The sequence below is a fragment of the Hydrogenophaga sp. GW456-12-10-14-TSB4 genome, from assembly GCF_059424305.1.
In genome coordinates, this window is the sequence record NZ_JBWKZH010000005.1 from 54,385 (window position 1) to 109,716 (window position 55,332).

The 55,332-nt window shown below is 63.9% G+C and carries 53 protein-coding genes, 4 pseudogenes and 1 other annotated feature (2 of these 58 cut by a window edge); of the genes and pseudogenes, 20 read left to right on the top strand and 37 right to left on the bottom strand.

Annotated features, from left to right (window positions below):
• Window positions 1–702: the 5' portion of a VOC family protein gene (locus AC07ZS_RS04170; RefSeq protein WP_494797374.1), read on the bottom strand. The gene continues 159 nt to the left of window position 1, outside the view; only the first 702 of its 861 coding nucleotides appear in the window; it begins with the start codon at window positions 700–702; its stop codon lies beyond the left edge, outside the window.
• A gap of 82 nt (window positions 703–784) precedes the next feature.
• The gene (locus tag AC07ZS_RS04175) at window positions 785–1,813 is read right to left on the bottom strand and encodes a Bug family tripartite tricarboxylate transporter substrate binding protein (RefSeq protein WP_494797375.1); all 1,029 of its coding nucleotides are present in this window, start codon (window positions 1,811–1,813) and stop codon (window positions 785–787) included.
• Between the two features lie 124 nt (window positions 1,814–1,937).
• Between AC07ZS_RS04175 and AC07ZS_RS04180 the strand changes: the two genes are divergently transcribed.
• Window positions 1,938–2,738 (top strand): IclR family transcriptional regulator domain-containing protein, encoded by an 801-nt coding sequence (locus AC07ZS_RS04180; protein WP_494797376.1) that lies wholly within the window; start codon window positions 1,938–1,940, stop codon window positions 2,736–2,738.
• A 43-nt stretch (window positions 2,739–2,781) separates the two neighbouring features.
• Here AC07ZS_RS04180 and AC07ZS_RS04185 read toward each other — a convergent pair whose 3' ends face one another.
• The 4 genes and pseudogenes from AC07ZS_RS04185 to AC07ZS_RS04200 all read right to left on the bottom strand — a co-directional run bounded on the left by AC07ZS_RS04185 (window position 2,782) and on the right by AC07ZS_RS04200 (window position 7,301).
• Window positions 2,782–3,750 (bottom strand): tripartite tricarboxylate transporter substrate binding protein, encoded by a 969-nt coding sequence (locus AC07ZS_RS04185; RefSeq protein WP_494797377.1) that lies wholly within the window; start codon window positions 3,748–3,750, stop codon window positions 2,782–2,784.
• Between the two features lie 132 nt (window positions 3,751–3,882).
• Window positions 3,883–4,869, bottom strand: coding sequence for an acrylyl-CoA reductase (NADPH) (gene acuI, locus AC07ZS_RS04190; protein ID WP_494797476.1), 987 nt, complete (start codon window positions 4,867–4,869; stop codon window positions 3,883–3,885).
• A 96-nt stretch (window positions 4,870–4,965) separates the two neighbouring features.
• Window positions 4,966–6,090, bottom strand: a pseudogene (locus tag AC07ZS_RS04195) (acyl-CoA dehydrogenase family protein); the annotation flags it as partial.
• Complete coding sequence (locus tag AC07ZS_RS04200) at window positions 6,087–7,301, bottom strand: CaiB/BaiF CoA transferase family protein (protein WP_494797378.1); 1,215 nt, start codon at window positions 7,299–7,301, stop codon at window positions 6,087–6,089. The gene AC07ZS_RS04200 and the pseudogene AC07ZS_RS04195, both read right to left, overlap by 4 nt.
• A gap of 102 nt (window positions 7,302–7,403) precedes the next feature.
• Here AC07ZS_RS04200 and gcvA point away from each other — a divergent pair, with 102 nt between their 5' ends.
• The 6 genes from gcvA (at window position 7,404) to AC07ZS_RS04230 (ending at window position 13,717) form a co-directional block, all read left to right on the top strand.
• A complete protein-coding gene (gene gcvA, locus AC07ZS_RS04205) occupies window positions 7,404–8,297 on the top strand; it encodes a transcriptional regulator GcvA (RefSeq protein WP_494797379.1) in 894 nt (297 codons plus the stop codon).
• A gap of 457 nt (window positions 8,298–8,754) precedes the next feature.
• A complete protein-coding gene (locus AC07ZS_RS04210; RefSeq protein WP_494797380.1) occupies window positions 8,755–9,738 on the top strand; it encodes a Bug family tripartite tricarboxylate transporter substrate binding protein in 984 nt (327 codons plus the stop codon).
• Between the two features lie 85 nt (window positions 9,739–9,823).
• The gene (locus AC07ZS_RS04215) at window positions 9,824–10,567 is read left to right on the top strand and encodes an enoyl-CoA hydratase-related protein (protein ID WP_494797381.1); all 744 of its coding nucleotides are present in this window, start codon (window positions 9,824–9,826) and stop codon (window positions 10,565–10,567) included.
• A 58-nt stretch (window positions 10,568–10,625) separates the two neighbouring features.
• On the top strand, window positions 10,626–11,807 hold the full coding sequence (locus tag AC07ZS_RS04220) for an acyl-CoA dehydrogenase family protein (RefSeq protein ID WP_494797382.1): 1,182 nt from the start codon (window positions 10,626–10,628) through the stop codon (window positions 11,805–11,807).
• A gap of 8 nt (window positions 11,808–11,815) precedes the next feature.
• Entirely contained in the window at window positions 11,816–12,913 is a 1,098-nt protein-coding gene (locus AC07ZS_RS04225; protein WP_494797383.1) for an acyl-CoA dehydrogenase family protein, read from the top strand.
• A 153-nt stretch (window positions 12,914–13,066) separates the two neighbouring features.
• Window positions 13,067–13,717, top strand: a complete 651-nt coding sequence (locus AC07ZS_RS04230) for a helix-turn-helix domain-containing protein (protein ID WP_494797384.1) — start codon at window positions 13,067–13,069, stop codon at window positions 13,715–13,717.
• A gap of 617 nt (window positions 13,718–14,334) precedes the next feature.
• Here AC07ZS_RS04230 and AC07ZS_RS04235 read toward each other — a convergent pair.
• From AC07ZS_RS04235 to AC07ZS_RS04275, 9 genes are all read right to left on the bottom strand, one after another.
• The gene (locus AC07ZS_RS04235) at window positions 14,335–16,320 is read right to left on the bottom strand and encodes a relaxase/mobilization nuclease domain-containing protein (RefSeq protein ID WP_494797385.1); all 1,986 of its coding nucleotides are present in this window, start codon (window positions 16,318–16,320) and stop codon (window positions 14,335–14,337) included.
• 448 nt (window positions 16,321–16,768) lie between these two features.
• Entirely contained in the window at window positions 16,769–17,368 is a 600-nt protein-coding gene (locus AC07ZS_RS04240; protein WP_494797386.1) for a S26 family signal peptidase, read from the bottom strand.
• A complete protein-coding gene (locus AC07ZS_RS04245; protein ID WP_494797387.1) occupies window positions 17,365–17,910 on the bottom strand; it encodes a DUF2840 domain-containing protein in 546 nt (181 codons plus the stop codon). Before AC07ZS_RS04245 ends, AC07ZS_RS04240 begins: the two co-directional genes overlap by 4 nt.
• A complete protein-coding gene (locus AC07ZS_RS04250) occupies window positions 17,907–18,140 on the bottom strand; it encodes a chromosome partitioning protein ParB (RefSeq protein WP_494797477.1) in 234 nt (77 codons plus the stop codon). Before AC07ZS_RS04250 ends, AC07ZS_RS04245 begins: the two co-directional genes overlap by 4 nt.
• A 47-nt stretch (window positions 18,141–18,187) precedes the next feature.
• Complete coding sequence (gene parA, locus AC07ZS_RS04255; RefSeq protein ID WP_494797388.1) at window positions 18,188–18,826, bottom strand: ParA family partition ATPase; 639 nt, start codon at window positions 18,824–18,826, stop codon at window positions 18,188–18,190.
• A gap of 253 nt (window positions 18,827–19,079) precedes the next feature.
• Window positions 19,080–19,937, bottom strand: coding sequence for a replication initiator protein A (locus tag AC07ZS_RS04260; protein WP_494797389.1), 858 nt, complete (start codon window positions 19,935–19,937; stop codon window positions 19,080–19,082).
• A 26-nt stretch (window positions 19,938–19,963) separates the two neighbouring features.
• Window positions 19,964–20,245 (bottom strand): helix-turn-helix transcriptional regulator, encoded by a 282-nt coding sequence (locus AC07ZS_RS04265; RefSeq protein ID WP_494797390.1) that lies wholly within the window; start codon window positions 20,243–20,245, stop codon window positions 19,964–19,966.
• An 83-nt stretch (window positions 20,246–20,328) separates the two neighbouring features.
• Window positions 20,329–21,111, bottom strand: a complete 783-nt coding sequence (locus AC07ZS_RS04270; RefSeq protein ID WP_494797391.1) for a DUF2285 domain-containing protein — start codon at window positions 21,109–21,111, stop codon at window positions 20,329–20,331.
• 339 nt (window positions 21,112–21,450) lie between these two features.
• Entirely contained in the window at window positions 21,451–21,798 is a 348-nt protein-coding gene (locus AC07ZS_RS04275) for a DUF2958 domain-containing protein (RefSeq protein WP_494797392.1), read from the bottom strand.
• Between the two features lie 215 nt (window positions 21,799–22,013).
• Between AC07ZS_RS04275 and AC07ZS_RS04280 the strand changes: the two genes are divergently transcribed.
• Window positions 22,014–22,307: a helix-turn-helix domain-containing protein gene (locus AC07ZS_RS04280; RefSeq protein WP_494797393.1), complete on the top strand. Its 294-nt coding sequence runs from the start codon at window positions 22,014–22,016 to the stop codon at window positions 22,305–22,307.
• A 359-nt stretch (window positions 22,308–22,666) separates the two neighbouring features.
• On the opposite strand, the gene AC07ZS_RS04285 is transcribed toward AC07ZS_RS04280, so the two are convergent.
• From AC07ZS_RS04285 to AC07ZS_RS04305, 5 genes and pseudogenes are all read right to left on the bottom strand, one after another.
• Window positions 22,667–22,981, bottom strand: coding sequence for a DUF736 domain-containing protein (locus tag AC07ZS_RS04285; protein WP_494797394.1), 315 nt, complete (start codon window positions 22,979–22,981; stop codon window positions 22,667–22,669).
• A gap of 809 nt (window positions 22,982–23,790) precedes the next feature.
• The gene (locus AC07ZS_RS04290; RefSeq protein WP_494797395.1) at window positions 23,791–24,543 is read right to left on the bottom strand and encodes a hypothetical protein; all 753 of its coding nucleotides are present in this window, start codon (window positions 24,541–24,543) and stop codon (window positions 23,791–23,793) included.
• A 92-nt stretch (window positions 24,544–24,635) separates the two neighbouring features.
• Window positions 24,636–24,995, bottom strand: a complete 360-nt coding sequence (locus tag AC07ZS_RS04295) for a hypothetical protein (protein WP_494797480.1) — start codon at window positions 24,993–24,995, stop codon at window positions 24,636–24,638.
• Between the two features lie 79 nt (window positions 24,996–25,074).
• Window positions 25,075–27,133: pseudogene (locus AC07ZS_RS04300) on the bottom strand (ParB/RepB/Spo0J family partition protein).
• 69 nt (window positions 27,134–27,202) lie between these two features.
• Window positions 27,203–28,030 (bottom strand): DUF932 domain-containing protein, encoded by an 828-nt coding sequence (locus tag AC07ZS_RS04305; protein ID WP_494797396.1) that lies wholly within the window; start codon window positions 28,028–28,030, stop codon window positions 27,203–27,205.
• A gap of 621 nt (window positions 28,031–28,651) precedes the next feature.
• On the opposite strand from AC07ZS_RS04305, the gene AC07ZS_RS04310 reads away from it, so the two are divergent.
• The 5 genes from AC07ZS_RS04310 to AC07ZS_RS04330 all read left to right on the top strand — a co-directional run bounded on the left by AC07ZS_RS04310 (window position 28,652) and on the right by AC07ZS_RS04330 (window position 32,095).
• A complete protein-coding gene (locus AC07ZS_RS04310; protein WP_494797397.1) occupies window positions 28,652–29,461 on the top strand; it encodes a hypothetical protein in 810 nt (269 codons plus the stop codon).
• A 24-nt stretch (window positions 29,462–29,485) separates the two neighbouring features.
• On the top strand, window positions 29,486–31,051 hold the full coding sequence (locus AC07ZS_RS04315; protein WP_494797398.1) for a hypothetical protein: 1,566 nt from the start codon (window positions 29,486–29,488) through the stop codon (window positions 31,049–31,051).
• Between the two features lie 9 nt (window positions 31,052–31,060).
• Window positions 31,061–31,477, top strand: a complete 417-nt coding sequence (locus AC07ZS_RS04320) for a hypothetical protein (protein ID WP_494797399.1) — start codon at window positions 31,061–31,063, stop codon at window positions 31,475–31,477.
• A gap of 134 nt (window positions 31,478–31,611) precedes the next feature.
• Window positions 31,612–31,746 carry a hypothetical protein gene (locus AC07ZS_RS04325; RefSeq protein ID WP_494797400.1) on the top strand — a complete coding sequence of 45 codons (135 nt, stop codon included), beginning with the start codon at window positions 31,612–31,614 and terminating at the stop codon, window positions 31,744–31,746.
• A gap of 73 nt (window positions 31,747–31,819) precedes the next feature.
• Window positions 31,820–32,095 (top strand): DUF6988 family protein, encoded by a 276-nt coding sequence (locus AC07ZS_RS04330; RefSeq protein ID WP_494797401.1) that lies wholly within the window; start codon window positions 31,820–31,822, stop codon window positions 32,093–32,095.
• Window positions 32,096–32,125: 30 nt separating this feature from the next.
• Here the strand turns inward: AC07ZS_RS04330 and AC07ZS_RS04335 are convergent, their stop codons facing one another.
• The 3 genes from AC07ZS_RS04335 to AC07ZS_RS04345 form a co-directional block, all read right to left on the bottom strand.
• On the bottom strand, window positions 32,126–32,476 hold the full coding sequence (locus AC07ZS_RS04335; RefSeq protein WP_494797402.1) for a DUF2958 domain-containing protein: 351 nt from the start codon (window positions 32,474–32,476) through the stop codon (window positions 32,126–32,128).
• Window positions 32,477–32,772: 296 nt separating this feature from the next.
• Window positions 32,773–33,534, bottom strand: coding sequence for an abortive infection family protein (locus AC07ZS_RS04340; RefSeq protein WP_494797403.1), 762 nt, complete (start codon window positions 33,532–33,534; stop codon window positions 32,773–32,775).
• A 40-nt stretch (window positions 33,535–33,574) separates the two neighbouring features.
• Window positions 33,575–34,447: a hypothetical protein gene (locus AC07ZS_RS04345; protein ID WP_494797404.1), complete on the bottom strand. Its 873-nt coding sequence runs from the start codon at window positions 34,445–34,447 to the stop codon at window positions 33,575–33,577.
• A 125-nt stretch (window positions 34,448–34,572) separates the two neighbouring features.
• Here AC07ZS_RS04345 and AC07ZS_RS04350 point away from each other — a divergent pair, with 125 nt between their 5' ends.
• Window positions 34,573–34,971: a helix-turn-helix transcriptional regulator gene (locus tag AC07ZS_RS04350; RefSeq protein WP_494797405.1), complete on the top strand. Its 399-nt coding sequence runs from the start codon at window positions 34,573–34,575 to the stop codon at window positions 34,969–34,971.
• Between the two features lie 14 nt (window positions 34,972–34,985).
• Here AC07ZS_RS04350 and AC07ZS_RS04355 read toward each other — a convergent pair whose 3' ends face one another.
• From AC07ZS_RS04355 to AC07ZS_RS04365, 3 genes are read right to left on the bottom strand one after another with little or no spacing between them, the layout of a single operon-like run.
• The gene (locus tag AC07ZS_RS04355) at window positions 34,986–35,510 is read right to left on the bottom strand and encodes a helix-turn-helix transcriptional regulator (protein WP_494797406.1); all 525 of its coding nucleotides are present in this window, start codon (window positions 35,508–35,510) and stop codon (window positions 34,986–34,988) included.
• Window positions 35,511–35,514: 4 nt separating this feature from the next.
• On the bottom strand, window positions 35,515–35,790 hold the full coding sequence (locus tag AC07ZS_RS04360; RefSeq protein ID WP_494797407.1) for a hypothetical protein: 276 nt from the start codon (window positions 35,788–35,790) through the stop codon (window positions 35,515–35,517).
• A gap of 60 nt (window positions 35,791–35,850) precedes the next feature.
• Complete coding sequence (locus tag AC07ZS_RS04365; RefSeq protein WP_494797408.1) at window positions 35,851–37,107, bottom strand: tyrosine-type recombinase/integrase; 1,257 nt, start codon at window positions 37,105–37,107, stop codon at window positions 35,851–35,853.
• A 155-nt stretch (window positions 37,108–37,262) separates the two neighbouring features.
• On the opposite strand from AC07ZS_RS04365, the gene AC07ZS_RS04370 reads away from it, so the two are divergent.
• Window positions 37,263–38,300: a LacI family DNA-binding transcriptional regulator gene (locus AC07ZS_RS04370; RefSeq protein ID WP_494797409.1), complete on the top strand. Its 1,038-nt coding sequence runs from the start codon at window positions 37,263–37,265 to the stop codon at window positions 38,298–38,300.
• A 4-nt stretch (window positions 38,301–38,304) separates the two neighbouring features.
• Here the strand turns inward: AC07ZS_RS04370 and AC07ZS_RS04375 are convergent, their stop codons facing one another.
• The 9 genes from AC07ZS_RS04375 to AC07ZS_RS04415 form a co-directional block, all read right to left on the bottom strand.
• Window positions 38,305–39,429, bottom strand: coding sequence for a glycerol dehydrogenase (locus AC07ZS_RS04375; protein WP_494797410.1), 1,125 nt, complete (start codon window positions 39,427–39,429; stop codon window positions 38,305–38,307).
• Window positions 39,426–40,199 (bottom strand): SDR family NAD(P)-dependent oxidoreductase, encoded by a 774-nt coding sequence (locus AC07ZS_RS04380; RefSeq protein ID WP_494797411.1) that lies wholly within the window; start codon window positions 40,197–40,199, stop codon window positions 39,426–39,428. The genes AC07ZS_RS04375 and AC07ZS_RS04380 overlap by 4 nt, the downstream gene beginning before the upstream one ends.
• Window positions 40,200–40,204: 5 nt before the next feature.
• The gene (locus tag AC07ZS_RS04385) at window positions 40,205–41,044 is read right to left on the bottom strand and encodes a carbohydrate ABC transporter permease (protein WP_494797412.1); all 840 of its coding nucleotides are present in this window, start codon (window positions 41,042–41,044) and stop codon (window positions 40,205–40,207) included.
• Window positions 41,041–41,928, bottom strand: a complete 888-nt coding sequence (locus AC07ZS_RS04390; protein ID WP_494797413.1) for a carbohydrate ABC transporter permease — start codon at window positions 41,926–41,928, stop codon at window positions 41,041–41,043. Before AC07ZS_RS04390 ends, AC07ZS_RS04385 begins: the two co-directional genes overlap by 4 nt.
• A gap of 9 nt (window positions 41,929–41,937) precedes the next feature.
• Complete coding sequence (locus tag AC07ZS_RS04395; protein ID WP_494797414.1) at window positions 41,938–43,287, bottom strand: ABC transporter substrate-binding protein; 1,350 nt, start codon at window positions 43,285–43,287, stop codon at window positions 41,938–41,940.
• Between the two features lie 85 nt (window positions 43,288–43,372).
• The gene (locus AC07ZS_RS04400; RefSeq protein WP_494797415.1) at window positions 43,373–44,470 is read right to left on the bottom strand and encodes an ABC transporter ATP-binding protein; all 1,098 of its coding nucleotides are present in this window, start codon (window positions 44,468–44,470) and stop codon (window positions 43,373–43,375) included.
• A complete protein-coding gene (xylB, locus tag AC07ZS_RS04405; RefSeq protein ID WP_494797416.1) occupies window positions 44,470–46,029 on the bottom strand; it encodes a xylulokinase in 1,560 nt (519 codons plus the stop codon). The genes AC07ZS_RS04400 and xylB overlap by 1 nt, the downstream gene beginning before the upstream one ends.
• The gene (locus AC07ZS_RS04410) at window positions 46,026–46,328 is read right to left on the bottom strand and encodes a hypothetical protein (RefSeq protein ID WP_494797417.1); all 303 of its coding nucleotides are present in this window, start codon (window positions 46,326–46,328) and stop codon (window positions 46,026–46,028) included. The genes xylB and AC07ZS_RS04410 overlap by 4 nt, the downstream gene beginning before the upstream one ends.
• Window positions 46,325–47,749, bottom strand: a complete 1,425-nt coding sequence (locus AC07ZS_RS04415) for an FAD-binding oxidoreductase (RefSeq protein WP_494797418.1) — start codon at window positions 47,747–47,749, stop codon at window positions 46,325–46,327. The genes AC07ZS_RS04410 and AC07ZS_RS04415 overlap by 4 nt, the downstream gene beginning before the upstream one ends.
• 471 nt (window positions 47,750–48,220) lie before the next feature.
• Between AC07ZS_RS04415 and AC07ZS_RS04420 the strand changes: the two are divergent.
• Window positions 48,221–49,452, top strand: a pseudogene (locus tag AC07ZS_RS04420) (IS3 family transposase).
• Window positions 48,499–48,615 (top strand) — a sequence feature (AL1L pseudoknot). It overlaps the preceding pseudogene by 117 nt.
• Window positions 49,453–49,697: 245 nt before the next feature.
• On the opposite strand, the gene AC07ZS_RS04425 reads toward AC07ZS_RS04420, so the two are convergent.
• Entirely contained in the window at window positions 49,698–50,387 is a 690-nt protein-coding gene (locus tag AC07ZS_RS04425; RefSeq protein ID WP_494797419.1) for a fatty acid desaturase, read from the bottom strand.
• Window positions 50,388–50,855: 468 nt separating this feature from the next.
• Between AC07ZS_RS04425 and AC07ZS_RS04430 the strand changes: the two genes are divergently transcribed.
• Window positions 50,856–51,938, top strand: coding sequence for an IS630 family transposase (locus AC07ZS_RS04430; RefSeq protein ID WP_494797420.1), 1,083 nt, complete (start codon window positions 50,856–50,858; stop codon window positions 51,936–51,938).
• On the opposite strand, the gene AC07ZS_RS04435 is transcribed toward AC07ZS_RS04430, so the two are convergent.
• The gene (locus tag AC07ZS_RS04435) at window positions 51,836–52,645 is read right to left on the bottom strand and encodes a hypothetical protein (protein WP_494797421.1); all 810 of its coding nucleotides are present in this window, start codon (window positions 52,643–52,645) and stop codon (window positions 51,836–51,838) included. The genes AC07ZS_RS04430 and AC07ZS_RS04435 overlap by 103 nt on opposite strands.
• A gap of 21 nt (window positions 52,646–52,666) precedes the next feature.
• Between AC07ZS_RS04435 and trbF the strand changes: the two are divergent.
• The 3 genes and pseudogenes from trbF to AC07ZS_RS04450 form a co-directional block, all read left to right on the top strand.
• Window positions 52,667–53,197 (top strand): annotated as a pseudogene (gene trbF / locus AC07ZS_RS04440) (conjugal transfer protein TrbF); the annotation flags it as partial.
• A 44-nt stretch (window positions 53,198–53,241) separates the two neighbouring features.
• Window positions 53,242–54,219: a P-type conjugative transfer protein TrbG gene (trbG, locus tag AC07ZS_RS04445; RefSeq protein ID WP_494797478.1), complete on the top strand. Its 978-nt coding sequence runs from the start codon at window positions 53,242–53,244 to the stop codon at window positions 54,217–54,219.
• Window positions 54,216–55,332, top strand: partial view of a TraB/TrbI/VirB10 family type IV secretion system protein gene (locus AC07ZS_RS04450; protein ID WP_494797422.1) — the 5' portion only. The gene runs 170 nt beyond the window's last position; 1,117 of the gene's 1,287 nt are visible here — the first part of the coding sequence; the start codon lies at window positions 54,216–54,218; its stop codon lies off the right edge, out of view. The genes trbG and AC07ZS_RS04450 overlap by 4 nt, the downstream gene beginning before the upstream one ends.

The window sequence follows — 55,332 nt, forward strand, 5'->3', positions numbered from 1 at the left end:
CCCGTGCTTTTCGAGCCGCGCGATGACATCGGCCAGGTCATCGGTCTGCACGTAGCACATGTACAGCGCGTCGCCGCGCTTGGCCGAGAAGCGGCCCATGGGGAACGCCGGATCGTGTGCCTCGGAAAGCTCGATGCGGTCCAGACGGTCCGGATCGAACATCATGAGCGTTCCCACATAGCCGAAGCGCTCGAAGGTGATGCCCACGTTGCGCTCCGGCTGCAGGCCCAGGCCGTCCGCGTAGCGCGCGGCCACGTCCTGCCAAGGCGAGTTGAGCACCATCGTCAACTCGTAGAGAAACTCGATCGGCCCCTCGCCGCGCGCATTCCGGGCGGTTGTGCTGACCACCAGCGGCATGTTGTGCAGGTCCGAGGGTTCGAGGTACAGGCGTCCGTCGGCCGCCGTGAACCGCACTTGGTGGGCCGCCAGATGCCGGGTGAACGCCTCCAGGTCCGGCGTGGAGACGCCACCATACATGAGCCCCTCGCCCCACTGCTCCAGGTGCTTGTGGACGACGCCCTCGCCGCGTGGCTCGCACAGCTCGACCTGCGTGGCGCCCAGTTGCATGCGGCGCACGCGGGCGTTCAGCCACGTGCTGTCAAAATCTTCGATCCGGCGCGCGGCCAGGATATTGGAGTAGTTGCTTTGCGCGGCGTCCAGTGAACGCACGGCAACCAGAATTCGGTCTACGTAATCAAGCATGAGGCAGGCTTTCTGAAAAGGCGCACGCAGCGGCCATGACGCACGATGCGGCGGAATAAAGGATTCCCACGTTCGTGGGGACTCAATCAATCTGGATATCCAGTTCTTTGATCAAGGCGCCCCAGCGCCGGTCTTCGCGCGCAATGAAGTCGCCATATTCCCGAGGCGTGCTGGGTGTGATGTCGATGTTCTGCGCCCTGAAATACTCGACGAAATCAGGCTTGGCCTGCACCTTGCGCAGCGCGGCATTTAGCTGGTTGACGATGGGCCCGGGCGTTCCCTTGGGCAGATGCAGCCCGAACCAGGATGCCACCTCGACGTTGGGCAATCCGCTTTCGACAAACGTTGGCACGTTCGGTAGCGCATGAGAACGCTGCGCCTTCGTCACCGCCAGCGGCACGATCCTTCCGGACTTGATATGCGGCAATGCCGTGTTGATGCTGTCGAACATGAAGTCCAGATTTCCGCCGAGCAGGTCCGTCATCGCTGGAGCGCTGCCCTTGTAAGGCACATGGGTGACCTGAATGGCGGCCTGCTGGGCGAACAGCGCCGCGGAAAGGTGCGGCGATGAGCCCGCGCCGAACGAGCCGTAGTTCAACTGCCCGGGCTTTCTCTTGGCTTCTTCGATGAGCTTGGCGAGATTGGAATAGTTCCTGGACTTGTCTGCGTTCACCACCAGCACGTTGGCGCCATCGGCCACCTTGCCCACGGCAATGAGGTCACCCGGTGAATAGGGCATTTTCTTGAGCAGGAAACGGTTGACGCTGACTTGCCCGATCGCACCGAACATGACCGTGTAGCCATCCGGCTTGGCCTTGGCCACGTAACTCGCGGCGATGGAGCCATTCGCGCCTGCGCGGTTGTCCACAATCATCGGCACCTTCAGCTCCCCCTGCAGCTCCGCGGCGAGCTTACGGGCGATCACGTCGTTGATGCCGCCCGGTGGATAGCCCAGCACCAGCGTGATCGCTTTATGAGGCCAGGCGGCTTCGCTCTCGGGTTGTGCCTGCACACCAAGCGACGTACCCCCTAGGGCCATGGCAACCGACACCAAGGCCATCTGCCTCAAACGTCGGCGCGAAATAGGAACACGGCCAGTTTGAATCCGCATGTGTGTCTCCTGTTGCTTTTTGAATAGGCTCATTCTTGGGCAGCAAGCGGCAGCGCGGGACATGGCTTTTGACGAATGTGTGCGAACATCGCACGTAACCCGTTTGAAAAAATAAGGCCAAGCAATGGCGGATTCCGCAGCCTTCAACAACATGGAGCAAGTAGCGCAGAAGCATCGGGGCGATCCCGACTTCATGCTCTCACTGGCCCGAGGATTGCAGGTGCTGCTTGCGTTCTCGGAGCGAAAAAGTCCGTCTTCCGGCGCGGAAATCGCGCGGCGCACCGGGCTGGACCGCGCGGTCGTGCGTCGCTGCATACACACGCTGGAATGCGTGGACTTGGTGCGACGCGACGGCACCAAGTACGTGCTGGATGCGAGCGTGCTGAACCTTGGCCACGCCTACTTCTCGTCCATCGATCTGGTGCAGCGTGCTCAGCCTTTGCTGGATGAGCTGGGCGATGCGGTGCACACCAATTGCGCGCTGGCCATGCTCAACTGGAGCGACGTGGTCTACCTGGTGCGTTCGCAAAGCCGCCGGCTGATGCAGCGCTCGCTGGGCATGGGTAGCCGATTGCCGGCGCACTGCACGTCGCTGGGTCGGGTGCTGCTTGCCCATCTGGGCGCGACTGAGCTGGACGAGTATTTCGTGCAGGTGCCCCGTCCGCGGATCACGCCGCATACAGTGACGGAAGAGGCCGCGCTGCGCGACATTCTTACCCAAGTGCGAAAAGACGGTTTCGCGGTCGTCAACCAGGAGGTGGAACTGGATCTGGTGGGCATTGCGGTGCCTGTCAAGATGCAGGGATTCGCGGCACAACTTGCGCTGAGCGTGACCGTCAGCCCGCGCTACACGGCGCCGCATGAGATGAAGCCGCGCTATCTGGACCGCATGCAGGAAGTCGCCGCGCGACTGGGCGGGCTCTGAGTGCGCAGGGAGGCCCTGTTCGGAGATCAGGCGCTGCATGCGGTCACTCCACCCGGATGTGTTCAGCTCGGATGATCTCAGCCCACCGCCTGGACTCGCGCCGCACCTGGTCTTCGAACTCGGCCGGGCTGCTGTTAACGATGCGAAAACCGTCGGCCTCCATCCTGCCCTTGACGGCCGGCTGGGCCAATGTCTTGCGCAGCGCGGACTGGATGTGCTCGAACACCGGGCGCGGCACACCCTTGGGCACCATCATGCCTATCCACGACTGCGCCGTGTAGCCTGGCACGACCGAGCCGATGGTGGGCACGCCGGGCAACTGGACCACGGGCTCGGGGCTGCCGATGGCTACCGCGTTGACCTGGCCGGCCTTGATGTAGTTGACGACGGTGGGCAGGCTGCCGATGACCAGGTCCACTTCGCCGCCCAGCAGCGCGGTGAGCATGGGCCCGCCGCCCTTGTAGGGCACGTGGGTGAGTTGAGCGCCGGCCTGGCGCGCGAAGGCCACGGGGTTGAGGTGGTTGGAGCCGCCTACGCCCGACGAACCGTAGTTGAGCTTGCCGGGCTGCGCCTTGGCGGTGTCGATCACGGCCTGCAGCGATGTCAGTCCCGATTTCTTGGATGTGACCAGCGCCATGGGCATGGTGCCGATCAGGCTCACGTAGTCGAAGGAATGGAAGGTGTCGTACTTGATGCCGTAGAGGCTGGCATTGACGGCGTGCGAGTCGAACACCAGCAGCAGCGTGTAGCCGTCGGGCGCGGCACGCGCGGCCTCGTAGGTGCCGATGGTGCCGGAGGCGCCACCGCGGTTATCGACCACCACGCTCTGGCCCAGGTGCTCGGCGAACTTCTGCGAGATGGTGCGCGCCACGTAATCCACCGAGCCGCCGGGCGGAAATGGCACGATAAGCCGCACGGGCTTGCTGGGGTAGCTGCCCTGTGCCTGGACGCCGAGCGCGAACGTGGCGATGGCGCAGCCTAGCAGGCTGCGCACAAAGGTCTGGTGTTGCATGGTATTTGGTTGCTGGGATCTCTCGTTATCAAAAGTGAGCTTCTTGCGCTCACTACCAAAGGTTTTCAGGTGCTTTCCATTTCAAGAATCAATGGTGATAAGCGCCAGCAGTTATGTTTATTGCGGCATGGCTCAGCGGTTCACATCGACCACTACGCGCCCGCGCACACGGCCAGCGAGCAACTCTGGCGCCAGGGCCAGCGCCTCGGCCAGCCCGACCACGCGGGTGTTGCGCGCAATGACTTCGGTGGGCAACTCGGCAGCCAGGCGCTGCCAGGCCGTGCGGCGGCGCGCCTGCGGGGCGTACACGCTGTCCACCCCGGCGAGGGTGACGCCGCGCAGGATGAAGGGCGCCACACTGGCGGGCAGGTCCATACCCTGGGCCAGTCCGCAGGCGGCCACCACGCCGCCGTAGCGCATGCTGGCCAGCACATTGGCCAGCGTGTGACTGCCCACGGCGTCGATAGCGGCGGCCCAATTCTCCTTTTGCAGCGCCTTGCCGGGGCCGGAGAGCGCGGCGCGGTCGATGATGCCGCTGGCGCCCAGCGACTGCAGGTGGGCGGCCTCCTCAGGCCGGCCGGTGGAGGCCGTCACCGCATAGCCCAGCCGCGACAGCAGCGCGATGGCGATGCTGCCCACGCCGCCGTTGGCGCCGGTGACCAGCACTGGCCCCGCGTCGGGCTGCGCGCCATGGGCTTCGAGCGCCATCACGCACAGCATGGCGCTGTAGCCTGCCGTGCCGATCGACATGGCCTGCTGTGCCGTCATGCCCGCGGGCAGCGCCACCAGCCAGTCGGCGCGCGTGGTGGCGTAGCCGGTCAGCCCCCCCCAGCGCGTCTCGCCCGTGCCCCAGCCGTTGAGCACCACGGCATCGCCGGGCACAAAGCGCGGGTCGCTGCTGCGTTCCACCGAGCCCACGAAGTCGATGCCCGGCACCATGGGAAAGCTGCGCACCACGGGCGACTTGCCGGTGATGGCCAGCGCGTCCTTGTAGTTCAGCGTGGAGTGGCTCACGCGCACCAGCACTTCGCCTTCGGGCAGGTCGTCGATGGCCAGCGAACGCAGCTCAGCCTGGGTGGCGCCGCTGTCGGAGCGAGTCAAATAAAGGGTGGGGAACATGGCGGTTGCAGTGGGGTTGGAAGATGGGGATGAAGCGGACGCGGCGCGGACGTCATCGCGCCAGTCACGCGCATAGCGCTGCACCAGCGAGGCGCCCAGGCGCTCGCGCATGACTTCGCTCGCACCATCGGCTAGGCACAGCGCCTTGGCCGCGAGCAGGCTGCGAGTCAGGCCCCGGCTCTCGGTCATGCCGCGTGCACCCAGCGCCTGGATGCATTGCCCGATGGCAGCCAGGCTCTCGTTGCCGGCGTAGAGCTTGGCGGCGGCGGCGGCCTCCACGGCCTCGTCGGCGCGCGCCTCGATCAGCGCGGCGGCGCGCTGAGTCAGCAGGCGCAGCGCGTCGTGCACCAGCGAGACATCGACCAGCGACCAGCGCAGGCCCTGCTGGTTCAGCACCGGCTGGCCCGCTACCATTCGTGCGCTGCAGTAGGCCGTGGCCTGTTGCAGCGCGCTGTGCAGCAGGCCGCAGGCCATGGCCGCGATATGCACGCGCGCCTTGTTCACGCCCGTCATCGCCAGCTTGAAGCCATGGCCGGGCGGGTAGAGCACGTCGCTGTCGGGCACGAAACTGTCGTGCAGCTCGAAGCCGGCGATGCCCGCCAACTCCAGGCCATCCAAGGGTTGATCGACCACGCGCCGGCAATCCGGCCCATCCAGCCGCACGATGAAGCAGGCAATGCCCGCGGGGCCGAGCTGCGCATCGGTCTGCGCAAAGACCAGCGCCACCTCGGCCCCCACGGAATTGGCGATCCACTGCTTGCCGCCCGTGAGCCGCCAGCCGCCGTCGACCTTGCGCGCGGCCATGCCAATGGCCGTGAAGTCGCTGCCCGCGCCGGCCTCCGACATGGCGGTGCAGCCGATCAGCTCGCCGCGCAGCATGCCAGGGATGTAGCGCGCCCGGGCCTCGGCGCCAGCGCTCTCGGCAATGCGCAGGATGGCGTTATGGTGGTTGATGAAGGCAAATGCAAACGCAAAGTCCACGCGCGCCAGTGCCTCGACCGCCGCAGCCCGCACGGTATAGGGCAGCCCCAGGCCGCCCAGGGCCTTGGGGACTTCCAGGCCCGCCAGCCCCTGCACACAGGCGTCGCGGATGGCGGGGCCCGCCCACTGGCCGGTGCCGGCCAGCGGCGCAACCTTAGTCTGGGCAAAGCGGCGCAGCGCGGCCAGCACCGGTGCGGCCTCGGACGGCAGCGATTCGATGAGGGCGTCGCGGGTGCTCATGCCCAAGCCTCCCTGCCCGGCTTGCCGGACACACGTATGGCGCCGGCCTGGGCCAGCTCGGCAATGCGCGCGGGCGTGTAGCCGGCCACGCGCTGCAGCACCTCGGCAGTGTCGGCGGCCAGCGCGGGCGGATAGTCCAGCACCGGCGTGCCGCAGTACTTGAAGGGATTGCCGATCATTTCCACGCCCGTATTCGCCCCGGGGCGCGGCACATCCTCGACCATCTGGCGCGCCCGCGTCAGCGGGTGGCGCAGCGCCTCATCTACGCCGAGCACCGGTGAAGCCGGCACGCGCGCCTCGGCAAACAGCGCCAGCCATTCTGCGGACGGCCGCGTGGCGACCAGTGCGCCCAACTCGGCCGTCAACGCCTGGATATTGGCGATGCGCGCGGCCGCGTCATGAAAGCGCGGATCGTCGGCCAGCGCTGGGCGGCCCAGCGTATCGCACAGCTTGCGCCAGAACGCCTCACCGGTGGGCGCCAGCGCAATCCATTTGCCGTCGGCCGCGAGATAGGTGTCGCTGGGCGCGATCATGCCGTGCCGAGCTCCGGTCGCGCGCGGCACCGGGCCGCCACTGAGCCAGCCCTGGGCCTGCCAGGTGAGCATGGCGATCTGCGCGTCGTAAAGCGAGACCTGCACATGCTCACCGCGCCTGGTGCCCAGGGCCTTGACCAGCGCCGCAACCGTGGCCAGCGCCAGGTACAGTCCGCCCGCGAGATCGGCCACTTGGTAGCCCACACGCACGGGCTTGCCGCCCTCTTCGCCGGTGATGCTCATCACGCCGGACAGGGCCTGCAGCATCAGGTCGAACGCGGGCGCGTTGGCCCACTCGCCCTCGTCGTGCAGGCCGATGATCTGCGCGACCACGATGCGCGAGTTGATGGCGCTCAGGCTGGCGAAGTCCAGCCCCAACCGAGCAGGCACGGCGGGCGCAAAGCCGTAGATCACGGCGTCTGCCTCGCGCACCAAGTCATGCAGCGCCAGCCGGCCGCCAGGCGACTTCAGTTCCAGCGCGATGCTGCGCTTGCCCCGGTTGACGGACAGGAAGAAGGGCGAGTCCTGCGTGTCGGACACCGGCGGCACGCGGCGCGCCAAGTCGCCATCCAGTGCTTCCACCTTGATGACCTCGGCGCCCAACTGCGCCAGCAATTGGCCCGCAAAGGGGCCGCCGAGCACCCAACTCAGGTCGAGGATGCGTTTTTGAGAAAGCATGCGTTGGGATCTCCAAAATTGAGTAACGCTCACATTCCATCACCGGCAAACTGAGGTATCAAACGATATAAACTGCCCTTTCTTGTTAGAAAACCTCACATCATGGCCTTGCGCCGCCTGCCCCCACTGGGATCGATCCGCGCCTTCGAAGCGGCGGGCCGGCTGCTGAGCTTCTCGAAGGCGGCGGACGAGCTGTCGGTCACGCATGGCGCGGTAAGCCACCAGATCAAGGCTCTGGAAGGCTGGCTGGGCGTGCCGCTGTTCCTGCGCCAGGGCAAGTCGGTGGCGCTGACCGATCAGGGGCGGCTGTACCTGGACTCGATCAGTCCGGCGCTGGCGGCCATTGCGGCTGCGTCACGGCGCATCAGCACACACGAGGTGCTGCGTGTGAACGCGCTGCCCACCTTCACCATGCGCTGGCTGTTCCCGCGGCTAGCCCAGTTCCGGGCGCTGTACCCGCACATCGAGGTGCAAATCTCCACCGGGCTTGAGCCCATGAGCCGCCTGCCCGCGAACATTGACGTGGTGATCCGCCGCGAGCCGCATGAGGTCACGGGTCTGCACAAGGTACGCGTGTTGTCGGAAACGGCATTTCCCGTGTGTGCGCCGTCGCTGCTCGAGCGCGTGCCGCTCACGCGCATCGCCGACCTGGCGCAGCACACCATCCTGCACTGCCCGGCGCGGCGCACGGCCTGGGACGACTGGCTGGCCATCGCGCACCACAGCCGTGTGGTGCCCGCGCAGTCGCTGGAGTTGGAGCACCTGTACTTCTGCCTGCAGGCGGCCATCGACGGCATCGGCGTGGCCATGGGCTATTCGCCGCTGGTCGCGCCCGACCTGGCCTCGGGGCAGCTCGTGGCGCCGTTCGGCGACAAGGTGCTCACCACCCCCGGCTATTTCGTCATCACGCGCACCGAGCGCCAGCACGATCCGGTGGTTAAGACTTTCTGCGAATGGCTGCTGGAGCAGGGCTCGCGCTTCGACGAAGGCCGGTGAGCTGTGTGCTCGCGCACGCCCTCCGCACACTGCGCTCGCACATGGCGAACCGAATCGCGAACAGGAAGCCCGTCACTGGCCGCGCAGTCCAGATCCTAGTCACGATGACGACACGTCAGCAGTGATCCTTCTCTCCCCCGGTGCCGCCAAGACCTTCGCGGCTGGGATTTAGCCGTCCGCCCTCCGGTTCGTCTGGAACACACGAAGGCTCCGCCCTCATTCGGGGGCAGCATATTGGCACCCCGCATTCGGATGGCACTACTCATGCCTCAATCCAAGCAGGCTCGTGCGTGGGCCGGCGGCTCCTTTGCTTTGCTGACGAAGACACTTCCTATGCCGACTCGGGGCTTTCCACTCTTGACATATGAGTGTGCCCGAATGATGATCATGTTCACTCGATGAATTGAGTGTTCATCTAGTGAACTTAACTGGAAACTCATCACCATTCAGGAGACATATGACGTACGTTGCTTCACGTCGCTCTGTGCTTCGCTCGGCTCTTGCCCTGCCAGCGCTGCATCATTTGGTTTCGCATGCCGACAACTGGCCGAGCCAACCCATCAAATGGGTCGTGCCATACCCTCCAGGGGGCACCACCGACATGCTGGCCAGGGTCATTGCCATAAAACTCGGCGAGCGCTTGGGGCAGCCAATCGTGATCGAAAACAAGCCTGGTGCGGGCGGCAACATCGGCACGGACCACGTGGCGAAACAGCAAGCCAACGGCTACACCATGCTCATGGGCAATATTGGTCCCATCTCGGTAAACCCCTCGCTGTATCCCAATCTTTCCTTCGATCCAATCAAGGATCTGGCCCCGGTGACCCTGCTCCTGGAAGTGCCCAATGTGCTGGTGATCAATCCAGCGCTACCGATCAAATCGGTGCAGGACCTGATTGCCTATAGCACCCGCCAAAATGCGCCCTTGAGTTATGCGACGCCCGGTGCTGGCACATCGCTGCATCTGGCCGGCGAGCTGTTCGCGGCAAAGGCCAAAATGCGCTTGACCCACGTCGCTTACAAGGGCAGTGCGCCAGGGCTCAACGACACCATGGCGGGCCATGTGCCCATGATGTTCGACAACCTGCCTTCCGCGCTTCAACTCGTCAAGACGGGCAAATTGCGAGCGCTGGCCGTCACCAGTTCCAAACGCTCCCCCATGCTCCCCAATGTGCCGACGATGGTGGAAGCAGGTATCCCCGATTACGCGATTACGGGGTGGTTCGGCGTCATGCTGCGTACCGGCACGCCAAAGTTCATTATCGAAAAACTCCATGCCGAAATACGCGCAATACTCGCCATGCCAGAAATAACAGTAAAACTGGAGGAAATGGGCGGCATTGTTTCCGGCGCGGATCCTGAAGCATTTGCACGCTTCATCGCTACGGAAACCGAAAAATGGAGAAAGCTCATCAAGTCCGCCAATATCTCCATCGGATAACGGTCAAATCAGCAAACAAATAATTCCACACAAGCAAGCGGTCAGGATTGAAAAACCGCTCGCGCACGGATTGATAGGAAACGCAGTGATTGACAAGAAGTTTGAAAATGGGGTCTTGGAATTGAAGATCTCCCGCCCCGAAAAGCGCAATGCGCTCAGCCGAGCCATGTACCAGCAGCTTGCAGATGCATTGGATGAAATTCAAAAAACAGCGGAATGCAATGCAATCATTATTCATGGGGAAGGCGACCATTTCACGGTAGGCGCGGACATAGGAGATTTTCAGGAAAAGCGAGGCGAAGGAGATTCACCTGCCGTGGTGTTTCTGCGCAAATTGGCCAGCATCGAAATCCCCGTCGTTGCTGCGGTTGAGGGCTTTGCTGTAGGGATTGGCACGACCATGCTGCTGCATTGCGATTTTGTCTATGCCGGCCAAAGTTCCAGATTTCGGATGCCATTCGTGGAACTTGGCCTTTGCCCCGAAGGCGCATCGAGTCATTTGCTGGAGCGTGTAGTGGGGCCGAGAAAGGCACGCGACTGGCTCATGAGTGCTCGCTTTTTCGACTGCGACGAGGCGCTCGCCGCGGGCCTTCTGACTGCCGCCGCGCCTCAGGGGCAGGCTCTCGACATGGCGCGTGCGACCGCGAAAAAACTGAGCCAGCTGCCGGGTGTATCACTGCGCACCACCAAGAATATGCTGGCGCGGGGCGACAAAGCCGCGGTTCAAGCCGCACTCGACGACGAGGTGCGAAATTTCGCCAAACTGATCAATAGCGAAGCCACGCAAGCCATTTTCAAATCATTTCTCAACAAATCGAGCCGACGTTGAACCCCGGGGCTCGCCGGGGCCGATTCGTGAAGAAAAGCATCATGATTGGAATTAAACAATGAACCTCGAATATACCGAACAAGAGGAAAAATTTCGTGAAGAAGTCCGGCTGTGGATCCGAGAAAATCTGCCGGCCTCGACGGCCGAGAAGGTTCACAATGGATGGCGCCTGTCCCGCGAGGACATGCAAGGCTGGCACAAGATCCTTGGCAAGAAGGGGTGGCTGACCTACCGCTGGCCCGAGGAATTTGGCGGCCCGGGCTGGAGCATTATCGAGCGGCATCTCTTCGAAGAGGAATGTGCGTTGGCCGGGGCGCCCCGCCTGATTCCCTATGGTCCGGTCATGGTGGCTCCGGTGATCATGGCTTTCGGCAACCGGGCGCAGCAGGCGCGATTTCTGCCGGGCATCGCGTCGGGCGAAGTATGGTGGAGCCAGGGATACAGCGAGCCGGGCTCCGGCTCGGATCTCGCATCGCTGAAAACCAGGGCCGAACGCAAGGGTGACGTTTATATCGTCAATGGACAGAAAATATGGACGACGCTGGCCCAGTATGGCGAGTGGATTTTCTGTCTGGTCCGCACGAAATTCGACGGAAAGCCGCAAAGCGGCATCAGCTTCCTGCTCATCGACATGAAGTCGCCCGGCGTGACCGTGCGCCCCATCAAACTGTTGGATGGCGACTTCGAGGTCAATGAGGTCTGGTTCGACAACGTCGAAGTCCCCGTGGAAAATTTGGTCGGGGAAGAAAACCACGGCTGGACCTATGCCAAGCATCTGCTTGCGCATGAGCGTTCGAACATTGCCGAGGTTGCAAGGGCAAAGCGCGAACTGGGACGGCTCAGGCGCATCGCTAGAAAACAGAATCTGCTAGATGACTTCCGGTTTCGCGATGAAATCACAAAATTGGAGGTGGAGATACAGGCGCTGGAAATCCTGGTGCTGCGGGTTCTCTCTGCAGAAAGGTCCGGCAAGAAAGCGCTAGACATTGCAGGCCTGCTCAAGATCCGGGGCAGTGAAATCCAGCAAAGATACAGCGAACTGATGATGCTGGCGGCAGGCCCTTCCGCGCTGCCCATTATCGAGGAAGCGTTGGATATCGATTGGGCCGGAAGCTATCCCGAGGGCGACCGCACCCACGCGCCGCTGGCCGGGACGTACTTCAATCTGCGCAAGACGACCATCTACGGCGGCTCCAACGAAATTCAACGCAACATCATCGCCCAGGCCTTGCTGGGTTAGGAACAACCATGGATTTTGATTTTTCATCCGAACAGGATCAATTGCGCGAGGCCGTCGGCAACTGGGTGCGGCGCAGCTATACGTTCGAGCGGCGGCGGCAAATCGAAAGATCGACTGGCTTCTCTAAGGAGGTCTACGCCGAACTCGCGGCGCTTGGGCTTCCCGCGCTTCTTTTTGGAGAAGAAGACGGGGGAATGGGGCTGGGGCCGGTCGAGATGATGGTCGTGATGGAGGAGGTGGGGCGCGGCATCGTGCTGGAGCCCTTGATGCATGCCTTCCTGTGCAGTTGGGTATTGGCCCAGTCCACGGCGCCGCAGGCGGCCATCTGGCGGGAAAATATCGCTTCAGGCTCCAGCCTCGCCGTACTGGCCTACCAAGAGCCTGGCGCGAGATACGAGCTTTCGTCGTGCACGACCACCGCCACGCCAGACGAAACAGGAACGCATTGGCGCTTGGAGGGGCATAAGTCCCTGGTGGCAGCCGGAGACGAAGCAGATGCCTTCATCGTTCCCGGCCGCACGGCGCAAGGCATGGCGCTTTTCTGGGTTGATCGGAACGACCCCGGCGTTGCCCTCGACAGCTACAGGACCCTGGATGGCGCCCGCGTCGCCCATCTTGCGCTCCATGACGCCACGGGGCATCTCATCACCGAGGACGGATATCGGGCGCTGCAGGCGGCCGTGGATCTAGGGATCGCATGCATATGCGCGCAAGGCGTCGGCGTGATGGAGGCGATGCTTGCCGAAGTCCTGGCATATCTCAACGTGCGCAAGCAGTTCGGTGTGCCATTGGCCAGCTTCCAGGCGCTTCGGCACCGGGTCGCCGATATGAAGACACAGCTTGAACTGGCACGGTCCATGAGCTATCTGGCCACCTTGAAGCTCAACGACTCGCCCGAGGAGCGACACTTTGCCGTCTCGCGCGCCAAGTACCAGCTGGGCAACTCCATGCGATTCATCGGCCAGCAGGGGGTCCAGTTGCATGGCGGCATCGGCATGACGGACGAGTGCGTGGTGAGCCACTATTTCAAGCGCCTGACGCAGCTGGAGATGACCTTTGGCGACACCGCCTACCATCTGGGCCAGATATCCGCTACCTGTCAGTGAGGCAGCGCCCCGGAAGCACGGGGCGAGCGGAGCGGAATAGTCAGGACGTTGCTCCCATAAGGACGACATCGCATGCGCCGACGTCTGCCGAGGACGTCGGCGCTGCGGCGCGCTCCTAAAATTGGTATCCGACAGCGCTTCTATTCCAAACCGATGAAAACCAACCGGTCTATCCAACGATGCCTCGCCTTGCTGAGGGCCTTCCGGGGCCATGCGCGTCCATCGCTCTCGGAGTTATGTAAGGCAACCGCTCTTCCTCATGCAACGGTTCTGAGATTCCTGCTTACTCTGGAGGAGGAGGGCTATGTTGCTCGGCACGAGAGCCAATGGCGATTGACGAGCAGGGTGCTGGAGATCGGTTTCGCCGCGCTGGAAAGTTCGGGAATATCGGAGACGGTGCAGACCACCGTGCAGTCGCTGGCAGATGCATTCTCTGGAACTTCAAATATCGGGGAATCCTGCGATAGCGGGGTTCTGATCATTGCTCGTGCACTGGCGCCTGCCGAGCGCAGGCGGCTGCATGTGGCGAATTTGCGCGTGGGCAGCATACTGCCGGCCGAAAGCGCGCTGGCCAATGCTCTATCTATACCGATCCAAGAGACTTTTGCAATCTTGCACTACCCCAATGGATCTCAAACTTCGTTGGCCGTTCGGATGCCTAGTGCTCTGGGGCGCACCCTCGCATTGGGCGTTTCCGCCGAATCGGAAGAGTTCGCTGACGATCGCAGAGTGCAAGAAGCCGTCGCCCGTTTGCACGAAGAGGCACACAGGATTGGGCACATCCTTGATATCGGCCCTATTTGAGCGCAATGTAAGTATGTTGCGCTGCCTCACCTCATGTCCATGCCAGCCCTCCTTCAATGGCTACGTCGAGCGGCTGGCCCGGGCCAGCAGCACTTGCCTGGCGGCAGCCGCGCGCAACCGCTGCTCCGCGCCGTGCGAGTGGGCCGGCCACATCGTCGGGCCCGGTCACCGTCAACCCTCCACGTCGAGTGGTTCAAAGCGTCCGCTGTTCCGCAGGCCCCGGCGGGTGACACGCAGACGCCTCTCACCGTCCATCTGGCCCGCTCGGGCAAGACAGTGTCTCCAACGCTGCGATCGAGGGGATTCGACGTGCTCATGCGCCGACGATACGAAGCTATGAGAACTTCGATTAGCCGCATGGATTGATGAAGTGTCCTCGCGATCGGTTCAATGGTCCACGCATGACAGCGTCGCTAAATCGATCGATGCGCGGGTGGCGATCGGTATGGTGAAGCGCGGCAACAGCTACGGCGTGCCCCCGAAGCACCTATTTCGTGCGCGTCCGTGATGCGCAGGTCTTGAGTCGCGACGACATATCGCTGCCCACTCGAACATGATCGAAGCCAATGTGAGGGACATTGGATGGAACGCCTCTTCTGCAGCAGACAAACAGGAAACTATTCAATGATAGGTCCGCGTTGTCGTTCAAATTGCCATGAAACATTGCGACCTCGTACTATGGCGTTCACGTGTTGCCCTAGCCGCTGCGCGAGTATGGGTTTCCACGGCACCAAGCTGAATCCCATGCCGTCATCGAGCATCGCGTAACGCCCACTGACGAGCATGACACTGCGCCGATAGATGCCCGCCACGCGCTGGCCGTCGGCCACCGGGCGGTGTTCCAGGCCCGTCTCGGCGGCAATGTCCTTCGCGGCCTGCGCCAGTTCGCGACTACGCAGCGTGACCAACAGGTTGCGCGCCAAGATCACGCGATGCCCACGCCGCTGGACCAGCCCCTGTTCGGCCAGGAAGTCCGCGCGCTGCTGCATGGCCTGCTTCGCCTCGCCGCCAAAGCCTAGGTCGCCCAACCCCTTGCCTCCTCCGATCAACTGATGGTCGAGCCAGGTGGTGCCGATGACGCGGGCTTGCCGCTCGATGGGCAGGTGCGATTTCAGCTCCACCGCCACGCCGCCCATGCGCTGCGCGTCGTAGCGGCGGCCCTGCTCGGGCAGGTCGTCCGGCACCTTCCATAGCCCTTCAGCGACGCGTTCCACGATGCCCGCACGGCGCAGGGCTTCAAGCCGGCGAACGTGAGCCGCCACGCCCTCTTGCGGGTCCCGGTCCGGCATGACCTGGCCCTGCGCGATGGCGAGGTGATGGTCGGTGCGATACAAGCCGTCGCTCGCCAGCGCGGCGATGTTCCTGTCGGCCGCGCGCACATCGGCCGATCCCGTCACCTCCACCACGGCACCAGCCGGATAGTTCGCCAGCTCGTCGCGGGCGTTTAGCGCGACGTAGTGGGCCTTGCCGTCCACACCATCGATGACCAGATAGCCCCGGTCGCGCAGTTCGTCGGCCAGCCCCTTGGCGGCCACGCGGCCGAGAATGGTTCGGCCGTCGTCACCCGGCTCGAACACCGCCAACTCGCGCGGCTCGCCGCGCATGGCCCGCTGCACGGTGCGGATGATGTCGCCACGCTCGCCCAATGCGCGCAAGGTCTTCTCGGTGTCGGCATGGACGGCCCACGTGCCGGGCTTCATCTCGTCAGCCAGGCCCAGGCGCTGCAAGCGTTGCAGGCGGCCGATCAGCAGCAGGCGCTGGCGTTGCAGCTGCGGTTCGTTGAAGCGTTCGACATGCACCAAGCCATCATCGCCAAACTCGCGCTTGAGCGTGCGATCCAGGCTCGTCCACCGCTCTTGCTCCACCTCGCGCTGCAAGGTCTGCTGGATCTCCCGCTCGGTGCGCAGCCCCAGCCATTCGGTCGCCAGCTCGGCGGCGCGATGGCGGAAGCCATCGGCGATGTAGTCAGCCGAAATGATGAGGTCTTTGCCGGTGTCGTCGCGCCCTCGCACGACGATGTGGGTGTGCGGGTTGTCGGTGTTCCAGTGATCGACGGCCACCCATTCCAGCCGCGTGGCCAGATCGGCCTCCATGCGGCCCATGAGGTGCCGCGTGTAGGTGCGCAAGTCTTCCAACTCCGCACCATCCTCGGGCGAGAGGATGAAGCGGAAATGGTGCCGGTCGTCTGTGCAGCGTTCCTTGAACGCATCGAGGTCGGTTTCGTCGGTCTGCGGCCCGTAGGCCCGACCCGGTTCACCATCGCGGCCCACGCCGTCGCGCTCAATGTAGCGCAGGTGCTTGGCGAGCGACTGCGGGCTGGATTGACGCTGGTTGACCAGCAGCGTCTTGATGGTCACGCGCCGCGACATGGGCGTCCGCTTTGCGCCCGCGAAGCGCGCCGCCGTGTGGCCACGCCCCAGCCGTGAGCCAGGCCGCTGGCCGGTGCCACGCGCCGATGCCGGGCGGCGCACCGAGGACTTGCCGCTGCTTGCCTTGCCAGCCTGCTTGAGCACCTTGGAGACGAAGCCCTGGCCCTGGCCCTTACCCCGGTTCTTCAGGGTGCTGGGGCGGATGCGGAAATCATCGTCGCGGCGGTCGCTCATGGCTGCGCTCCCTGCAAGCTCTGGCATGCCCGGTCGTGCGAAGCACGCGGACATGCCTGCATGGGCGGGGGCTTCGCTTCCTGCGCGGCACGGCGGCGAAGCCGCTCCGTGCCGCGCCACCCCCACGTGCAGACTGGGTTTGCGGGCCGACAGGGGCCGCCCCCTTTTGTCTTGCCTTCCGCCTTTGCCCCTCGCTGACGCTCGGGGCAGCGGCGGCCCGGCGGCGCTGCTGCGTGAGCAGCCAGCGCGCCGGCGAACGCGGACACGGCCGCAGGCCGGGCGCGTTCGAGGCAAGACACCTGCACGTTGGACAGCCGCTCCGGAGGCAGCGCGAAGTGCGGTGCGAATGCACCCGCGCTGCACGCGCGATGACACGGTGGCAGCCAGCAGAACGACATGCCCGATGGCACGACGAGATGCACGGCAACGTGCAGCGAGACGACAGCCATCATGGGCGGGCCTCCAACCAGACCGGGCGCGCGATGCCGATCACGGCGGATGCGCTGACCGGCCCGAAATACCGGCCGTCGAACGACGCCGGGTTGGTCACGCTGAGCAGGAACAGTTCGCCGGATTCGAGGCGACGGCATTGCTGCCAGGACGGCAGCGGCCGGCTCCAGCGGTCGGCGGGCAGCACGGCGGCCGAAGGCACGCCGTCGATGCGGACGACGGCGCCAACGACGCACACCTCCTGCGGCGCGACGGCGCCCACGCGCTTGAGCAGCGGAACGCGCGTCGGCAGGTAGCCGCGCTGCGCGGCCAGCGCTGCAGCATCTGGCGGCAGCGTAGCCAGGACGATGCTGCCCATGGACAACGGACGTGGCAGCGAGCCAGAGCCGTGGCCCAGCGGATCGATGCGATACCAGCCGACCGCCACGCTGTCGGACGAGTTGTAGATCAGGCGCGGCGGCGGGTGCACGAAGGACGCCCAGGCCAGCGCAGCGAGGCCGCAGGCTGTCAGGCTCGCCAGCACGATGCGAGCGCGCCAACGTGAACGGCTGTGCGAGCAAGGACGCGGCGCGGTGCCAGTCGTGGAAACAGCGATCATCGCAGCGCCCTCCCCGTCAGCCAGCCGGCGTGCCGTTCGACGGTGTATTCGGGCAGCGGCAAGCGCGCAGCGAGCCGGTTGCCCACCGTGCACCAGTACGCGGGCGATGCGGCGGCGGGTGCGATGCCCATTGCCTCGATGGCGTCGATGCGTTCCAGCACGGCGCGGACTTGATTCTCCCCTTCGGCATGCAGCAGCAGGCGCGCACCGGGTTGCACGCCTTGGATGCGCTGCGCCGCATCCAAGGGTGTGCAAGCCTGCATCGCCATGAGCTGCCAGCGGATCGTGCCGTAGTCGTTGGACTGCCAGCGGATGCGGCAGAACACGGCGTTTGGCAGGAACACGGCCACGCTGCGCCAGCGGTCGAGCCGCAGCGTACGCGCCGGCTCGCCAAAGCGCAGGTAGAGCTTGAAGCGATGCTCAAGGAAGGCCAGAGAAACGCGCGTCAGCGGCGTTGACGTAGGCCGGCCCGTGAGCACCGCGACTGACGACGGCGATGCCGCCGTCGCTGCGGTAGCAGCAGGCAAAGCGAATGCATTCATGGCGTGTTCTCTCTGCGATGTTCCGGAAACTCCCGCTCCAGCAGGCCGCGCAGCAGGTCGGCCACGGTCACGCCCTGCGTGAAGGCCGATACCTTGATGCGCGCCCGCAGCGCGGGCGTGATGTCGAGGGTCAGGCGCGCGGTGTAGAGATCGCCCTTGTTCAGCGCATCGGCGTCGCCCTGGCGAATCCACGCCTCGGCGTGCGGATTCGCGGGCGGACGCGCGCCGATGCCGACGCGCTTGGCTTAACGTTTGCTGTCGGTTGGTGGCTTCGCGGTCATGCCGGCCATCGCAGCAGTTCATCGACAAGCGCTGTAATTTCGCGCGCGGCGGCGCTGTCGGGCGCCGTCTCGCGTGCAAGCCGGCCAGCGGCCACGCTGTCGGCGAACACGATGCGCTGATGCACTTCCGCGCGCAGCGCAGGAAGCGGCTGGTCGGTAAGCGCCTGGCGTGCTTCACGCCCGATCACGGTGGTACTGACGCGCCGGTTGATGACGAAGGCCGCGCGCAGCGCAGGCCGAAAGACTTGCGCCTCGCGGATCAGCGCCACCATCTCGGCGCTGGCCCAGAGATCGTAGGGGCTGGGCTGCACCGGGATCAACACGCGCTCGGCCGCCAGCAGCGCAGAGCGCGCCAGCGCCGCGATGCGCGGCGGCCCATCGATGATGACGTGATCGGCCCGCTTGGCGAGTTCTGGTGCCTCCTGATGCAGCGTTTCGCGTGCGAGGCCCACGGCGCTGAACAGCCGTGGCAAACCTTGCTGACTTCTGCGCTGCGTCCAGTCCAGCGATGAACCCTGTGGGTCGGCATCGAGCAGAACGACGTGCTGCCCACGCCGCGCGAGTTCGCCCGCGATGTGCGTGGCGAGCGTGGTCTTGCCCACGCCGCCTTTCTGGTTGAGCAGAGCAACGATCATGGCCTGGCCCTCCCTGCTGGAAAGCCCGGCTGTTGCTGCTGCGTTTGTAGCCGCGTGGCGGTTGTCCACCGTGGCACGGCGCTTCTACTAAAAGTTAGCGAATTTGAGTTAGGTAAGTTAGGAGAGGCCGAAACCCGCGCCGCTATTGGCTTTGCGGCCGATTTTGTTGCCTGATAGCACGAGGATTTGTTGCCTGATAGCACGATACCTCTGTTGCCTGATAGCACGAGCCCGTCCACAGACTGCGCAGCAGTTATCCCCGTGCCGTTTGCGGCACGGGCCGGAACGTCAGCAGCGGCGAGGAAATGCCGGAGATGTACTCGATGCCCAACTGGTAGCCCGGCAAGGATTGCCGAGCCACCAGCGCGCGCAAATCGGCAGCGAAGTCGTAGTACCGCGCCACGCTGCCCGATTTGCGGAACAGATGCTGGAAGTCGAATTGCCAGCCGCCCGGCTGTCGCCCGCCGTGCTTTCTCACCAGCCGGTATAGCCACCGCTCGATGCCCCCGGTGAGTCGGAAATACGCCGGGTCGATGGTCAGCACCAGTGCCGCATCGAGCACGCCCGCATAGAACCAGTCCGGCAGGATCAGCTCGACGCCCAGCGGCGTGCCGCGAGCATCGGCCAGTTCCTTCCACTCGTTGATCCACGAAAACCGATGCAGCCGCCGGCCGATCGTCTCCCGGATGGACGTGGCCACGGTCGTGGACTGCAAACGATCCAGCGCGGCCTTGAGGCGCCGGTAGTCGCGCAGCGAGGTTCCGCGCCCGATGAAGCGCAGGATCTCGTAGGGCGTGGCCTGCATCAGCCGCGATGGGCGCAAGCCCGCATCGCGCGCTTCCACGATCTGGCTGGCAGCCCAGATCAACACGTCGGCGTCCCAGATCGTGGCGATGCCATGCTCGGCCGTGCCCTCCACGCGGATCGTGATGCCGCTGGCGCGGAAGTCGATCGGCGCCGTGCGCCGCGACTTCGCCAGCGAGAAGAACGGAAAGGCCATCAAGTCCTGGCTGTCGCGCGGTGCCATGTCGCCCGGCAAGGCACGGAACAGATCGAGCTGTTCGCGCTCCTGCGACGGTCGCTGCCGCGATGGCAGCGATGGACTGGACATGACGAAGGCCCCCCGCGTGCCAGCGGTCAGCGCGCACGGCTGTCCGCCGAGTGCTGCTCGGCGTACTCGGGATCGGACGTGCTCTCGAAACTGCGCTCGGCGGCCCAGGCATCGAGGTCGGCCACGGCGTACATGACGCGCCGGCCGAACTTGCGGAACTTGGGGCCGCCACCGAGCACGCGCTGTTTCTCCAGCGTGCGCGGTGAGAGTCGCAGATAGTCGGCGGCTTCGTCGTTGGTCAGATAGCGTTGAGGTTGCACCGTCGTGGCGACGGCAGCGGCGGCAGGCCGCAAAGGAGCAGGACGCATGGTGAGAACCTCCATCGGTTGCAAAGCGCCGGCCACACAGCGCAACCGGATGGGGGCAGTCTCAGAAAGTGAAGCACTCCTGCTCAGGGTCGTTTTGCGCTTCCTGCAAAACGGCCCTTCTCGGGCGACGGCGTTTGTGCTAATCGGCGATAGCCGCCGCGCATCAATGCATGCCCGCGCCGCACGAGGCGGCGCACCTTGGAGCGCAGGCCGCCGTCGCTGTACCAATCGGCCACGGCATCCGGGCCGAACAAGCCTTCGGCCACCTCACGCAAGGACGCGCCCGCCTGGGTTGCGTCGAGCGCCTGCAAGGTGTGCAATTCCAATAGCGCGGCGGGCGTGGGCCTGGGCTTGGTATCGGCCAGGGTTGCGCCGGGCATATGACCGCGTGCAGGCGCGGCAGCGCCGCCGCGATGGGCATAGGCCACGGCCATGCCGTCCTCCAGGCCAGGCGCCAGCGCAAAGCGCAGGCAATGGCCGGGGCTACGCGCGATCAGCACCAACCCCTTCCCGTCATGGAGCAATTGCTTGTGGCCAGGGACGCGCCAAAACGCAAAGGCGGTGGCGTCCGGTGGTGGATCGGCATCCGGGTAGAGCTGCACCACGGCAGCATGTCCGGGCAGCCAGGCCGGATGCGCGTCACGCGCATCCAAGGCCGGGTCTTCCAGCAGGCGCAGCCCCCAGCGATGCGCCGCTGATGCTGCCGCCGGATGTATGTGGTGCCGACGATGGCGACGCAACCAGTCAAGTCGGTAATCGGGATGGCGGCGCAGGTACTCCCAGGCCAGCGCGAGCGCATCCAGCCACAAGATGTAGAGGTACGCGGCGGTGGGATACCAGTGCGCGAGATGGTGAGGATCGACCATGACGAAAGCTCCTGTCGGAATCAGGAACGCCGCCACGGCAAGAAGCGCGGAGCTATCGCATCAAGGTCAAACCATCTTCAGAACCGGGCTAAGCCGCAACCATTGGTAGTCAAGACCGATGGGCTCCGGGATATTGCGACATCCGTCCGAATGCGACGGCCGGATGACCCAAGAATGTCACGCGGCACAAAACAGCGTGCCGCAACCCGCATGAAAGATCGTGACTGTTTCAGTCACAGGCTCACGAGTTGGGTGCAACAGTGCGGATTGAGACCTGACAGGTCTGAAGCGAGACGGAAATAGTCTCAATGCGCCCGGCTTGGTCGGAGCGCGAACGGCTCAATCCAGGACAGCGCCGTTTTCCTGTGCCAGCCGCAGGTACTCCGACAGCGGCCGTACCGCCTGGAAATACCGGTCCCGCCTCACCGGCAGTTTGTTGGGCCCGACGATCGAGGCCAGAACAGACAACTTGATTTCGCCCAACTCCGGCATGCCAATGCCCAAATCCACCACGCCCCAAGCCGTGTCACTGTCCGCCGGATCGAGCGCAGCCAGCAACCAGGTGGCATGGGCATCCGGCGTGAACAGACGGATGACGGGCCACAGGTCAGTGCGCTGACCAGCAGCGCGGGCCTGGCCATTCGCCAGCAGTTGCACACGCTCGTCCTCGGTGATGAGTGGGTTCATGGGGGCAATCCCTTCGTTGCACGACTCCGCCAAAGCGTGAAGGCGCAAAGCCGCATCGGTGGAAGCGAGGAAAGACGTGAATGCGGTTCTGCGGCTCTGTCGGAAGACACGGAAGCGGATTTACTGATTTCCTCAGAAGCACAAATGAGCCCTATAGATTGTAGTCCTATAGGGCGCAATCGAATGTCATCTTGGGTTTTGGGGAGAAACCTTAGTTGGCGGCAAAGCACTCGTTGGCAACGGCATTGAAAACAGTCCGCAAGGCGCGCGGCCTGAGCCAGGAAGCATTTTCCGACGTATCCAGCCGCACGTACATGAGTTCGCTGGAACGCGACCTCAAAAGCCCGACCCTGAACAAGCTGGCCGAGCTGTGCGAGGTCATGCAGGTGCATCCCGTCACGCTACTGGCGCTGGCCTACACAGGCAGGAGCCCGAAACAAGCCGACCAGCTTCTGGCGCAGGTGCGGCAAGAGCTGGAGGCGGTGCTCAAGGCAAGCGCCGAAGCGTAGCTGCAGCCAACTTGCCGGCCGATCCGGCGCAGCCGGTTCGGCGGTGTTCAAGGCGCGCCAAGCTCTGCGCGGCGGGGATAGCCGCAAGGCTTCCCCTGGAGGCAAGCGAAGCGCGCAGCGCCCCAGGTGCGAAGTTGCGTGAGGGATAGCAGCCGGATGGCCGTGACGGCGAAGTCGGCACGGGGCGCAGCCCAATAGCCCGGCGGCGCCTTGCGCCGACACGCCATGGTGCTTTTGCAGTTGCAGCCCTGACCATAGCCATGACAGGCGCCGCCGGGGATGGACCAGTCCACGGTCTGGAGTCTGTCTTGCGATCAGCAGCACAGCGCCCCGCCGCGATGGGCGGGGCGCTGCGGCGGTCACGCCGCCTGCGGCTTGCTGCGCGACCAGATCAGGTCGTGTGTGCCGTCCTCGCCTTCGATCAGGCGGGCGTAGACCGTGGCCGGGAACGCAGGGTCGTCGAGGGTCACGGAGACGTAGTTCCGTCCGGTCTCGCTGGTCTTCTTCCACGCCGCGCCGATGTCGTGGCTGGCAGCCTGAACGCGGAAGTCCGGGGCTTTCTCGCTGTCCCCCTTGTCGTTGGGAACCAGCTTGACCTTGATGTTGAGCGTCAGGGTGCGAAGCGTGCCGGTGAAGCCGTCTTTGTCTGCGGTGAAGGTGCCGATGTTGGCCATGATGAAACTCCTTTCGGTTGAACAAGGTTCGCGCCCATCGCGTCCTTGTTGTGATCCGGCCGGCGGGGGACGGGCGGGCTGCACCGCTTGCGGCCGCAACGCAGTGGAGGGCCGGGAGGCGAAAAGAATTTGCCGCGCGAGGAATGCGCGCAGCGCAGGGGAAATTGTTTTCGCCAGACGGTTGCAGCCATGAAGGCCGAGGCGCAGCCGCGCCACCGCCAGGATTCACAATGAGACAAGGACGCCTTGGGCCGAACCGCTCCGAAAGGAAGCATGGCCGGCTGGGTATCCCCGCACGAAGGCTTCAACGGCTCGTTCCCCGACGCGGGCCAGGTCAATATCCCGACGACAGGCGAGAACGCCCCTGCCGCATTCTGCGGCGCCGGTCTTGACGCGTTGCGTGGAAGCTCCATAGCGAGGTCGGTCGGCGGTCCGTGAACCGTCCTTCGTGACGTGATGGGCAAGAACCGACAGCGTTGAGGACGACACTCATCCGCACAACCTGCCGCAGCAAGGTCCGGCGTATCCGCCGCGCCCTGCCCATGGCGGCGGGGCGCTGCGCTGGCCTCGCCGATCCGGCACAGCCGGTTCGGCGGTATCGAGGGGCGCCAAGCAACATGCGGCGGGGATAGCCCGCAGGGCTTTCCCTGGAGGTAAGCGAAGCGCGCAGCGCCGCAGGCGCGAAGGCGTGAGGGATTGGAGCCAAATGGCCGTGACGGCAAAGACGGCGCGGGGCGCAGCCCGAAAGCCCGGCGGCGCATCGCGCCGCCACGCCAGGCTTCCGAAATTGCGATAGTGCCGCAGGTCAGCTACATGAAGAAACTGCCTTGATCAGAGTAACCAGCGGGCTCGATCGCCACATCCGCAATGCGCGACTGAATGGCACGCTTGCAGTGGACATTCTCGCCACCGTCCTGAATCCAAGCCCCCAGGCGCCGCTCCATCCAGCCACAAGCTACGGCGCCCCCGCTACTCAAATCGCAATACCACTCCGGCTGAATGTCAGCTTTCCGGGGCTTGAGAACCACATTGATGGAAAGCTCGCCACCGCTGATGGCATCCACACTGGCAACCGCCGGCAGATCCCCGTCGAACATGAAACGATAGGTGCTGCGCGCGCAGTGATGGCTGTCCTCGGCACCGCCGGGCCACCAGTTTTCGCCCTCCGACAGCCCGAACAGGCGCTGTTGGAGGCCGGCGTTGACCGCCGCCACCATCAGATTTCGCCAAACCCACCAGCGCGCGCTCCGCTGCGTTCGCAGTGGGAAAGTCTTGAACGGCGAATAGGAGTGCTCGAATTCCGGCAGCAGCCGCAGGTCCTCGGGAGCGGCGTAGCCGAACTGCCGCAGGCGCTGCACCAGCCGGGCATTGCTCGGCTTCTGCGCCTGGGCAGTCGCGTGGCCAGCAAGGGCTGCGCGTAGCGCCGCATGGGTATTGAATCCCAATGCCGCAGCAACCGCTTCGCTCAGGTGGGACGAAGAAACACCTTTCACGCTGCGCTGCGCCCTCTGCTTGAGGGTGCGCAAGGCAGTTTCGGAAACGAAAAACGTCGAGACAGTCATGCCAAATTCCTCAGTGACTGGTCGAAGTCTGCCGATTACGCATCGACCGGGGAATAGGCACGGTCAGCGAAGGGGAAGCGTGGAAACGTCGTTTAACCCGGCAGCAGGTTCAGCGTGACGCGGCTGTAATTTTCATTATACCGCATGGCCGCCAGCACTGACACGGCGTTTTGCTGTGGGCTTTGGAACCGGGCGCGGCCACTGCTGCGCCCGGATTTTTGATTCCACCGGCCCCAGGCCGGAACGACTCGAGGCCGATGCTGATCGCGGTATTCCTTCGTGTCGATGAGCCACCGCACGGCACACGGTAAGGCGCGGCCCATGATGGGGTGAATATCCGTGAGGTCGACGCGGGCCGTCCAACCCAGCGGCGGACGGTAGCCGCGCATGTCGCCATCGGCGGGCGCGCACTGCGCGGGAGCATAGACCGCTGCCATGCTTCGGAGGCTCATGTTGGTGCGGGTTGGGCATGGTCTGGCTCCTTACAGAGCAGCGCCCCGGCCGAAACCAGGGCGTTGCTCTGCGGCAGGGTCACGCGGCCAATGCCTCGGCTGATTCATCCGCCACGGTGGCGGCCACTTCCGCGTCGTCCTGCGCCGCATCCTGCGGCCCTTCCTCGGGCGTATCCGTCTGCGTGCCTTCAGTCTTGAAGATGGCGGGCATCCAGCCCGTGCCATCGGCCAGCCGCTCGGCTTCGCTGGCAATGTCGGCCTTCCTGAGCTTCGCCAGCCGGTTGATGTGCTCCGGTGCGAACTCCCCCAGGGCTTGCAGGACCACGGCCTTGGAAACGTGCTTGAAAAAGCCTTCGCCTGTCGGCTTCCACCATGCAGCCATGTCCAGCCCCATGGCCTGCGCCAGTTCCTCGCCCGGCTGGTGCCGCGTGGCGCGGGGCGTCACCACGTCCACCGTGGAGGCCACGCACACAGCCAGCAGCTTGACCAATTCGCCCTGCTCCATCGCCAGCAGCGCGGCGAACAGTTCAGCACAGTCCTCGGGCAGCTTGCCGCCCCATGCCTGCTGCAATTCGCGCAGCGCCACGGCGGCAGGCGATTCCGGCCAGTCCGGGGCCATGCCTCCCAGACGGTCTTGCACCGTCAGGCGCACGCCCAGCGGCAGATCGTGCCCGTAGTGGCGATCCTGCAGGACGGTTTGCACCATGCCATGCACAAGCGCAGCCAGCGCCACCTGCGGATGCCGTGCGACTTCGATTTGCAACGCGGCGGTGCGGTGGGCACTCAGGCGCTGGGCCAGCCGGTCGGAGATTGCGGCCTTGGGCGCTGCGTTGCTCTCGCCTTCGTCGTCGTTCTCGGCTTCGCCCTCCACGCTGCCGGAACCCTGCCGCAGCTTTTCCAGCGTGCGCAGTGCCTTGGCCTCGGCTTCGCGCAGGCAGCCCGCGATGAATCACGGCCTCGCCATTGCGGTCGATGGTGACGATGGCACCGGCTGCGGCCCGCACGTTCGGGGCATAGTCCAGCAAGCCATCCACCAGTGCCTGCAACTGCTGGCCCAGGCGCTCGCCCTCCTCCTGCAAGGCTTCGGCCTTGTCCTCGTCATCGGCTTCCATCGCGGCATCCACGGCCTTGCCAATCGCCTGCATCTTTTCTTGCAGCTTCTCGATGCGCAGGGCATCGCGCTTGCTCGGCGTGCGGCGTTCCTTCGGGGCACGCTGGAAGGCTTGCAGGTCGGCATAGGTCATGGCGGGCGTGGCGTCCACCCATGCCCAGCCCTCGGCGCGGATGGTGTCGGCCATGCTCGCCAGCTTCTGGCGCACCAGCGTTTCCAGCAATGCGGCATCGTTGAGGTACACGCCCGCATCGCCTTCCGCGAACAGGTCACGGCGGATGCCGCCGCCCGCCTGCTCGTAGGCATCCAGCCCCACGAAGCGCGCCAGCGGATGGGATGCCCCGATCTCGCGCTCGGTCAGGCGTTCGCGCAGCGCGGACGGACTGCGCTGCCACTGCGGCGCATCGTAGAACGCGGCGTCTTGGGAGGCATGATCGTCGGTAGCAGCCAGCGCCATGAGTTGATCGAGCCTGACGGCATCGGCCCGGTAGTCGGCCATCAAGCGCGGCGAAACGTTCGCCAGCTTCAAGCGGCGCTGCACCACCAGCGGCGTGACGGCGAAGTCTGCGGCAATGTCCTCGATGGGTCGGCCTTCGGCCACCAGCGCGGCAAACGCCTCGGATTGGTCAGCCGGGTGCATCGCTTCGCGCTGCACGTTCTCTGTCAGGCTCACGGTCCGGGCGCTGGCGTCCCGCACCAGCAGGCAAGGCACCTCCCAATCGCGGTCAATGCGACGCTTCTTCGCCAGCAGCTTGAGGGCCGCGAGGCGACGGCCACCGGCCACCACTTCGTAATGCTCGCCATCGGCGGCAAAGATCACAGTCAGGTTTTGCAGCAGGCCCACGCGGGCGATGCTCGCGGCCAGCGCATCCACGGATGCGCCTGCGGTCTTGCGCACGTTGCGGCGTGAGGGACGAAGCTGCGACAGCGGCACCAGAATCAGGTTCTGCGCCGGGGCGGCGATTTGCAGCGCGGCGGTGGTGAGAGCTTGGGATTCGGTGCGGCGAACTTGGGTAGTGGCGTTCATGGTGTATCTCCAATCAAATGAAATAGACAGGGAATGGAGGGGAAACCGCCCCTCCGGCGGGGGAACGGTTCAGGCTTTGAGGGCCCGCATGCCATCGGCCAGCAGCCACAGGGCGCGGTTCAGGCGAATATCCGAATCAATGCCCTGCACGGGGCGGGTTTGCTGCCTTCGGCCGTTGGCGGCGCGGCCGGACAATCCGCCTTTGGTCAAGTTCTCCTGCGTGCGGTTGAACACGCTCCACAGGTCCAGGCGGCGGTCGTCGAACCGGCGCGGCATCAGGATTTGCGTTTCCGTGATGGGCGCAGGCTTGTCGGGGTCGTCGTACTTGAGGGCCAGCGCGGCGCGGGCGAACACTTCGGATTCCCCTGCGTCCAGCGTGATGGCCTGCATGGTTTCGCGGGATTCCTGCGCACGCTCGAATCCGCCCAGCACCTGATAAGCGCCCTCGATCACATGCCCGGCCACGTCGCCTTTGTGCGGCACGCGCACATCGCCCACGGTGTCGCCGCAGACAAGGTCGTTCTGGCAAACGAAGCGGAACATGCCACCCAATAATTGATAGCTGCTCGTGCCGTCGTGCGAGTTCAGCAGGATTATTTCGTTGGCTTCGCGGGCGTTGATCTGGTTGGCATGGCGCAGCCGCAGCATGTGTTTCGTGTGCTCGCGCCGGCCCTCGTGACGCACGCGGGTTTGGCAGGCCATGAAGGGGTGAAAACCCTCCTTGCGAAGCGCGGTCAGCACCGCCGCCGTGGGGATGTAGCTGTACCGTTCGGAACGGCTTCGGTGCGGGGCATCCGCGAAGATGGACGGGGCCACCCTGCGAATCTGGTCATCGGACAGCGGGTGATCGCTGCGCAGCGCCGGGGAATGGGGCGCAAACCGGGAAGCAAGTTGCATGATCGTTCTCCTGACAAAGTTGGCTGTTGAAAAAAACCGCACACCGGATTCCTAGATTCGGAGCCCAGCCTTTCGGCTGTTCGGTGCGGTCGGCACGAAGAACCCGGTTGGCCTCGTTGCCACCGTCTTTCCTGAGTTCATCGCCCGCGACGAAAGGGAGAGCGCGGCCGGGCGCCGTCAAGGGAAACCAGCGCAGGGTGGGTGCGGCCCGCAGGCGCAGCCGAGGACACGGCCCTGCGCGCCTTGATGGCGCCCGGCCGCGGGCTACAGTCGCGGACAAGGTGATGAAGTCAGGGAAGACGGCTGGACATGGCAACGGCCTTCCCCATGCGCCGATCGCACGGCAAGCGAAGCGCGCAGGCCCGAAGCTGGAAGCCGGGCCGGAGGCGTCAGCCGAGCGGAGCGAGCAAACGATGGAAGCCCGAATGGGGCGAGCCGCCGCAGGCGGCTCGATGCGCCAGCACGAGGGCGCGACCGGCCATATGCCATTGGCCGGGGACGCCCATGACGCCTTGGAGAGACCGATGTACCTGGAGCAAGACTTCGCAGCATCGCTTCAGGTACCGACAGAACCCCAGTGCTTCAATATGCTGCCAGCATGTCCATCAGCCACGACCGTCCATGACATTGCATCCCCTCACCTCTCCCAAGAACGTCTGCGAAGAGCTCCTCATGGAGGAAAAGCGGTACAACGCCGAGCACGACATCCTGTCCAGCGAAAGCGCCGTGGCGGATCGGCTTCTGGCCAGAGGCCTGGAAATGACCCCGGCCTATGAGGAGTTGCACAGCAAGCTGCACCAGCATCCGAAGGCCCTCAAGACATTTCTGGGACTGGTTCTGACTGCGGCAGCACTTTGGAATCCCGAGAAGATCGCGGAAGCGCGCAATGCGCGCAGCGAACTAACTAAGGTGAATCAGCAGATTGCCAGGCAAGCTGCCGAATTGGCTGAACTGCTACAGCAGCGCTCGGATCTCGGCAACACGTCAGGCTTCCGGACGGATACGCACTACCACGTCTGTGATGTGATCCAGGCATCTTCCCAGCAGAACTACGGATTCAAAAACTATGTGCAGGAGCGTCTCGAAAATCTGCAAGGACAGTTCGATCTCAAGTACTGGCCCACGTTGAGCGACTTCGCCCGTGAACTGGCTCGCGATGCCGCGACGGCGGTTGCACAGGCCTCCGATCCTTTGACGGCGGCAGCAACGGCCGCCTCGCGGGCTTCTCGGGCCGATTTCTTCAAGGCCCTGTTCGCGAGCATCGAAGAGAACAGCGCCCGGAGTTTCGGCCACCTTCCCCATGGGCTGCAGATCAGCGACAGCACGTTCGCCATGTTGGTGAACTGCGCGCTGGATCTCGACGCGGATAGCATGGTGGACGGGCCCTACGTGAAGCGTCTGCGTCAACGCGAGCGCGAAGGTGCCAAGTGATGCTTCAGCAAGGAAAGGACGGCGATGGCGCACGATTCGAGCATCTGGCGGGTGGACACCGAAGCCGCACCGGCGCGTCCCACGCCCCATGCCGACACCGTGCCGTTGACATGGGCGCACGACTCGAGCACCGGTGAGCCGCGCTACATCCACGACGCTGAAGTCGTCGACGGAAACGCCGAATGCCAATGCCCGGCCTGCGATCTTTCGCTGACGCCGGTGTTGGCGGGGCAGCCCCTGCGCAGGAATCCTACGGCGCATTTCCGGCATCCCAAGGGGGCCCAGAAGGATGACTGCACCCTCGTTGCCGCGCGGCTAGCCGCGATCCGGCATCTGCAGGAACGGGGCTTCATCGATCTGCCCAGGCGCCGGATGTCGGCCAACGCCATCGGCTTCAGCGGCCAGGGCTACGAAGGCTGGGTCGAGAAGCCCGGAGAGCGCGTCTCCATCACCAGCGCGGTGCTCCACGACCACGCCACAGCGCTGTTAACGCTGGATGACGGCCGCGAATTCCTGGTCGACCTCACGGGGCAGCGCGATGCCGGCACCGATGGCCAAGGACGGGCCGTCGTCACGCTGTTCCTCTCCGATCCCGCCATTGCGATGATGTCGCCGGACGAGATCCGCGCGCGGCTGCGCCTGCTTCCCGACATCCGCTGGTGCGCGCACTGGGACGACCTGGCGTTGCAAGCGGCTGCGAGCGCGCAGGCCGAACAGGCCGCGCGCGAGGCCATGGATGCCTGGGACGCCGCAGACGAAGCACAATTCCATCAGCATCTGCCCCCGGACCTGGAGCCATCCGCTGCCCAGCAATGGCGCCGCGAGACGTTGTTGCACAGTGAAGTCAAGACGATCCTTGAACAGGCTTCGCAGATTGCGACGCCCGGCCTCCATGCCAAATTGATCCGCTACGCCCCGGACGAGTTCAGCGGTGAATGGGAAGAGAACACGCTTCGCGTCGGGTGGTGGACAGCCTCCACGACGCTGTCGCTGGAAACGACCCAGTTGGAACAGCATCAGGGCAGCATCGTCCCCGACGTCATCTGCACCCTGCGCGAGCCTCGGCCATTCATCTTCGGGGACACTGAAATCTGGCTCGATGATGACTTCGAAGAGTTGATAGAAGACACCCACAGCAGTCAGCGCTGGCCGCAGACCTTGCTGATCGAGGTCACCGTGACCCACGGCATCGATCAGGAGAAGCTGCGCCGCATCCAGGCGCTCAATACGCCGACGCTGGAAATCGACATAGGCTCGCTCGGTGGCCAGGTGACCCGGGAGGGCCTGCGCCACCTGGTGGTAAACGAAACCATCGGCAAGCGCTGGGTGCATCACCCAGCCCTGCGGTGGAGCCACCAGATCCTCAAAACGAAACTGGACCAGCATCCGGTCACGGTACGGTTTCAGGAGCGCCTGGCTGAGCTGAGACGCCCCCGCTTGCTCGCGACGCCGGCGTCGGAGTGGGCCAGGATCTATCTTGCCGCCGCCACGGAACTCCTCGACACCAACACCCGCATCAACAAAGCCCGGCGTGCACATCGGGGGCCGGCCCCAGAACCCGACCCATTGGGGGAAGACAGCGAGCCCTAGCTGCGGCTCATGGAGGCCGCGGAAGCCCTGGCCGCACATGGCTACCCAGGCGGTGCTGCCCACGAGATGGTGGGTGGCGCCGGCATCGTTTCGCGGCTGCTGTCGATCCAGCACAACCGGGGCATCGGCTATGCATTCAGTACCGGTTACCAAGTGCTCAATGCCATCATGCAGAGCAGGCCCGGCTACCAGCACTGGCACACGCTGTTTCTCATGGCCGTCAAGGCCTACGGCCTAGACGCGCGGCTCACCCCAGGGCAAGTCGAGCGCTATGGCTCCTGGCGACAAGGCGTCATCGACAAGGTGAACGCGGGTGACAAGACGCACCTGCGGCCCGGGCGCCATGACGCGCTGCTCGGTGTGCTTTTCCCCGAGATGGCACCGCGTCTTGCCAACGGCTATGGCCGAAACCCGCAGTCCGAGTAACGCGCCAAGGCAGTGCGTCTCCCGGCACAATGACACCAACGATGGACATACGAGAGCTACAGGACGAGGAACTTATTGCGCTGGCCCGCGAATGGAGACAGCGATCGCTTCGTGGAGAAAGGGATGCGCGCGGCATGGCGCACGAACTGGAGCGCGAAGTGCACCGCCGTTTTGGCATGCCCAGGAATGATGCGCCACATCCGCTGCCGAAGGTGCGCCTCCTGGCCGAACTGCCCCGGACACAGCAGCCACGCTGGAAGGCTTGGTGACTGCGTCCGTTGGTGCTGGAAAGAACCCGAAGGCACCTTCTGACCATCCCCGCATGGAAGAACCCCGCAAGGTGTGCCGCCGGCGGCGCACCAGATGCTGTCGCACTTCAAGGATGTGTCCTGGACTGCCATGAACTCGATCGTGCATGGCGGCATCCATCCGCTGCGGCGCAGCGCCGATGGCTTTCCCGTCGATCTCGCGCCGCAGGTGCTGCGCGACTCCAATGGGCTGACCACCATGACGGGCATGACGACGGCGGTCCTCACCGGCGATGAGGCGGTGGCCAAGCTCATAAGCAAGATTCAGCCGGCCTTCGCCGACTGCCTACCGGATCTGTTGAGATCTTGAACAGGGCACCTTGTGACGCCCCATGTCATATCAGTGGACGATTCGGCCAACGTGTCGTGCATCACGCACATAGGCGCTCAATCGCTTCTCCGCACGAAAGTGCAGATCACGCTCGATTGGCAGACCCAGGCGTCCACGCACCGAAGCCAATTCGGCCAAGCTGACCCAACCCAACTCAGGCATCCCCAGGCCCAGATCGCAAAGCCCAAATGCATGGTCGTGGTTGTCAGGATCGATCTCAGTTAGCAGCCAGGTTGCGCCGGCGTCGGGCGTGAACAGTTTGACCACAGGGGCCGGATCGAAGTCCGGGGTTTCCAAGGATTCGCGGCCGTTGGCTAGCAGCAACATGCGTTGCTCGTCGGTAATGAATGCGCAGTTCATGGTGAACTCCTGAAGGATGCCGGGCGGAATTGCCCAGCCCTTCCGGGTCGCGGTGGAGCGCAAGCAGTCAGGGGGCCACGACGGCCGCAGGCCGCAAGCGTGCAAGGCACGCGCCGCCCTTGACGGCGAGCACACCGTGGCACGATCAAGGCCGTAGCAAGCCACCCAATCGCCACGTACGCCGACCTACCTCCCGAGCAAGCGTAGCGCGTGAACCAAAGAGCCACGCAAGGGATCGGAACCCCGGGGCAATGCTCAAGAGCGTGACGACGCGAGAATGCGCTGACACGCCGCACTTACGAGCGAATCTTCTGGCTCAAATAGTGAAAGATCGTTCGAACCGCATTGACGACCAGTTCGCCCTCAGCCCGTTCAACGATGTATTCGTTGGGATGGGCGACGCTTCCATGGTTGCGTAGGGTATTGAGCGCATCGAGAACAGATGCGAACGACCCTAATACTCTGCCAATCTCACCATCATGTTCCCCCAACGACTGCAACGCGGGATGGTGAGCACGAAGCGCCTTGTAGGCCTGTGTGAGCGTGGCCCCGTCGGGGAGCGAGATCGCACAGTCGTGGCAAGTCGACTTCAGGTAGCCATGCATGGCGGTGTGAAGGCGGTCGATCGCACTCGGCGCCCCAGATGTAGAAAGCAAGTGATCGGCATCTTGCAGAGCACGGCGCACGACCTCTGAGGCCGAGACTGTCGGCAGCACAGCGGGAACATGCCCCGCCTGATAACCCATTTCTATCAGCTTGGCTGCCTGTTCCCGCTCGAGATGCGGACGAACCTTGGGATGATCTACGACGGCAACCAAGGCCTGAGTGCCGTTATTTGCAAAATGCTCAAGCGCCTGAAAGATACAAGCACCGTAGTCGTCATCCCCAAACCCTAGACTTCGGAGCAGCCGAGCGTGTCCACGAATGTAGTCATGGCACCCTGTCAGGTAGCCAAGCTCATGCCAATCCGACGAGTTGAATTCGGCCAGCATGGCGCGCTGCATCGCCAGTACGAGCGGGCCGCGCCATACCGAATCCCCTAACAATTCATAGTTCATTCCTGCCCCTTGAAATGAACAATCTGACCCTGCCTCGATTTCACGTACTCCAGAAGTTACCAACTTCTTGCTGTACGTGAAATCGAGGCAGGGTCAGACCGCATCCGCAGTGCCTGATCTCTCCTTCCTTGAGCCGGGTCACAAAGATGCGGCGCAGCTCATCGACCTGACGAACCACCTTTGCAAGCACCGCCTGGATACGTTGATCTTGAAGATGGTGGATCGAAGGAATACGCCTGATCTCGTCGCCCTCGCGCGTCCGCCACACGCCAGTGTTGAGTGCGCCAATGGTGTCCTCGACCGCCTGCTGAAAGGCAGGCAAGGAGCTTTCCTGTTGAAACGGCGTGCGAAAGGCCGGCCGATCAAACACGGCCGTCATCAATTGCAGCGCATCGGCATCCGAAAGGTCGGGGAAGTCGTCCACGAACTTTCGGATCTCCGCTTCAGCATCGGGAAACTCGATACCTTGGACGAAACGATGCAGCAGGTACTCGGCACGAAGCCGCAGGTTTTCCTCGAATTCCACGCCGGACCATATCGTCACATGAGCAACCCCAAGAGAAGCTGCTGCTTGCTCGATTCGTGTTCGGCTGGCGTCCGAAACAGCGCCGCGAGAGACGAACTTGAAGGCATTCGGCGTCCCGTCAGCGGCCTTGAGCGCCTTGGTCATATCGCCCTTGGCCTTCGCCAAGGTCAGTGTGTCCCGGTTGGCGCATTGGATGATGGTTTTGCGTGCCGGCTGGTCATCGAATGGCTCGATGCCCGAGATGTCCCGCCCTTGGTCGCCTCCCGATTGGCCGTGCCAGATCAGGTCACGCCAGCCAGCGCGTACATGGTACGCAAAGACCAGGCGCTCAAACTGAGTGCCGCTGTAGTCTTCGAAATGAATCGGAGAAACCGTTACCGTCGCCATGCTCTCCCCCCTTTCCCTTGGCCATTTGTCTTCAGTACGCCTCTCTACGCTCCTGTGAGTTTCCGCGATAGCCGGTGAAAGCCACCATATCGTCATACGGTGGCAAGACATATCGCCGAACAACCATGGAGTTCGACATGGAGAATAACCCGTCAGGAAAAATCGGCCGGGACAGCAGCGCAGCCATGCGACCGCAACCTACATCCCTCCCCTTGCCGGGCTCGAACGCCTACGACGATCTCCCGCAGTTCCCGAAACACGGCGCGCTGCCATTTCGTCGCACCATCCGCCGTCATGAGCTGCGGCAGATCGTCCCACTGGCCGAAACGACGATCTACGAAATGGAGCGCCGCGGCGAATTTCCACGGCGCTTCAATCTGACGCAGCGCTGCGTGGTGTGGGATCTGGCCGAAGTGGAAACCTGGATCGAGGAGCGCAAGCAAGCCCCTCGCATCAGCGCCGGCAAGCCGGATGTCCACCTACGAAAAACACGCCCTGTTCGGGCGGGTCCGAGTCAGAAATGAGATCAGCAAGAGCCTCATCCAACAAGAGTTTCCAATACCTTGGAAGCCGAGCGCGATAGGCGCCGCCCCTCCTTGGCCACATTGACCTGCAAGGCAACGCACGCCACCTCCAGAACATCGCTGGCCAGCGTATAGCTGCCCTTGGCCTGCAGCCAGGCCAACACATCCGCCAAGTGCCAGATCGATGCACTGCCCTCATGCACCGGTGCCGGAAAGCTGCCCGGATAAGCCAGCATCAGCTTGCGCATGTTCTGCCGCGACACACCCACGATGTCGGCCACATCGGTCAGTCCGACAAGATCCGGCGCGACCTCGATCAGCTTTGCCGACGGTACGGCGCTTCGCACGTCGGCCAGCGCGCTGCGCACCGCCGCGTCCGCGCTGTCCGCCTCGCGAACGAACTCCAATGCGAGTCGCCCCGGCTGGCCAATGCCCACCAGGGCATCGTCGCAACCTGCCTCGCCCAGGCGCTCGACCAGCCCATCCGGGTCTCGGTCATCATCGGCAAGCTGGTATTTCAGGGTAAAGGTGTATTCCATCGCGCTATTCCTCGACATCGTCGGCCGCCTCCTGCTGCGCGCGGTGCGTCGTGCAGTTGTCCACGACGCGCCGCAAGGCGCGTGCGTGGTTCCCCGGGTTCTTCGGCGTGCTCCACACGCTGGTGATACAGAACTCGCCGCAGCGGCACTCCGCGTCGTTGTACGGGCAATAAATCCGCCCCCAGGCGTGGCTGCCACCAACTTCCACGCGCCAGCTCTGCCCTTCGGCATGCCTGAGTGCGTCCTCGACCTCTTTCTTTGGATGAGGGGAACGGGCCATCAGCAATCTCCAGTATGGGAATAATCGGCTGGGTTGTCAAGTGACAACCCATCCTCTATGTCAGGCCATCGCACTCAACACCGGCACGATAAAGTTCTCCGGCATCAGCTTTGGCACGTAGGTCCGTCCGTCGATCCAGGCATCGACCATGCTGGCCCACTCCTGCAGCATGTGGCGCCGCTGCTCGGCGTATTCGGCCTTGTTGTAGATCGACCGCGAGGAACGCCCCTCCTCGTGCGCAAGGCACTTCTCGATCCAGTCGCGGTTGAACCCGATCTCGTTGAGCAGCGTCGAGCCCGTGCGGCGCAGATCGTGGACGGTGAACGGCTCCAGAGGCAGGCCTGCAGCCTTGGCCCGCTGCGCGACGATCTGAGTGACCCGGTTGAGGGTCGCGTGGGACATGCAGCGGTCGGAGTCGTAGCGCGACGGCAGCACGAACTTCGAGCCGGCCGCGCAAGTGTGCAGCGCCACCAGGATGTCCAGCGCTTGGCGCGACAGGTAGACCACATGCGGGTTGCGCCCCTTCATCCGCTGCTTCGGGATGGTCCAGGTCGCGGTCTCGAAATCAACCTCGTCCCAGGTGGCCTCGATCAGCTCGCTCTTGCGCACCAGCGTTAGCAGAATCATGCGCAGCGCCAAACGGATGGTCGGATACGTGGCCACCGACTCCATCTGCCGCGACATCAAACGGATCTCCAGCGGCGACAAGGCGCGGTCCTTGGGTACGAAGGTTGCAATCGAGGCCGCGCCCACGTCGGCCGCCGGGTTGTCCACCTTCTCCCCATGCAGGATGGCGAAGGCATAGACCTGCTTCACGATGTCGCGAACATGCACCGCGGTGGCCGGGGCGCCCCTCCCCTTCACCTTGCCGCACAAGGCGCGCAAGTCGTCGGCGGTGATTTCGTTGAGCAGACGATTCTGGAAGGCCGGCAGGATGTCCCGATCGACGATGCTCTTGCGCATCGCTCGCGTGCTGTCGGCCATCCGGGCGCTGGCCAGCCATTGGGCGGTCATGTCGCCGAAGTTCTTGGCGGCGGTCAGGCGGCGCTTCTCGCGCTGTTTCTCATGCGCCGGGGACTTGCCCTGGGCGACAGCCTTCTTGGCATCCAGCAGCTTTTCTCGGGCCATCGCCAGCGAAATGCCCGCCGGCCCGTAGCGGCCAATGGTCAGGGTCTCGCGGCGGCCGTTGAGACGGTAATCGAAGCGGAAGGTGACGGTACCGGTGGGCGATACCGTCACGTACATTCCGTCCCGGTCAGAAGCCTTATAAGTCAAGGACTTAGGCTTCAAATTGCGCAGTGCGGTGTCGGTAAGCATCGAGGTTTTTCCTCCTGTTCATGACGGCTTTTACCGTCAGGGGTCAGGATGTTGGAGCCGATGGAATATTGACCTCCTGGTTCCCCTGCTCAAACGCCCTAAAATTGCGGTGCACAACCGAAGTAGACCTATCGAATTTCGCTCTAGACCTAACGATGCCCGTCAAGACACCGGCCAGCAAGCGCAGCACCCTTACCGACGTCGCCGCCTTGGCCGCGGTGGATGTCTCCACCGTCTCGCGCGTGCTGTGCGGTGACAAAAATCAGCGCGCCAGCGAAGAGACGCGCAAGCGCATTGAGGCCGCGGCCAAAAAGTTGGCCTATCAGCCGAATCTGCAGGCGCGCAGCCTGCGCACGGCGCGCACCTACACCCTGGGCATCGCGGTGCCACAACTGGACAATCCGGTGTACGCAGACATCATCTTGGGTGCAGAGCGAGGCGCGCGCGACCTTGGCTATTCGCTCCTGATCGCCCACATTGAGCAGCCGGGTGACAACGAAGGTGCCTATGAGCGCTTGGCGCGTATCAACCGGGTGGATGGTCTGCTAGTGACGACGCTGGACGAGAACAGTGTGATGTTGCGCGCCGTGAAGCGCGCCAAAGTGCCTTTCGTGCTGCTCAATCGCAAGGTGCAAGGTGTGCGCAATTGCATCTACTTCGACAGCCGCACCGCAGCACGCATGGCGGTAGATCACCTGATCGGATTAGGGCACCGCCGCATCGCGCACCTATCTGGCCAAGTGAACCCCTCCACCGGTATCGGCCGCTACGCTGGTTACTGCGACGCACTTGCTGCGGCAGGCATTGCACTGGAATCGGATCTGGTACAGGTTTCGGGCTATACGATGGCAGGTGGGGCGCAAGCGATGCTGACTATCCTCAACCGCCAGGGACCGCGCCCGACAGCGGTCTTCGCGCTAACCCTGTCTGCGGCGGCCGGTGCGATGAAAGTGCTGCACGCCGAAGGTATCCGTGTACCTCAAGACATGTCTCTCATAACGGTGCACGACGGCCCGATTGCCGAGGTGATGTTCCCGCCGATGTCGACCGTGACAATGCCTGTCGAGCAGATGGGTTTCGACGGCGCGCAGGCCTTGATCGCATTGATCGACGGCGACCTCCCGCGCGTGGACAGACAACTGGCACCCATGGGGCTGATGCTGCGCCAGTCGACGGCCCCTCCTTCTCGGTAGTGGTTCAGGTAGTCTTGACCATCCGCCCTAAAAGATCGGCGCGCTGCAGCGCCCACACGATGCGCGCGGCATCGGCCTTAGGAAAGAGGTTGCCGATGTAGGGGGCGGCGCAAGTCAGGCGGGCCATCTCGGCGAGTTCCTCCGCGATGACCGCAGTCAGACCGAGGTCGGCCCAGCACACCGGTAGACCCAACGACGCCACAAAGCGCGCATGGTCCTTTATCTCGATCTCAGGCCGATCCTCGGCCACCAGTTGCACAACCGTGCCGAACGCCACCAACTCGCCATGCAACCAGCGCGCCAGCGCGGGGTGCGCCGTGAAGCCGCGCGTCAACGCGTGGGCCAGAGACAACCCGCCGCTCTCGAAGCCCAGGCCCGACAGCAGTACCGAGGCTTCCACGACACGCTCCACTGATGCGTCGGGCGACTGGGTCTGCGCCACGCGCGCCAGCGCGGCCGCGCCGTGCTCGAGGATGGTTTCGTAGCACAGCCGCGCCAGCAAGCGTGCCGTGGGCAGCGAGGGCGTGCCAAAGAAGTTGAGGCCGCCGGCCAGGTGGCATTGTTCGGACTCGAACTTCTTGCTCAAAGCGTCGCCCAGGCCAGCCGCGAAAAAACGCGCGGGCGCGCGCGCCACGATACTCGTGTCCACCAGCACGGCGTCGGGGTTGCGCGCCAGCATCTCCACACCGGCCACACGGTGGGCGTCGTCGTAGAGCACGATGAGCCGGCTGGTCGGCGAGTCGTTGGAGGCGATGGTCGGCACCACCACCAGCCTCGCACCGCATGCCTTGGCCACACCCTTGGCGGTGTCGATGGTCTTGCCGCCACCCAGCGCCACCACAATATCGGCCCCGCTCGGTCCCACGGTGGTCGCCTCTTGCGCCAGCGCGGCGATCACGCTGCTGGAGCACTCGCCGGGAAAGCGCAGGAACGTGGCCTCGTGCCCGCCCGAACGCAGGGAGGTGCGCAGCGCCTCGCCGACGGCGGCCCACACGATGTCGTCACTGATGACCACGATGGCATGGCATCCCAGCTCCGTCACCAGGGGCGCCAGTTGTGCGATTGCGCCGGGGCCCTGGATGTAGCGGCCGGGGAAACCGATGGCCCGCACCGTGATGTCTTCGTTCATTCCTCACCCCAATAGAAGTCGCGGCGGCCGCCATCCAGGCAGACCAACTCGCCATTGATGAAACCGGCCTGCGTCGAGCACAGGAATGCCACGAGCGCGGCCACCTCCTGCGGCTGGCACAGGCGCCCGACCGGATTCTGCCGGCGCAGCAAGTCACGCATCGCGGGGTTGAACTGCGCGATGAGCTCGGTCTCCACATAGCCCGGCGCGATGGCGTTGGCTGTGATGCCTTTGGGGCCCACCTCCTTGGCCAGCGTCTGCGTGAAGCCCGCGATGCCGGCTTTGGCCGCCGCGTAGTGCGACACGCCGGGTCGGCCACCGCCAGTGAAGTTCATCGACGAAGTGTTGACGATGCGCCCGAAGCCGCCTGCCGCCATCAGAGGGATGGCCCCGCGCGACCACAGGAAGGTACTGCGCATGTGCACATGCACCATGAGGTCCCAGGCCTGCGCGGGCATGGTTTCCACGGAGTAGGCCGGTTTGACGCCGATGCCTGCGTTGTTCACCAAGATGTCGAGCCGGCCGAAGCGCTGCTGCACCGCAGCCAACACGCGGACCACGTCGGCTTCGTTGGTCGCGTCGCCCACATAGGCTTCGGCCCGCGCTCCGGCGGCCACGAGTTCGGCCCCACTCGCATGGGCCGCTTCGGGGTCGCGGTCGACGATGGCGATCTGCGCGCCCTCGGCCGCCAGCGCCCGCGCTTCCGCCAGCCCAATGCCCCGGCCCCCGCCGGTGATCAAAGCCAGCTTGCCTTTCAGTCCGAAGTTCATGTTTCTCAGCCCTTCATGGCCCCGGCCGCCAGCCCCTGGATGAAGTATCGGCTGAGGAAGGTGAACAGGATCAACAAAGGCAAGGCTATCAGCGTGGCGCCAGCCATGAGCTCACCCCAGCGCGCGTCGAAGGTGCCAAGGATCGAGGCCAGACCCACTGGCAGGGTCTTCTGGCTGTCGCTACTGACCAGCACGAACGCGAAGATGTAGTCCGTCCACGACAGCAGAAAGGCGAAGATGGCCACCGTGACGATGCCAGGCAGCGACAGCGGCAGCACCACACGGAAGAACGCGCCGGCCCGCGTACAGCCGTCCACCATCGCCGCTTCCTCCAGGTCCAGCGGCATGACCTTGAAGAAGCCCCACAGCAGCCACACGCCCAGTGGAATGGTCAGCGTGCAGTGTGCGGCGATCACCGCCCACAAGGTGTCGGCCAGGCCCAGGTTCGCGAAGATCGACAGCAGCGGGATGGCCAGCAGCAACGGCGGGAACATGTAGGCGTAGAGCATGCTGCCCACGATGATGGTCTTGCCCGGGATGCGGTAGCGCGTCACCACATAGGCGATCAGCACCGACACCACCAGCGTGATGGCCACCACCGCCAGCGCCACCAGCACGCTGTTGCGGAACTGCACGGGGTAGTCGGTCAGCTCCAGCAACGTGCGGTACGCCTTCAGGCCGGTGTCGATGCTGCTGGGCCACAGCGTGGGCGGGGCGAACAGGTCGCGTTCGGGCCGCAGGCTGGATACGACCATCCAGTAGATCGGGAAAAAGGACCACAGGCACATCAGCGCCACACCCGAGAAGAGCGTGAAGCGTGCCAGGGGAGATCGCCGGGCGTTCATGGTTTGGCCTCTTTTTCTTCCAACGGGAAGTAGTGGAAATACACCGCAATCAGCAGCGTGAGCAGCAGGAACGACAGCGTGGCCACCGTCGCGCCGCCGCCCACATCGAACTGGCTGAAAGCGCGTCGGTAAGACAGCACGGGCAGGTGCTCGGTGGCCGATAGCGGACCGCCCTTGGTGAGCAGCCACACCACATCGAACTTGTTGAACATCCAGATGCTGCGCAACAGGACGGTGACGGTTAGCATGGGTGCAAGCATCGGGATGGTGATGTGCCAGAAACGCTTCCAGGCGCTGGCGCCATCGACTCGCGCTGCTTCGTAGAGCGACTTCGGCACGGTCTGCAAAGCGGCCAGGAAGCACACGGTGACGAACGGCGTCCAGGTCCAGACGCTGACACCGATCAGGATCAGCATCGCCGACGTCGGATTCTCGAACCAGGCCGGCCGGCCCAGCCCCAGCTGTTCCGACCAAACGGTGAACAGACCCAGACCACCGTCCAGCAGCCACTGGAAAATGACCGTCACGACCACCGTAGGCAGCAGGTAGGGCAGTACCGTGATGCCGCGCACCAGGGGACGCCCTGGGAACTGTTGGTCCAGCAGCAGCGCAAACAGCACGCCCAGCACGACCTGCGCCGCGATGGTTACGACAGCGAACAGCAGACCCACGCGAAGGGCGTGCCAGAACGTCTCGTCGGACAGGATGCGGGTGTAGTTGGCAAGACCCACCCAGGTCCGTATCGAGATAAAGGACTCTGCGTGGTAGAGGCTCAGTCGGATGGCGTCAAGGACCGGCACCAGGATCAGCAGCAGCGTGACTGCGACCCCGGCGCCGAACGCCCACAGCAGCGCGCGATCGCTGCCGGTTCGTATGCGTTTCATCGCTCTGGACTACAGAACCGTGCGGTACTTTTTCGCCATGATGTCCACGGCTTCAGCCGCAGGCATGTCCTTTAGCAGGCGATTCTGCACCGCCTCACTGATGGCGAAGGTCTCAAACATCTTGCCTGGCCGCAGGTCGATGCGCGAGCCTTCGGTGTCGATCGATCGGATGGTGACATCTTTGTTCGTGAGGATGCCGCGCATGAACTCGACCAATTCGGCGTGTTTCTCCACTAGCGGGTGCGCGCGCCATTGCGGGTCGTCGTAGACGTCCAGCCGCGGGGGCTGAAAGTGCAGCGGTGCCGAATGCAGGAAGTTAATGTAGTGGCGTTCGGTGAACCACTCCATGAACTTGTAGGCCTCGTCCTTCATGGGCGTGTTGAGCAGCACCCATCCGTCGTAACCATGGTTCACTGCCTGGCCCTTGCCAGTGCTATCCGGGTACATGAAGAAGCCGGTTTTCCCCGCCAGATCTGGTGCACGGTCCTCCAGCACTTCCATCAGACGTCCGGCGTAGGGCGCGTGGGCGATCTGCCCGCCGGAGTACTGGCCCAGCACCGTACCGAACAGGGCCTGCGTCATGCCGGTGGGCATAGAAGGCTGCAGCTTCTTCATGAAGTCGAGATAGCGGATCATCTTCGGCTTCATCTCCGCGTTGTCGATCACGAGCTTGAAGTCGTCGTCCAGCAGCTTGGCGCCGTCAGCCCAGAGATAGCCGATGGACATCCATTGCATGGCCGAGTTCGCGCCCAGCGGATGGCCCACGCCGAACTTGCCGTCGCCCGTCAACACCTTGCAATTCTCTGCCATCTGGTCAAAGGTCGTCGGTACTTTCAGTCCCTTTTGCTGGTACAGATCCTTGCGGTAGTACATCCAGCAGAAGTTGTAGTCATAGGGGTACCAATAGTGTTCGCCCTTGACCGGAAACAGGATGCGTGGACCCCACTTGGACTTCTCGATCAACTTGGTCATGGGCGCGAGCTTGCCGGCCTCGGCCAGGATGAGCATATGGCCGGCAAACGCCAGCGTGCCAATGTCGTAGGGCGTGCCACTGGAGATCGATGCCTGCAGTTTGCTGTACGCCTCATCCGGCGGTACCGTATCCACCTGCACCTTCACGCCCGTCAGTTTCTCGTATTCGGCCGCAGCCACGCGTAGTGCTCGTACCGACTCGCGGCCAGGCTCGGCGTTGAGAAAGCGGATGGTTTTGGTCTGCGCATGCACGGCCGGGGCGCCTAGCGCCATCAGCGCGGCGCCAGTGGCGCCACCGCCCAGCAGACGCCTGCGGGAATGCGAGGTCTCTTCTGTGGTGAGTGATTGCGCGGGGGCACTTGTGCGATCTTCAATTTGTGTGGCCATCGTTGTCTCCGTTAGGTTTGTAGTGAAGGGCATCATGTGCCCCGGGGCAGGGTCTCTTCTTGTTATGGGGAAAACGCTCGGGAACTCAGGGGGGCGGTGGCAACAGGCTGGCGCCGTCCTCCGCATCGAACAGGTGGACCTTCTGCGGATGCAACGTCAGGCGGCAGGCCGCGCCACGGGTGAATCGGTCTTCGCGGCCGCCCAGGACGCGCAGGCTGTTGCCCGCGCCGATGTCGCAGACCAGCAAGGTCTGCGAGCCAAGTTGCTCAACCAGGCCCACCGTCGCGGCGATCTCGCCGGTGTCGTTGGGCACCAGATGCTCGGGTCGCACACCCAGTACGACGCGGCGTGCAACGGCCGGCGCGCTGCCCCCGATCCAGCGTTCGCGAGGGATCGGCACCTGCACGCCCGGCCCGTCGAACCTCAGGCCCTGAGCATCGGCCACCAGCTCACCTTCAATGAAGTTCATCTCGGGCGCACCGATGAAGCCGGCCACGAAGCGGTTGGCGGGGTGGTCATAGACCTGCAGCGGCGTACCCACCTGCTGCACCCGACCCTGGTGCATGACGACGATGCGGTCGCCCAGTGTCATGGCCTCGACCTGGTCGTGCGTGACGTAGATCATGCTGGTGTGGATGCGCTTGTGCAGCTGGCCGATTTCCTCTCGCATGCGCACACGCAGTTTGGCGTCCAGGTTGGATAGCGGTTCGTCCAGCAGGAAGGCGTCGGGCTTGCGCACCAGCGCGCGGCCCAGCGAGACGCGTTGCATCTGCCCGCCCGACAGCTGACGCGGCTTGCGCTCCAGCAGATGTTCAATGCCGAGGATCTCGGCCGCCCACTTCACCTGCTGCGCAATCTCGGCCGGCGCGGTCTTGCGCATGCGCAGGCCGAAGGCGAGGTTTTCGTACACCGTCTTGTGTGGGTACAACGCGTAGTTCTGGAACACCATGGCGATGTTGCGGTCCTTGGGTTCCAGGTGCGTCACGTCACGCTCGCCGATGCAGATGCTCCCGCCGCTGGTGTCCTCCAGCCCGGCCACCATGCGAAGCGTGGTCGATTTGCCGCAACCCGAAGGGCCGACCAACACGACAAATTCTCCGTGCGCTACTGTCAGAGAAAACTCCGAGACGACCGAGACCGGGCCGAAGTCCTTGCGCAGTTTGTTCAGTACGATCTGCGCCATCAGGTTGCCCCTTTCGCCGAGTCTGCAGTCATGGTGGGCAGGCGTGACAGCGCGTGGTTTACGTCAGCCAGCCCGCGCTGGGCTTGCTTGTACAGCGCGAACAGTTCTGTGTAGTAGGCCGCGCGACGGGGATCGGGCCGCGCCGTTTCCATCACCTCGGTGCAGGCAAGGGCGGCACTTCGCTCGTCGGCGAAGACGCCGATGCCCACGCCAGCCAGCAAGGCCGCACCGAACGAAGCGTCGGTGGTGCGGGGGAGCAGAATGTCGATGCCCAGCACGTCTGCCACGATCTGCCGCCACACGGTGCTTTTGGCGCCGCCACCAATGATACGGGCGCGCTGGATCGCCATGTTCTCGGCGTTGAACTGCTCTTGCACTTCGCGCAGGGAAAACGCAATGCCTTCGTACAGAGCTCTCACGAAATGGGCGCGGTTGTGGCGAAACGTCATGCCCACGAAGTCGGCGCGCAGCAGCGGATCCCAGTACGGCGCACGCTCGCCTTGCAGGTAGGGGTGGAACAGCAGTCCGTCGGCGCCGGGCGGCACCGTGCCGGCCAGCCGGTCCATCTCGGCGAACGCGGTGCTGCCACTGGTAGCGCCTTGCATGAAGAAGGTGTCGCGTAGCCAGCGATGGGCCGAAGCGCAGCTGTTGGTGCCGGTGATCGTGTACCAGAGGCCAGGGACGGCCAACGGATAGTTAATCAGCGTGGGGTGTACGTGCGGCGCGTTGCCCACGATGCTAACGGTGCCCGCCGTGGCGAGCTTCACCGTACCGTCGCCCGGGGTGATGGAACCGGCCCCGAAGGTTTCGATCGAAGTGTCGGAAGTACCGCAAACCACCGGTGTGCCGGCGCGCAGGCCACATTGCTGGGCGGCTTGCGCCGTGACCTCACCGACCACGGTGGTCGGCTGCACCAGCGGCGGCAACGTGTCCAGGGGCCAGCCGATCATGTCGCACAGCTCCGCAGACCAACGGTCCTGCCCCGCGTCGAAGAGCATCGTGCCCACGGCTTCGGTACGGTCTGTCTCCCATGTTCCGGTCATGCGCGACCGCAGCCAGTCCTTGGCCACGTAGACGCGGCGCGTGGCACGCACCACCTCGGGTTCGTGGGCCACCAGCCATTTAAACTGCGGCAAGGTCCAAGTCGGTGTGGGTCTGTTTAGCGCGGTGCGCAGGATCTGTTCGCCGTGCGCGTCCTGCAGTTCAGCGGCTTGCGCGCCGCTGCGCTGGTCGCTCCAGAGAATGGCAGGGCGCAGCACGCGGCCCATCGCATCTTCCAGCACGGGCGTGTGGGCACCCGCGCTGAACGACACGGCGCGAATGTCCCCCGCAGTCAGGCCTGCCTCGGCCAGCGCGCGCGGCACGGTATCGCACACGGCGCGCCACCAGTCGTGCGGATCTTGCTCGCTCCAGCGGGGTTGCGGCGAATGTGTAGCGATGTCCATGGAGGCGCTGCCGCCGATGTGACCATCGCTGCGCACAACCATGGTCTTGAGGCTGCCCGCGCCGATGTCGATGCCCATCAGCCAGGCGTGCTGCACGGGGGCTTGCGCGCTCATGACGTGCCTTTCAACGCCGCGTCCAGCACGGCGGGCATGTCCAGGCCATAGGTACAGTGGCCTCGGCTGGCCACGAGCGCATCCCGGCGCTGCAAGGCCTGCATCACGCCGCTGTCGACGTCCAGGCGACCATCCAGATAGGCCAACGCCATCAGCGACAGCGCCGACGGCGTGTGCGATTCCATCTGCCGCGCTGCCTCTGCGGGATAGGAGGGTCGGCACGTGTTGGGGCAGTAGGCGCACACACGCAGGCTGACCACGGGATCTTGCGAGGAGGCTGGAGCAGAAGCGGCGCTCATGCTGCACCTCCTACGCTCAGGGAAACGGCTCCATCCGGAGCGCGCAGCCCCACCTTGCCTGGGTTGATCAAGTTGTGTGGGTCGATGCCGTCCTTTAGGATCTGCAGCAGGTCCATGCCGGTGTTCAGCTCTTCGCGCAGCCATTCGTTGCGGAACACACCCACACCATGGTGGTGGGAGATCGAGCCGCCCAGTGCCAAGCAGATCTGTTGCAACTCGTTCCACGCTTGGTGGTGCATGGCTAGGGCCTGAGCCTCGGGCATGGGCGGCAGGCGCAGCGTCATGTACTGGCAGGCGCCCTCGGGGTAGATGTGCGACCAGTGCGCGCCAAAGTAGGCCTGTGGGTGCAGCCCAAGCACTGCCTCGCGCATGCGCTGGTACATCGCTGGCAGCGCACTCCAGGCGCCGGTAATCTCGATGGTGTCCATGTAGTAACCCGCGGTCTGCCACTTGATGGAGTAAGACTGGTAGCGTGTTTCGATCCAATGCTCGTAGGGCTTGTTGTCGACCACGCTGGCGCCATGGTTCTCGCAAATGCGCACGGCAAACGCCTCCTCGGCCTGTGCCAACGTCGCAGGGCCACAGAATTGCAGGATTGCGAGCACAGGTTTTTGTTGGAACATTGCCAACCCTTCGGTGCGCTGGCGCGACTCTTCCTCGTCGTACAGTCGCATGACACTGGGTCTGCCTTCGCTCTGCGCGATCTCGCGCAACGCTTCCATCGCGCTGTGCAGCGACGGAAAGGCCAGCGTGACGCCTTTCTGAGTCTGCGGCTTGCGCCCCACCCGCAATGTGAGTTCGGTTATGAAGCCCAGCACGCCCTCAGAGCCGATCAGCAAGTCCTTGATGCTGGGGCCGACCGCACGGCGGGCCACCGGACGAACCGTGAGCCGTCGGCCATCGGGCAGCACGGCTTTCAAGCCGACCACGATGTCCTCGATCTTTCCGTAGCGCGAAGACACCTGACCAGCGCCGCGACAGGCCGCCCAACCGCCCACGGTGGACATGAACAGCGACTGTGGCAGGTGATTGGCTGTATAGCCCCGCTCACCAAGTGCCTCTTCGAAATGTCCCCCATTCATGCCGGATTGCACAACTGCCGTGCCGTCTATCTCGTTGAGCTCAAGCAATCGGTTCATCCGCTTCAAGTCGACCACGACCTCACTGCACAGCGCGATCGCTCCACCCAGCACACCCGAGCCTGCACCAAATGGAATCAGGCGTATGCGCTCTCGATTTGCCAGTTTGACGATGTCAATCAGCTCGTCCTCATTGGCCGGAATGACGATTGCCGCCGGCAAGGTTCCCGGCAGATCACCGGTACGCAGCCGGAACAGGCCATAGGGCAGACGATCCCGGGCATAGGCATATCGGTCCGCGACAGTATCCAGAAAATTTTCTTCACCAACGATATCTCGCAAGGAATGAGCGATGGCCGATGTCAGAGATGTTGCGGACCAAGAGGTTGTTGCGCTTGGGACTTGGCGGGCGTCGCCCGTGAGAGCGCTTGGTGAAACTGTCGTCATATGTCTCCTGTGGTGAATTCCCGAGGGGGGCGCCGCCATTGCTCATGACCGCTCTCCTCGTGAGAAAAAAATCTTTGTTGAACAAACGTTTGTCCAAATTCTTGTAGATACAGATTTCTTTGTCAATGTTTTTGTGAGGCGAGATGCGTGGAGAACGGAAACCACAGCAGTGATCGATCGCGGTCGAGCTCCGTTCTTGAAGCGCTCAACTGGAGCCCGTAATCGCTTTTAGGGAGAATGGCACTTACTTTGGCTCGCCGGCCCGTGCAGCCGTGCGTAAGTGCTTGAAGGCAAAGAGGGGTAGCTGACCCTGGATTGAATCGCCCCGGTTTTTGAGGAGGCTCAACACTCTGAGAGGATTGAGCCATGAAGAAGTCGAACAAGTTCTCACCCGAGGTCCGTGAGCGGGCCGTGAGGATGGTGCAAGAGCACCGTGGGGAGTACCCGTCTCTATGGGCAGCAGTCGAGTCGATCGCACCGAAGATCGGCTGTGTGCCGCAGACGCTGCTGGAATGGGTCAAGCGGGTGGAGGTCGACACCGGCGTGCGCGAGGGCGTCACGACCAGCGAGGCCCAGCGGATGAAGGAACTGGAACGCGAGGTCAAGGAACTGCGCCGGGCCAACGAGATTCTGAAGTTGGCCAGCGCGTTTTTCGCCCAGGCGGAGCTCGACCGCCGACTGAAGTCCTGAAGAGGTTCATCGACGAGCATCGTCATGCCTACGGGGTCGAGCCGATCTGCAGGGTGCTGCAGATCGCCCCGTCAGGTTATTGGCGGCAGGCGGCGCTGGCGCGTGAGCCGCACAGACGCTGCGCCAGAGCACATCGCGACGATGTCCTCATGCCGACGATACAGCGCGTCTGGCAAGCCAACATGCAGGTCTACGGCGCCGACAAGGTCTGGAGGCAACTGGCACGCGAGGGCACGGTCGTGGCGCGATGCACCGTCGAGCGGTTGATGCGCAGGCTCGGGTTGCGCGGTGTGATGCGCGGCAAGATTGTGCGCACGACGATCAGTGACAGAAACGCGATATGCCCGCTGGACAAGGTCAACCGGCAGTTCCGTGCCGAGCGACCGAACCAGCTGTGGGTTTCGGACTTCACGTACGTGTCGACTTGGTAGGGCTGGCTCTACGTGGCCTTCGTCATCGATGTGTTTGCACGGCGCATCGTCGGTTGGCGCGTGAGCAGTTCGATGCGCACGGACTTCGTGCTGGACGCGCTGGAACAGGCTCTCTATGACCGTCAACCGCAGCGGGATCGCAGCCTGATACATCACTCGGATCGTGGCTCGCAATACGTCTCCATCCGGTACAGCGAACGCCTGGGTGAAGCCGGCATCGAACCGTCTGTGGGCAGCAAAGGTGACAGCTACGACAACGCGCTGGCCGAGACTATCAACGGCCTCTACAAAGCTGAGTTGATTCATCGGCGAGCACCATGGAAGACCAAGGAATCCGTAGAGCTGGCGACGCTGGAATGGGTGTCCTGGTTCAATAACCAACGGCTCCTTGGACCCGTCGGGTACATCCCGCCTGCAGAAGCTGAGGCAAACTATTACCGGCAACTCGCCAGTCAAGCCACCACGGTGGCGGCCTGACTTAAACCAACCAGCCTCCACGAATCCCGGGGCGATTCACTGCTACCTGAGCACCGCGAACGGTTGTAGCACCCGACCATAAGCGGAGATTGCAAGCAAAGGCCCATCCAGGCGGCTACTGCATCTTGAATTATTGCGGCCGAATAGGTATGGGATAGGCCTCTTACCTCAAGCTGCAGCCGCCGCTCCAACTCCGGGCAGCGACAACCGCACGATTTTCATCACCGTCGTCCCGAATTGCCGCGTCAACGACCCGATGTTGTACGGAATGCCGTAGCGCGATGCCAGCGCGCGCACGCGCACGGCCAGACCCGGGTACCGGTTGCTGGCAGGTCCGGGAACAGATGGTGTTCGATCTGATGCGACAGGTTGCCGGACAGGACGTGGAACAGTCGGCCGCCGCCGATGCTGCAGGAGCCGAGCAACTGGCGCACGTACCAGCGCGCGCGGGTCTCGTTCTCCTCCTGCGCCTTGGTGAACACATGTACGTCTTCCGGAAAGTGGCCGCAGAAGATGATGATGTAAGTCCACAGGCTGCGCAGCAGGCAGGCCACGGCGCCGGCACCGAATACGACGAGGAACACCGTCAGCAGGGACGGGCCGGCGCCTGCAAGTGCGAACGGAAGCGCCAGGGCGACGCCCAGCAGCGGCCAGGCGATGTAGTCCTTGGTCACCTGGGCCGCCATCTTCCTTCCGGTGCGACGCAACTGCGGGCCAACGGCTTCCATGTGCTTCTTCCGCGTGAAGAACTTGCCCAACTCTAGCTCCTGGATAGCGACGCCCCATTCGAACAATAACGCGAGCAACAAAGCGTAGAGCGGCTGGCCCAAGTGGAAGGGTTTCCAGGGCTGCGCGGCGGACATGCGCAGCAGGCCATAGCCGATGTCCGGATACTTGCAGTCCCTGCACTGCAGAGCATCCAGCGTCAAAGTCATTTCAACGCTGGACTGAGACGCTTGAATGCGATCTCCGAAGGACAACACCTGGGGTCGCTTCGCGCCCGTCGGCAAGTGCCCCGAATGGCTGCGGCAGTTTGGCTCCCTTAAGGATCCTCCCTCGACGTGAACGTGCGCTGGGGCGCTCACGGGGATCGGTGCGAAGTGACTGAACATCCTCCAGGGTGACGAAGGAAGTTTCAAATCCTGCAGAGCGTGCCACCTTCATAACGCTGATACCCAGCCGCTCCGCATGGGCCAAGAGAGCTGGAGTGGAAGTACCAAGTTCATTTGCCAACGTGCAGAGCGGTCGCCATTGACTCAAGAAGTTCTCGACAGACCTCCGGCAGATGCCGTTGATGTGCTTGGCAGAACGAACTACATGTCCAGCAGCCACTAGTGCAGTGCGCGTGAATTTGTAGAACTTAATTTTGTCGGCATACTCAGACGTTCCAGGAGGCTGGAACAGTGAGAGTTGCCAAGACGATTGAGTTGGACGAGACCACCTTGCGGGAGCTTCGTGGGCTTGCCAGGCGTCGTACGGTGGAGGCCAGGCTGCAGCAGCGGGCGCTGGTCATTCTGCTGGCAGCGCAGGGACGGCAGAACAAAGACATTGCCATCGAGGCTGGGCTGGACCGGCGCCAGATTGCGATGTGGCGTGAGCGCTTCCTGGCCGGCGGCATCGATGCGCTGCGCAAGGACGCCCCGCGCAGTGGACGACCGGCCACTATCACCGCCGAGATGGAGTCTCGCATCGTGCAGGCCACGCTGCACGACAAGCCGGTCAACGCCACGCACTGGAGCACTCGCACGCTGGCCGAGCACCTGGGCGTCGGTGCGACGACAATCCGCCGCGTCTGGCAAGGCAACGGCCTGAAGCCTCATCTGAGCCGCACCTTCAAGCTCTCGCGCGACCCACGCTTCGAGGACAAGTTGCTGGACGTCGTGGGCCTGTACATGAACCCACCCGAGCACGCACTGGTGCTCAGTTGCGACGAGAAGAGCCAGATTCAGGCCCTCAACCGCACACAGCCGGGGCTGCCAATCAAACGCGGTCGTGCAGGCACCGTGACCCACGACTACAAGCGCCACGGCACGACCACGCTGTTCGCTGCACTCAACACCCTGGACGGCAGCGTGATCTCGATGTGTCAGCCGCGGCACCGCCACAGCGAGTGGCTCAAGTTCCTGCGGCTCATCGATCGCCGCACGCCCAAGCACCTGAGCCTGCATCTGGTCGTGGACAACTACGCCACGCACAACCACCCCGAGGTGCAGAAGTGGCTGGCCAGCCACCCGCGCTTCGTCATGCACTTCACCCCGACGAGCGCGTCGTGGTTGAACATGGTCGAGCGCTTCTTCCGCGACATCACCGACAAGCGCATCCGGCGCGACAGTTTCACCAGCGTGGCCGAGTTGGAACTGGCGATCGACTTGTACGTGGCCCATCACAACATCGACCCCAAGCCGTTCATCTGGACCGCCAGTGCAACGGACATCCTGGCCAAGGTCACCCGGGCAAAAGCAGCATTGGCGGCGACCGCCGGATAAGTACAGAACAGAGCGGCGCACTGCACTAGGGCGGTCACAACGTCAGCGTGTGTACCCACCAAGCTACCCGCAGCCTTGGCCGAGATGAACTGGCGAGCTGAATCAACGGCTTGTCGAATCCTGAAAGATTCGACGTCCGCGAGGTCAAACATTAACGAGCCCAGCTTGCTACCCGACCTTGCACTGGGCACAATCTTCCCGTCCAAAACCTCACCCAAGAAAATACCTTTGGATCGAACTTCCCCAAGCTTTTTGAGTGCCAGAATTCGATCCAATGATATGAGCTCTTCACCTTCAGAGCTGGGGCCTTGGACTCCATTAGTTGGCTTTCTGGCAATCCCGATCAACCGTTCGGTAAGTGCCTTCAGATCATCTGGCCAGTAGCCCAATCGAACATTTGCAACAGGGTTGCTTGAGTAGTGGCCTGAGCGCTTCAACTGTTGGAGGACGCTCACTGGCAATCCTGACAGCTTCCCGGCCGCGCGAGCTTGGAGGCGATCTTCGCTACGTCTCGGAGTCTGATCCACAACCGAAGCATCTGCGACATAGCGGAAACTCTTGCCAGCTTGAATCGTCTTCGACTGGATGAAGCCTCGGGCAGTCCAATTACGAACGGTGATGGGACGGACGCCTAGGCGCGTCGCTAACGTGACTTCGGAGACGAAGCGTTGCTTGTCAGGTTCTGACCGAAGGAGTTTGTTGTCCACGACAGCCCCGCCCCACTCGTCTTAGTCTGGCGCTCAGCGCAGTCCATCGTCACGCCCTATGTTATCGAGGTGGACAACGCCGGTCAGGTGCGGGCCGTGGGCGAAGCGGCCGCGCCGTACAAGCCGGCCGATGCGCAAATCGCGTTCCACCTGGCGCGCTTCATTGGCGACGTGCGGTCGCTCTCCATCGACCCGATCGTGGTGCGGCGCAACTGGCTCGAAGCCTACGACTACACGACCGACCGCGGTGCCGCGACGCTGAACGATTACGCGCGCACCAATGATCCGTTCTCCCGCATCGGGCAAAGCTCGGTGGCGGTGGAAGTGACCAGCGTGGTCCGCGCCAGCGATGCCTCGTTCCAGGTGCGCTGGATCGAGCGCAGCTATACGAATGGGTCGCCTTCGGGCACCGAGCGGTGGACGGCGGTGCTGTCCGTCGTGTTGCAGCCGCCGCGCACCGAAGAGCGGCTGCGCAAAAACCCATTGGGCATCTACGTCAACGGCCTGTCCTGGAGCCGTGAACTCGAAGCAATGCAAGGAGCAAAACCGTGAAGCCACATTTCCGTAGAACCACAACGCCGCTGATCCTGCTGGCCATGCTGGCGTCTGTCGCAGGCTGCGCCACGCAGGGCAAGCCGCCGCCGGTGATCTCGCTCGACGAGCCCGTGGCCGTCGCTGCAAAGGTCTTGCCTGAGCCTGCGAAGCCCATCGAAGTGGTGGCTGTTCCGGAGCCCTTGCAGTTGCCCGAGCAGATGAAGGCGCTGCCGACCGAGACTGAGTTGAAGCCGGCGCAAGAGCCGGCCGACGACAAGGTGCGTGTCTCCCGCGCGAATGAGGACGCCCGCATCGCGCCGACGCGCGAGGGGTACGTGAATGCGATCCAGGTCTGGCCCTACGCGGACGGAGCGCTGTATCAGGTGTACACCAGCCCGGGTCGTGTCACAGTGATCGCGCTGCAGGAGGGTGAGGAATTGGTGACGGTCTCCGCCGGCGATACTGTGCGCTGGATCGTCGGCGACACGGCCAGCGGCTCGGGGGCCACGCTGCGCGTGAACGTCCTGGTGAAGCCAACGCGCATCGGGCTGAAGACGAATCTCGTCGTCACCACGAACCGGCGCACTTACCTGCTGGAGCTGTCCTCGACGCCACAAGCCTGGATGGCATCGGTGTCGTGGGACTATCCGAAGGATCGGATGCTCGCGCTGCAGAAGCAGGCGCGCGAAGCCCAAGCGGCCGCGCCGGTGGACTCGGGCCTGTCGCTGGAGCAGATCAAGTTCCGCTATTCGATCTCGGGCGACGGGCCCTCGTGGAAGCCGCTGCGTGCGTTCCACGACGGGCAGCGGGTCTACATTCAGTTCCCGGGCGGTATTGCACAGGGCGAGCTGCCGCCCCTGTTCGTGATTGGGGCGCAGGGGGATGGGCAGCTCGTGAATTACCGCTTCCGGTCGCCTTACTATGTCGTCGATCGGCTCTTCGGCGCTGCCGAACTACGGCTGGGTGGGTTCAAGGGCGGCAAGGCCGAGATCGTACGGATCGAGCGCACGGATGGCGCTCAACGCGGGAGCGGATCGTGAGCGAGGCCGGCGCAGCATCCATCAAGGCTGATCCTGAAACGCTGGCGCTGCGCGCGCAGCCGCGCCCTGTCGTTCGCCTGAATCGCCGCGTGCTGGCAGTCGGAGCCGGCACGCTCGCCGCGGCGGTGCTGGGCGGCACGCTCTGGTCGTTGCAGTCGCAGCAGCGCTCCCGTGCTCCTGCGAATGAGTTGTTCAACGTTGATCGCATTGCGAAGTCGGAGAGCCTGGATCGGTTGCCCAAGGACTATGCGGCACTTCCGCCGGTGCAGAAGGCTGCGCCGCCCGTGCTGGGCGAACCGTTGCCTGGCGATCTCGGGCTGGCGATCGTGAAATCGCAGCAGCCGATGGAACAGCGGATGGCGCCGCCTGGTACCGATCCGGCGCAGCTGGCTGCCGAAGAAGCGGCGCGGTCGTCGGTGTTTTTCCGGGGGGCCGGGAGCGGGGCCGGTGGCGGCAGGCCGGCGGCTGCCGCCCCACCTACGACATCAGTGGCCAATCCGAATGCAGGCATTGCCGCTCCGACCCAGAATCCGTTCGATGCAACGGCCGGCGGCACGCTGCCCGCGGTGCCGAACGATCCGACTGCAGCCCAGAACCGGCAGGGTCCGAAGGAGGCCTTCCTGGCGAAATCGGGAGACGGGGCCACGCGCAATCCAGGAACCCTGCAGTTGCCCGCATCGCCGTACCAGGTAATGGCGGGCACCGTGATTTCTGCAGCGCTGGTGACGGGGATCAATTCGGATCTGCCGGGGCAGGTGATCGCCAACGTGACCGAAGCGGTCTACGACACCGCCACGGGGCGGCATCTGTTGGTCCCGCAGGGCTCGCGGCTGATTGGGCGCTATGACAGCCAGGTTTCGTTTGGCCAGCGGCGCGTGCTGCTGGTGTGGACGCGGCTGATCCTGCCAGACACGTCGTCGGTGGCGCTGGACCGTTTGCCGGGGATCGATCCAGCGGGCTATGCCGGGCTCGAGGATGGAGTCGACTGGCACTGGGACCGAATCGTGGCCGGCGCGGCGCTGTCGACGCTACTGGGCGTGGGGGCAGAGCAGGCAGCGCCGGAGAGCCGTACGGACCAGAACGGCAACAGAACGGTGATCGCCATTCGGGAGG

What these genes read in the sequence shown, in the direction of transcription:
- AC07ZS_RS04175 (WP_494797375.1), bottom strand. Translation starts at nt 1,813, where the DNA reads ATGCGGATTCAAACTGGCCGTGTTCCTATTTCGCGCCGACGTTTGAGG.
- AC07ZS_RS04180 (WP_494797376.1), top strand. Translation starts at nt 1,938, where the DNA reads ATGGCGGATTCCGCAGCCTTCAACAACATGGAGCAAGTAGCGCAGAAG.
- AC07ZS_RS04185 (WP_494797377.1), bottom strand. Translation starts at nt 3,750, where the DNA reads ATGCAACACCAGACCTTTGTGCGCAGCCTGCTAGGCTGCGCCATCGCC.
- acuI (WP_494797476.1), bottom strand. Translation starts at nt 4,869, where the DNA reads ATGTTCCCCACCCTTTATTTGACTCGCTCCGACAGCGGCGCCACCCAG.
- AC07ZS_RS04200 (WP_494797378.1), bottom strand. Translation starts at nt 7,301, where the DNA reads ATGCTTTCTCAAAAACGCATCCTCGACCTGAGTTGGGTGCTCGGCGGC.
- gcvA (WP_494797379.1), top strand. Translation starts at nt 7,404, where the DNA reads ATGGCCTTGCGCCGCCTGCCCCCACTGGGATCGATCCGCGCCTTCGAA.
- AC07ZS_RS04210 (WP_494797380.1), top strand. Translation starts at nt 8,755, where the DNA reads ATGACGTACGTTGCTTCACGTCGCTCTGTGCTTCGCTCGGCTCTTGCC.
- AC07ZS_RS04220 (WP_494797382.1), top strand. Translation starts at nt 10,626, where the DNA reads ATGAACCTCGAATATACCGAACAAGAGGAAAAATTTCGTGAAGAAGTC.
- AC07ZS_RS04225 (WP_494797383.1), top strand. Translation starts at nt 11,816, where the DNA reads ATGGATTTTGATTTTTCATCCGAACAGGATCAATTGCGCGAGGCCGTC.
- AC07ZS_RS04230 (WP_494797384.1), top strand. Translation starts at nt 13,067, where the DNA reads ATGAAAACCAACCGGTCTATCCAACGATGCCTCGCCTTGCTGAGGGCC.
- AC07ZS_RS04235 (WP_494797385.1), bottom strand. Translation starts at nt 16,320, where the DNA reads ATGAGCGACCGCCGCGACGATGATTTCCGCATCCGCCCCAGCACCCTG.
- AC07ZS_RS04240 (WP_494797386.1), bottom strand. Translation starts at nt 17,368, where the DNA reads ATGATCGCTGTTTCCACGACTGGCACCGCGCCGCGTCCTTGCTCGCAC.
- AC07ZS_RS04245 (WP_494797387.1), bottom strand. Translation starts at nt 17,910, where the DNA reads ATGAATGCATTCGCTTTGCCTGCTGCTACCGCAGCGACGGCGGCATCG.
- parA (WP_494797388.1), bottom strand. Translation starts at nt 18,826, where the DNA reads ATGATCGTTGCTCTGCTCAACCAGAAAGGCGGCGTGGGCAAGACCACG.
- AC07ZS_RS04260 (WP_494797389.1), bottom strand. Translation starts at nt 19,937, where the DNA reads ATGTCCAGTCCATCGCTGCCATCGCGGCAGCGACCGTCGCAGGAGCGC.
- AC07ZS_RS04265 (WP_494797390.1), bottom strand. Translation starts at nt 20,245, where the DNA reads ATGCGTCCTGCTCCTTTGCGGCCTGCCGCCGCTGCCGTCGCCACGACG.
- AC07ZS_RS04270 (WP_494797391.1), bottom strand. Translation starts at nt 21,111, where the DNA reads ATGGTCGATCCTCACCATCTCGCGCACTGGTATCCCACCGCCGCGTAC.
- AC07ZS_RS04275 (WP_494797392.1), bottom strand. Translation starts at nt 21,798, where the DNA reads ATGAACCCACTCATCACCGAGGACGAGCGTGTGCAACTGCTGGCGAAT.
- AC07ZS_RS04285 (WP_494797394.1), bottom strand. Translation starts at nt 22,981, where the DNA reads ATGGCCAACATCGGCACCTTCACCGCAGACAAAGACGGCTTCACCGGC.
- AC07ZS_RS04290 (WP_494797395.1), bottom strand. Translation starts at nt 24,543, where the DNA reads ATGACTGTCTCGACGTTTTTCGTTTCCGAAACTGCCTTGCGCACCCTC.
- AC07ZS_RS04295 (WP_494797480.1), bottom strand. Translation starts at nt 24,995, where the DNA reads ATGAGCCTCCGAAGCATGGCAGCGGTCTATGCTCCCGCGCAGTGCGCG.
- AC07ZS_RS04305 (WP_494797396.1), bottom strand. Translation starts at nt 28,030, where the DNA reads ATGCAACTTGCTTCCCGGTTTGCGCCCCATTCCCCGGCGCTGCGCAGC.
- AC07ZS_RS04310 (WP_494797397.1), top strand. Translation starts at nt 28,652, where the DNA reads ATGACATTGCATCCCCTCACCTCTCCCAAGAACGTCTGCGAAGAGCTC.
- AC07ZS_RS04315 (WP_494797398.1), top strand. Translation starts at nt 29,486, where the DNA reads ATGGCGCACGATTCGAGCATCTGGCGGGTGGACACCGAAGCCGCACCG.
- AC07ZS_RS04320 (WP_494797399.1), top strand. Translation starts at nt 31,061, where the DNA reads ATGGAGGCCGCGGAAGCCCTGGCCGCACATGGCTACCCAGGCGGTGCT.
- AC07ZS_RS04325 (WP_494797400.1), top strand. Translation starts at nt 31,612, where the DNA reads ATGGCGCACGAACTGGAGCGCGAAGTGCACCGCCGTTTTGGCATGCCC.
- AC07ZS_RS04335 (WP_494797402.1), bottom strand. Translation starts at nt 32,476, where the DNA reads ATGAACTGCGCATTCATTACCGACGAGCAACGCATGTTGCTGCTAGCC.
- AC07ZS_RS04340 (WP_494797403.1), bottom strand. Translation starts at nt 33,534, where the DNA reads ATGAACTATGAATTGTTAGGGGATTCGGTATGGCGCGGCCCGCTCGTA.
- AC07ZS_RS04345 (WP_494797404.1), bottom strand. Translation starts at nt 34,447, where the DNA reads ATGGCGACGGTAACGGTTTCTCCGATTCATTTCGAAGACTACAGCGGC.
- AC07ZS_RS04350 (WP_494797405.1), top strand. Translation starts at nt 34,573, where the DNA reads ATGGAGTTCGACATGGAGAATAACCCGTCAGGAAAAATCGGCCGGGAC.
- AC07ZS_RS04355 (WP_494797406.1), bottom strand. Translation starts at nt 35,510, where the DNA reads ATGGAATACACCTTTACCCTGAAATACCAGCTTGCCGATGATGACCGA.
- AC07ZS_RS04360 (WP_494797407.1), bottom strand. Translation starts at nt 35,790, where the DNA reads ATGGCCCGTTCCCCTCATCCAAAGAAAGAGGTCGAGGACGCACTCAGG.
- AC07ZS_RS04365 (WP_494797408.1), bottom strand. Translation starts at nt 37,107, where the DNA reads ATGCTTACCGACACCGCACTGCGCAATTTGAAGCCTAAGTCCTTGACT.
- AC07ZS_RS04370 (WP_494797409.1), top strand. Translation starts at nt 37,263, where the DNA reads ATGCCCGTCAAGACACCGGCCAGCAAGCGCAGCACCCTTACCGACGTC.
- AC07ZS_RS04375 (WP_494797410.1), bottom strand. Translation starts at nt 39,429, where the DNA reads ATGAACGAAGACATCACGGTGCGGGCCATCGGTTTCCCCGGCCGCTAC.
- AC07ZS_RS04380 (WP_494797411.1), bottom strand. Translation starts at nt 40,199, where the DNA reads ATGAACTTCGGACTGAAAGGCAAGCTGGCTTTGATCACCGGCGGGGGC.
- AC07ZS_RS04385 (WP_494797412.1), bottom strand. Translation starts at nt 41,044, where the DNA reads ATGAACGCCCGGCGATCTCCCCTGGCACGCTTCACGCTCTTCTCGGGT.
- AC07ZS_RS04390 (WP_494797413.1), bottom strand. Translation starts at nt 41,928, where the DNA reads ATGAAACGCATACGAACCGGCAGCGATCGCGCGCTGCTGTGGGCGTTC.
- AC07ZS_RS04395 (WP_494797414.1), bottom strand. Translation starts at nt 43,287, where the DNA reads ATGGCCACACAAATTGAAGATCGCACAAGTGCCCCCGCGCAATCACTC.
- AC07ZS_RS04400 (WP_494797415.1), bottom strand. Translation starts at nt 44,470, where the DNA reads ATGGCGCAGATCGTACTGAACAAACTGCGCAAGGACTTCGGCCCGGTC.
- xylB (WP_494797416.1), bottom strand. Translation starts at nt 46,029, where the DNA reads ATGAGCGCGCAAGCCCCCGTGCAGCACGCCTGGCTGATGGGCATCGAC.
- AC07ZS_RS04410 (WP_494797417.1), bottom strand. Translation starts at nt 46,328, where the DNA reads ATGAGCGCCGCTTCTGCTCCAGCCTCCTCGCAAGATCCCGTGGTCAGC.
- AC07ZS_RS04425 (WP_494797419.1), bottom strand. Translation starts at nt 50,387, where the DNA reads ATGACTTTGACGCTGGATGCTCTGCAGTGCAGGGACTGCAAGTATCCG.
- trbG (WP_494797478.1), top strand. Translation starts at nt 53,242, where the DNA reads ATGCTGGCGTCTGTCGCAGGCTGCGCCACGCAGGGCAAGCCGCCGCCG.